Origin of the sequence: Olsenella urininfantis (assembly GCF_900155635.1) — a bacterium.
GTDB lineage: Bacteria > Actinomycetota > Coriobacteriia > Coriobacteriales > Atopobiaceae > Olsenella_G > Olsenella_G urininfantis.
In genome coordinates this window covers 738491-780245 of sequence record NZ_LT732540.1, presented here as the reverse complement: position 1 = coordinate 780245, position 41755 = coordinate 738491, and the positions used below count along the sequence as shown (strand labels likewise).

The following is a 41755-nucleotide window of genomic DNA, read 5'->3' as shown; positions in this document are numbered from 1 at the left end:
GCAGGCGGTCAAGCCAGCCAGTGCCCAAAAGTTTGAAACCGCCCGCCACAACCAAGAAGATGCATCCTGCCACCACGATGCCAGAAAGCGCCGTGTCAAGGTTGCCCGTCGCCGCGGTGGCAGCGAGGATGGGACTGATGAAGGCAAAGGAGCTTCCCAGATAGCTGGGAATCTTGTTCCTTGTCACCAGCAGATAGCAGATGGTGCCGATGCCGGAGCACATGATGGCGACGTTGGGGCTGAGCCCCGTGAGAACAGGAACCAGCACCGTCGACCCAAACATGCTCATCATGTGTTGCACTCCCAGGGGAATCGCCCTTCCCACCGAGACGCGGTCATCGACTCCGATGACCTCGCGTTCACGTCCTGCCAAAGCACACTCCTTTCGTTTTTGCGCGCAAAAAAAGGGCCCGCCTGCGCGGGCCCAAACGCTTGCTGCTAGACGATGACGAAATAGACGATAAATGCCAGGACCGCCACCCACATGAGAGGCCTGACCTTCTTGGCCTGCCCCGTGACGACGGCAACGATGGCATAGGCAATGAAGCCGAGGCCGATGCCGTTGGATATGGAATAGGTCATGGGAATGCCCGCGATGATCATGAAGGCAGGGAAGCCCTCGAGAAGGTTGGACCAATCGAGCCCCGTCACCTCACCCATCATGAGGAAGCCCACAACGACCAGGGCGCCACAGGTCGCGGCAGAGCTGATGACGGCAATAACTGGGGCGAAGAACGACGCAACAATGAAGAGGAGTCCCGTTACCACAGACGCAAGGCCCGTGCGACCACCATCGGCAGCTCCCGAGGCAGACTCGACAAAGGTTGTGATGGACGATGCGCCCAAAAAGCCACCGGCGGCGGCAGCAACAGAGTCGACGATGAGGATGGGCTTGATGTCCTCGACGCTTCCGTCCTCATTGAGGAACTCGCCCTGCTTGGCCACAGCCATGGCCGTTCCCATGGTGTCAAAGAAGTCAGACATCATAAGGGAGAAGGCGAAGACAAGAAGCACGGGGGTGGAAAAGACCTTCACGATACCCATGACACCATCTGCGTCAGCATGGAAAGGCGCGCCGAAAGCAGAGAAGTCAAGGCCGGACACGATGCCCGCAGGTGCCGCGGTGACACCCAGGGGAATGCCCGCGAGCGCGGCAACGAGGATTCCGATGAGCAGCGCGCCCTTGACGTCCATCGCATAGAGAATGACGGTGGCGACGATTGAGATGAGGCCCACGATGAAGACGGGGTTGCTCACCTCGCCAAGGCCGACCATGGTAGAGGGATTGGCAACGATGATGCCGCCGTTTGCAAGGCCGATCATCGCGATAAACAACCCGAGGCCCACTGAGATTGCATGACGCAGCGATACGGGTATCGCGTCCATGACGGCCTCGCGCAGGCCGCAGAGAACGAGGACGAGGATGGCCACGCCCTCGACGAGGATCACGCCCATGGCCGCATGCCAGTCGCCTCCGGAGATCTCCGTCAGGCCGAATGCCACAACGGCGTTGATGCCCATGCCCGACGCGCACGCCAGGGGACGGTTCGAAAACACGCCCATGAGTATGGTCATGATGCCAGCGCCGATGCATGTGGAGGTAACGGCAGCCGTGACGGGCACGCCGGCAGCGGCAAGGAGCGAGGGGTTGACGGCAATGATGTAGGCCATGGCGAGAAACGTGGTAAGACCCGCACGCGCCTCCTGGCCAAAGGACGAACCCCGCTCAGCCGCTTTGAAGATTTTCTCCATAGCAATCCTTTCCCTACAGCTTTCACCCGCAGCAAGAAGGTTTGCGACGCCCCGAGTTTAGGCGCAGCTCCCTATTCGAGCGACGCTACACGCCGCTGGAACCAAAGCCACCGGTGCCGCGGTCGGTCTCATCAAGCTCCCTGACCTCGACGAGTGCGACTACAGGCACCTTCTGAATTACCAGCTGGGCGATTCGTTCTCCCCTGCTGATATGGATCTCATTGTTGGGGTCAAGATTTATGGCGCACACCTTGAGCTCGCCACGATAGTGGGCATCGATGAGGCCGGGGGTATTGGCCATGGAGAGTCCCTCGCGCAAGGCAAGCCCGCTCCTGGGCTGAACGAAGCCGGCATAGCCATCCGGGATGGCGATGGCGAGACCCGTGCTCACGAGCTTGCGCTCAAGGGGGGCGAGGACAACATCCTCGCTTGAGCGAAGGTCAAGCCCCGCGTCCCCGCCGTACGCGTAAGCGGGAAGCTCAACCGTAGGATCAAGCCTCTTGATGGGAAGTCGGACGCATTCATCGTTTACTGGCACAGGCTTCTCAGCTCCTCGCTAAACTCATCGACGTCCTTGAAATCACGATAGACGGACGCAAAACGAACGTAGGCCACCTTGTCGACGTCAATCAGACGTTGAAGGACCATCTTTCCCAGCTCCTGCGAGGGAAGCTCAGAGATGCCCTTGTCACGCAGCTCGGACTCTATGCCCCCAATGAGCTCGTCGAGGACGTCAAGGCTGACATCGCGCTTGACCGTGGCCGCGACGAGGCCTCGCATGATCTTTGACCTGTCGAAGGTCTCTTTGCGACCGTCCTTCTTGATGATAAGGAGAGGCATTTCCTCGCGTCGTTCGTACGTGGTAAAACGCGTGCCGCAATTTACGCACTCGCGCCGGCGGCGAATGGCATCATTGCTCTCTGACGGGCGTGAATCCACGACTTTCGACTCATCACAGCCACATTTGGGACAGTGCATCTTCCTCCCATCAAAAAAACAACGTTGCAAGAGGAAGATAGCATACACAATCCTGATACAGGCTTTGGAGCCCAAACGGAATAGCTGGATTGAAACAAGCCGCGCTACGACCTGGGAACACGGAGAGTCTGCCCTACAACGATGCTTCCGGCATCAACGTCATTGTGCTCCATGATCCACCTGACCACATCTTGCGTGCTTGCGCCACGCACCTCATGCTGAGAGGCAATCCCCCAGAGGGTGTCTCCGGAACCAATGCGGACCGTCTCGATTGCCGTTGAAGACAGGGCCCCCTCACGCGCCCGAGCACTTAGGGCAGAGCACAGAACCGCGACGCAGAGCAAGGCCCCCAGCACGGTATAGGCGAGCCTGCCAAAGGGGCGCCAGTCCACACAGTAGGAGGCGAGGAAAGAGGAAGGGGCGCCTTCCTTGGCGTCGTCCCGCAACAAGCCACCCTCGATGACCCTCAGCCGGGTGCGGGACACCGGCTTCAGCGCCGAAGAGCCGCTTGTCATGAAGCCAACATTGGTGTTGCCGCGCATCATATTCTCCCTTCGAGGTTGCTTGTTCCTTTTATAGGCCGCGGCCCGGACAACAACTCGAGCGTGCATATCCAGAACATGTGTACTAAGATATATACGTACATCTGTTCTGTCAACATAAAAGAGAACATTTGTTTGCAATGAGCCGCCGCCGCGGCTAAGATGAGGAGGACGAAGGGGGAAACATGGCAAAGGACAAGCTCAGCAAGCGCCAGTCGGCAATCTATGAGTTCATCTGTGCGTACACAGACGAGCACGGCTACCCACCCTCCGTGAGGGAGATCGGCTCTGCGGTTGGCCTCGCCTCCCCCTCTACCGTTCACATGCATCTCAAGGTGCTCCAGGAACGCGGCCTGATCAAGAGAGACTCCAAGAAGCCCCGCACCATCGAAGTGGTCAGCGCTGAGGAGGAGGTCGCTTCGACCCCCCTCGCAAAGGTCACTCAGGACCTTGATTCCAACTCCATCTCGCTGCCGCTGTTGGGCCGGGTGGCGGCAGGGGTTCCCATCCTTGCCGAGCAGAACGTGGAAGACAGCCTCACGTTGCCCACGAGCCTCGTGGGCGACTCAAGCTCCTTCGTTCTTCGCGTGCACGGGCAGTCGATGGTCAACGCCGGCATTCTTGATGGAGACCTCATCGTGGTCCGAGAGCAGAGAGACGCTCGTGACGGTGAGATTGTCGTTGCCCTCATCGATGACTCGGCCACGGTGAAACGCTTCTACCGAGAGAGGGGAAGGATTCGACTGCAGCCCGAAAATGATGCCATGGAGCCCATCTATGCCACCAACCCCATGATCCTTGGCAAGGTGTGCGCCCTCGTCCGCTCCATCGCCTAGCTTGGAAGCCCCTGATTGCACGAGCACCCCTCGACGCATTTGCCTTTTCGATGCGTTGAGGGGCCTTTCGGTCATATCGATGGTCTGCTTCCACCTCTGCTACGACCTCAGCGTGCTCAAAGGTGTCGAGCTTCCCCTTTTCGCCTCTCCCCTCATTGACGTCTGGAGGGCGAGCATCAGTTGGAACTTTCTCTTCCTGGCCGGGATCATGTGCAACATGTCTCGAAGCAATCCAAGGAGGGCGCTTCGCTATCTGTTTGTGTCCGTCCTCATATGGGCATCCACAATTGTCGCAAGGGTCGATGACCCCATCAGCTTTGGCATCGTCTTCTGTATGGGCGCAAGCACTCTTCTTGCCGCAGCGCTAGAGCGCATCGGCAGCCACTTCTCGTGTCATCCGGCAATAGAGGCTGTCATGCTTTTCCTCGCGTTCCTGGTCCTGCTTCCCCTGCCCAAGGGGTTTATCGGCCTGGGGGGACTAAAGCTCATGCTTCCCCGCGGCCTTTACGAGACGGACCTGTTCTCGTGGCTCGGCCTACCGGGACCTCGCTTCAGCTCGGGGGACTACTATCCCCTGCTCCCCTATTCGCTGCTTTACCTCTCGGGTGCGAGGTGGGGTGGCTGGGCATTGTCCAAGGGCATGGCTCGGGCGGTACGCAACATCCGCTGTCGGCCGCTCGAGCTGGTCGGACGGCACGCTCTTTTCCTCTACCTGCTGCACCAGCCCATATTGCTTTTGATCCTAGGCCTGCTGTAAGGGAACCGGCCTCATGTGCCACAAATATAGGGGCCTAAGGCCTTGGCCATACGTTCTGAGGCGCTCAAGGTAATCTGCAGGCCCTCCTGAAGGTACTTCTCGCTTATCACCTGGCATCGCTCGTGCGCAAGCTTGATGAGCATGCCCCTGTCATAAGGAATGAGCGCGGTAAGGGTGCTGTCACCCTCGGACGCAGCGCTTGAGATGCCAAAGAGCAGGCCTGGGATGCCTTGCCCGGTAAGAGCCGAGACGCACAGGGGCCGGTCGGCACGTTCGGTCAGGGCGCGAAGGGCATCCGCATCGAGCGCATCGCACTTGTTGAACACAAGAAGCGATGGGATGTCCTTGGCGCCGACCTCAGCGAGAACCGACCTCACGGCATCGATTTGCCGATCCCTGTTTGGGTCAGATGCGTCCACCAGCTCTAGTATGAGGTCTGCGGCACTGACCTCAGCGAGCGTCGATTTGAAGGATTCAACGAGGGTTGTTGGAAGCTTCTGGATGAACCCGACCGTGTCGGTGATGGTGAGCTTTCGGCCCTCTGCAAGCTGAATGGCCCTTGTGGTAGGGTCAAGCGTGGCGAAGAGCTCGTCCCTGGCGTACACATCCGAGCCAGACAAGCTGTTGAGCAGCGTCGACTTGCCTGCGTTGGTGTAGCCCACCAACGCGACTCGAAATATGCCGGAGTCCCATCGTGCCTTGCTCTGCACCTGACGGCGTCGCTCGAGCTTCACCAGCTCCTTTCTCAGCCAGGAGATCCGGTCCCTGATGAGACGCCTATCGACCTCGAGCTGGCTTTCCCCTTGACCGAACCTGCTCCCAATGCCACCTCGAGCCTGTTCTCCCACCAGATGTGACCACATGCCCCTCAAGCGAGGCAGAAGGTACTGGAGTTGGGCAAGCTGAACCTGAAGGCGTCCTTCATGCGTGCTTGCGTGCTGGCCGAAGATATCCAGGATGAGCGCCGTGCGGTCGATGACCTTGACACCCTGCCCCATGAGCCTCTCGAGATTAGATTGCTGCGAGGGCGTGAGCTCGTCGTCGAACACCACCACGTCGGCCTCGAGCGACCGGGCCAGACGCGCGAGCTCCTCGGCCTTTCCACTCCCCATAAAAGTGCGTGGAACTGGCTTCTCGAGACGCTGCGTGAGGGTTCCCACAACCACTGCGCCATCGGTCTCGACCAGACGGCCCAGCTCGGCCAGGGATTCGTCAAGAGGCCAGTCGCTCGTCCCAAGGTCCAGGCCAACGAGGATGACGCGCTCGGGCGTAGGCGCCGTGAGGCTTGGCGAGAGCCTATGCATCCCTTTCTCCCCTTGAGAGCACGTCGTTCAAATCGGAAAGGACGACACCCAGGGCCTGGGCCTCGTCCATGCGCTCATAGTCAAGGACACGGCCTCGCCCGTCCCTCTTGATCCAGGAAAGCTGCCGCTTGGCATAGCGCCGCGAGCGCTGCTTGATGGTCTCCTTCGCCTCGTCCATGCTGCACGAGCCCATGAGTGCGGAAACGACCTCCTTGTAGCCAATGGCCTGAAGTGCCGTGGGAGACTCCGTGAGCCCTCGCGCGATGAGCCCCTTGACCTCCTCCACGAGACCTGACGCGAACATCGTTTCGACGCGCTGGTCGATGCGTTCGTAGAGACGCTTGCGATCCATGCTGATGACGTACATGAGGAGCTTGTAATGGGGATTTTTCGCAAGCAGACCCTCATGGTTTTTCGCATAGGAGAGGCCCTGGTCGTGTAGCTCGAGAGCCCTGATCACGCGACGTTGGTTATGGGGATGGATTAGCTTGGCGCTCCATGGGTCACGCTCGAGAAGGAGGTGGTGCAGCCCCTCGGGACCCAAAGTCCTTGCAAGCCCGTCGTATCTGCTTCTCAGCTCACAGCCCAAAGCACCGTCCGGGAACTCCATCTCGTCGACCACGGCATCGAGGTACAAGCCAGTGCCGCCACACAGCACGGGAGTCCTGCCCTCGGCCAGGATGGCGTCAACGCAAGAGCGTGCGTCACGCTGGAAGAGACGGACGGAGTAGTCGTCTCGCAAGTCGCACACGTCCACCATAAGAAGAGGGCAGCGCCTCTCGAGCGGTGGTGTTTTCGCCGTGCCGACATCCATGCCACGATACACCTGCATGGCATCGACTGACACGACCGAGGAGCCAAGCGCCGACGCCACGGCATCCGCAAGAGAGCTCTTTCCGGAAGCCGTGGGCCCAGCGATGGCAACTACGGGACCGGGCAGGCTCACCTTGGCCGCCCCTCGTCCACAAGTCTGCCGCGGAGGTACCAGGTGCGCGCCTCCTCGACCTCGACCTGGCGCATCTCCCCCACCAGGGAATCGCCCTCGACGCCTTTGGGCAGGGCAAAAAGCACCGTCTGGTTCTTTGGGCTGTGCCCAACCATCACAGACGAGTCCTTCTTGGAGCAGCCCTCCACGAGAACCTCGACGGACTTTCCAAGGTCAATCTGATTGGCGTCAAAGGCGCATTCCTCAACCAGGGCGGCAAGCCTGTCGAAGCGCCCCTGTATCGTCTCGCGCGACGTGGGGTCATCGATCTTTGCGGCAGGGGTGCCAGGGCGCTTCGAGTAGATGAAGGTGTAGGCCGAGGAGAAGCCCACCTCTCGCACCAGGGAAAGCGTCTCCTCGAAGTCCTCCTCGGTCTCGCCGGGGAACCCAACGATGATGTCCGTGGTCAGCGCGATCCCAGGCACGGCGAGCTTGAGCTTGCGGACCACCTCCAGGTACTCCTCGCGCGTATAGCTCCTGTTCATGGCGCGAAGCACGCGAGTTGACCCACTTTGAACGGCAAGGTGGAGATGAGGCATTACGTTGGGGGTCTCTGCCATGGCGCATATGGTCTCGGCGGAGAGGTCCTTCGGGTTCGACGAGGTGAAGCGTATGCGATCAACCCCCGTCTGGCCAACGGCGCGGAGAAGATCTGCGAAGCGCGGGGAACCGTAAAGGTCCCGTCCGTAGGAGTTGACGTTCTGCCCAAGAAGCGTGATCTCCCTCACGCCCTCTGAGGACAGGCGCTCGCACTCCTCGACCACTCGATCGAAGACACGGCTCTTCTCCCGCCCGCGCACATAGGGAACGATGCAGTAGGTGCAGAAGTTGTTGCAGCCCGTCATGATGGGAACCCAGGCATGGAAGCTCTGGGCGCGCCTGGAGGGCAGCTCGCAGGAGAAGTCCCTCCCCTCCTCCAGGGTATCGACAAAGACGGAGCCCTCCTCGCAGGAAAGGGCATCGCAGAGCAGGCCAGGAAGGGAGGCGATCGCGCTGGTGCCAAAAACCACGTCCACGTTGGGAATGTGGGCAGAGAGCTGCTCGCCGTCGCGCTGGGCGATGCAGCCCCCAACGGCAACGACACGCCTGCCAGACGGGGCCTTTGGAAGGCGAACTAGGTTGGAGGCCTCGCCGTAGAGGTGCGTGTCCGCCTTCTCGCGCACAGAGCAGGTCATGAACACGACGATGTCAGCCTCGGCCGCCTGCTCCACGGCAATGCAGCCGCAGGCGTCAAGCAGACCTGAGACGCGCTCGGAGTCATGGAGGTTCATCTGGCAGCCAAAGGTCCTGACGAGATAGGTCTTCCCAACAAGCATGTCCCACCGTCCCATGGCTCTACACCAGCTCCGCAGCGTCATGGGTCTCCACGGGAGAGACCGCGTTGGGCTGCAGCCTGTGGACATACACCGCAATGCGAATGGCCGTGCGGCTCTCCCCGTTTATGTCGATGTCCGCAAAGGTTGGGGCACAAGAGATGTCAACGCCCGTGGGAATGAGAAAGCCACGCGCTATGGCAATTGCCTTCATTGCCTGGTTTATGGCCCCAGCACCCACGGACTGCAGGTTGACCGGAACACCGTCCTTCACCATGCCGGCTATTGCTCCGGCAACCGAGGATGGCGATGACTTGCTCGACACCTTCAAGAACTCCATAGTTGTTGCTCCAACTTGTGCGTTATGACGTGTTATAGCGACGTTTTGCTTCGATCCTGGACCATTCTAGCCCCTTGCCATGCCCGCTTACCTCAGTCTCCCTCGGCAAGCTCGAAGCTGACGGTAAGACGCCCATGGGAGACGCGCAGCCTTGGCTCGCGCGAGAGGCTCAGGTAGTAACGCTCGGCGATGAAAGAGAAGTCCCTCTCCATGATGCGCGCGAACTCCTCTGCGTCCCCCTGGGAGAGCCTAAGCCCCCGGCGATCACGGGAGAGGTCAACGTCTTTTTGCGCGCTTGGGCCGCCTTTGTGGAGAAGCCTGGAGAGAACGCTGCGCAAGGGCCTTACCTGACCGGCGATAATCCTGTGGGCGGTGCGCTCGCTCATCTCCAGGCCGAGCGAGTCGGCCTCGGCGAGCAGCTCGCGAGCATCTGCGGCAAGTTTCAGCCTGTCAAGCACGGGGAGCTCCTCCAGGCTGTCCAGGAAGAGAAGGTCGCTTCCCTGGATGCTTGGCCTGACCCAGCGGCGCGCCGTCGCAACGATCTCTGGCGCAGAGCCCACGAAGACCTCGCACTTGCCGCGCTCCTCGAGGGCAAACTCACCGCAGCAGCGCACGATGTTGTGTGGCCCCCTGACAATGGCCTGGTTGCCGCTCTCGTCAGTGCCCAAGACGGGCCAGGTGGACTGGTCTGCCCTCTCCTGCAGCTGGCATGCGTCCGCGATGACCCTGATGGAGCTGCCCTTGCCAGCTCCCGAGCTGACGACGCAGGCGCTCTGCGCGTTCTCGCGCACAGAGTAGAGGGCCATGCCCCTGCCATGAACCCCCCAGCGGTCCATGTGAACCGAGTCAAGCTTGGAGGTGACTCGGGCGTCGAAGATGCGCTCCTGCATGCCCTCGGGAATGCCCGACCCGTCATCCAGCATGGTGAGAACACGACGGTCGCCCTCGCGCGACGTCGCGACGTAGATGTGCTTCGCCCCGGCGTCACGGGCGTTGCGCAGCATTTCGACGACGATGTCCTCTATGCACCGGATGTCATGCTTGGCCTGGCGACGCTCTGCCTCGGCGACACGAAGGCGGACAAAGCCCTCGCCCAGGTTCTCTTCGACCCTGAGCGAGCGCTCTCCCCCCATGGAGGCGACAAACGAGACGAGGTCGGACTTGTCGGCCACGAAGAGCTACTTTGCCACGCCCACGGCGCGGGACTCGCGGATGACCACGACACGCACCTGCCCAGGGTATTGCATCTCATCCTCGATCTGCTGGGCGATGTCATGGGCAAGGACGGTGGCCTGGGCATCGGAGACCTTGCCAGGCTCGACCATGACGTGCAGCTCGCGCCCAGCCTGCATGGCATAGGTGCGCTCGACGCCCTCGTGCGCGTTGGATATCTCCTCGAGCTTCTCGAGGCGCTTGATGTAATTCTCCGCGCTCTCTCGCCTAGCTCCAGGACGAGCGGCGGAAATGGCGTCCGCCGCCATCACGAGTACGTCCAGAACGGTGTTGGGCTCGACGTCTGCGTGGTGGGCCTCGACGGCATGGACGATCTCGGGGCGCTCGCCGTGACGGCGGCATAGGTCGGCACCGATGACGGCATGCGGGCCCTCGACCTCGTGATCGATGGCCTTGCCGAGGTCATGCAGAAGGCCCGCGCGCTTCGCGGGAGCCTCGTCTATGCCGAGCTCGCTGGCCATGATGCCACAGAGCGTCGCGACCTGGACTGAGTGGGAGAGAACGTTCTGGCCAAAGGAGGTGCGGTACTTGAGCGCGCCGAGCGTCTTCACCAGCTCGGGGTGGAGGTCATGTATTCCGATGTCGAACGCCGCCTGCTCCCCAGCCTCCTGGACACGCTCCTGGACGAGCGCCTCGGCCTTCTTGTACATCTCCTCGATGCGGGCGGGATGAATGCGGCCGTCGGCGATGAGGTTCTCCAGGGCAACGCGTGCGGTTTCCCTGCGGACGGGGTCGAAGCTCGAGAGGATGACGGTCTCAGGGGTGTCGTCGATGACCAGGGAGACGCCGGAGACCTGCTCGAAGGTGCGGATGTTGCGACCCTCGCGTCCAATGATGCGTCCCTTGAGGTCGTCGGAGGGGATGTGAACGGAGGTGACGGTTATCTCGCCGGCCTGGTCGGCGGCGCAGCGCTGGATGGCGGTCGAGACGATCTCGCGGGCGGTCTTGTCGGCCTGGGCGCGCACGCGCTGCTCGGACTCGCGAAGAATCTGCGCCTCCTCACGAACGGACTCGGCACGGACCCTGTCGAGAAGCTCCTGGTGGGCGTCGTCCTTGGTGAGGACGGCTATGCGCTCGAGCTCTGCAGTCTGCCTGCCAAAGAGCTCGTCGACCTCGGACTTGCGACGGTCGATCTGGCCCTGAAGGCTGGAAAGCTGGTGCTCCTTGCGGTCGAGGGCGTCATTCCTGCGGTCGAGGGACTCCTCTCGCTGCATGATGCGGTTCTCGAGAACCTGAAGCTCCTGCTTGCGCTTCTTCTCCTCGCCCTCAGACTTCTGGCGAAGCTGGAGGATCTCCTCGCGCGCCTCGACGAGCGCGGCCTTGCGGGCGGTCTCGGCGTCACGCCTGGCCTCCTGAGTCAGGCGCTCGGCAGAGCTACGGGCTTCCTCGACGGCACGGTTGGCCTCTACGACCTTGGAGTTGTTCGAGTTTGTTGCGAAAAGGTATGCCAGTGCAGCACCGACCACCAGGCATACCAGCCCAATAATGATTTCCATGCTTGCTCCTCAGATGGTGTCTGTCAAAGGGTTAAGGAGACCAGCGGCAACGTCCAGCCGCCGGAACCCGCCATCCGAGGTATGTCTCGACCAATGGACCAATTGGAATACGTGGCCCAAACGACGCATGACGCATGAAGTGAAGACGCCGGCCGCAGGCGGCAGACGAGAAGATACCCAAAAAATGGCCTCTAAATCGTACGTGCGTACGGTCCTGCTGTCAAATCCTGCGTGACGGGCAGGGCAAAAGCAGCAACATGCTACACGAAAAGAGCCTAAAGGAGCCCCTCATCGCGCAGGCGGGAGGCCACACGCCTGGCTGTGTCCAGGGAAAAGCCGCGCCCACAGAGGAACCTTACCGCCTTGGCATAGGGGTCCTTTCCCCCGAAGCTCCTGCGCGCGGCGAGCTCGAAGGCCCGTTCCTGCTCCTCGGACTCCCCAAAGAACTCCTCTGGCCACCCAGGGAGGGCGTGGGTGTCAATGCCTCGGCGGGAGAGCTCCTGGGCTATGCGTAGCTGGCCCCAGCCCGCATAGATCTTCGAGCTGATGAACGCCCTGGCGAAGCGCGCGTCATCCACAAGCCCACACTCACGAGAACGCCTGACGCGCTCCTCGACGACAGAGCCCCAGAAGCCATCCGCGCGAAGCTTGTCCGCCAGCTCCAAGCACGAGTAGTCCCTGCGATTGACGAGGCCTGCCACCCTTTGGGCAGAGACCTGCTCCTGGAGACGCACGAGCTCGAACACGAGCTCCGCCCTGGATTGCGGGCGCATCTCCCCTGAGTCCTTTTTCCTCCTGGCTAGCTTTCCCACAGAGAGGGGAAGCGAGAGGGCATCGTCAGAGCCCGAGCAGCTGACGCTGGCCCTGGGCTTTTGTCCCATTATGGACGCACGCTTCGCCTCGGGAAGCAGGACCTCCCAGTGGAAGGCCTTGGCTTCCGCAGCGCTTGGGCAGGACGGCGACACGGCGGGTTACTCCTCCGGGAGAGACGACGCAGCGCCCTGCTCCACGGGCAGCCCCACGCGCTCATCACCAAAATCCAGACCGCAGGCGACACGAACGCGATGAGATATCTCCTCCAAAAGATCTGGGTTGCCGGCAAGGAACTCTTTGGCGTTCTCCCTGCCCTGGCCGAGACGCTCGCCCTCGTAGGTAAACCAGGCTCCCGCCTTGTCGACCACCTCATAGTCAACAGCCATATCAAGCACGGAGCCCTCCTTGGAGATGCCTGTGCCATACATGATGTCAAACTCCGCCTGCTTGAACGGAGGGGCGACCTTGTTCTTGACGATCTTCACGCGCACGCGGTTACCCACGTTGTCACCGTTCTGCTTGATGGAGTCGACGCGGCGGATGTCCATGCGCACGGAGGAGAAGAACTTGAGCGCCCGCCCGCCTGGGGTGGTCTCGGGGCTGCCAAACATGACACCGATCTTCTCGCGCAACTGGTTGATGAAGATGCAGGTCGTCTTGGACTTCGCAAGGGATCCAGCGAGCTTGCGAAGGGCCTGGCTCATGAGGCGTGCCTGAAGGCCCACCGTCGTGTCACCGATCTCTCCCTCGATCTCTGCCCGGGGTACCAGGGCGGCAACCGAGTCAACGACCACGACATCAATTGCGCCGGAGCGCACAAGCATGTCACAGATCTCTAGAGCCTGCTCCCCTGTGTCAGGCTGGGAGATGAGCACCTCATCGATGTCCACGCCGATGCGGGCAGCATATCCTGGATCCAACGCGTGCTCGGCATCTATGAACGCCACGACGCCGCCCATTGCCTGCGCCTCCGCAAGGATCTCGAGCGAAAGGGTGGTCTTGCCTGAGGACTCGGGGCCATATATCTCGATGATGCGGCCCCGAGGAACACCGCCTATGCCGAGGGCGGCGTCAAGCGCCAAGGAACCCGTGGGAATGGCCTCGATCTCAAGCTCCGGGCCGCCGTCACCAAAGCGCATGATTGCGCCCTTGCCAAACTTCTTCTCTATCTCCGAAGTGGTGGCGTCAATCATCTTCTCGCGCTCTTCACCAAAGGTCTTCTCATGAATCTCACGCGAGGCGTTCTTGCTCTTGGCCATGTGCTCTCCTTGTTCTCGAACCCTTGCCTATAGTATGCGAACATTCGTTCTATGTCAAACGAACTGCGCTGATGGTAGGGAACGTAACTTGCGGGTCTCGCATATGCGACTAGCCGCGCGCTTGCACCCGGCATGCGAAGGGAAGGGGTCGCAAGCCCCTCAAGCTGCGGCGACCGGGCCCCCTTATGTCTCAGGTGTTCCCACGAGAAGCTCAGAGAGCGGCGCGCATCCCCTCCAATTCCTCATAAAGCAGGCCCAGGGCAATGAGGCATGCCTTGCTGCGCACCTCATCACGATCGCCGGAGAGGAGGTGGGCCACGGAACGCTCCCCCTCCTCGACAGACAGCCCGAAAACGACGGTGCCCACGGGCTTGCCTGGCTCGGCCCCCGAGGGCCCCGCGATCCCCGTGGTAGAGACGGCAAGGTCCGCAGACATGACGCGCCGCGCGCCAGCAGCCATCTGTTGCGCGCATTCCTCGGAAACGGCACCCTTGGACACATCTTCCAGGACGTCTTTCGAGACGCCCAGAAGGGAATGCTTTATTCGGATGGCGTAGCTTGTCACGCCGCCTAGAAAGGTGGAAGAGGAGCCCGGAATGGATGTCAGGACGGCACTCACCATGCCGCCCGTACAGGATTCCGCGCTGGCAAGGCCAACGTTGAGCAGCGTCGCCGCCTCAATGACGCGACTCGAGAGCAGGCGAAGCTCCCCGTCACTCGGAAGCCCTATGTCCTCCGCGAGGTAAAGCATTCCATTAGCCCCTTGCGATGTGCTTCCAAGACTTCATGAAGTAATCCAGGCCAGACCAGGCCGTGAGGAGCACCGCGGCGAGCAGGAGCCACTGCGAAAGCGGCAGCAGCAGTCCCCGGAAGGCTCCCAAGGGAAGCGAGCGAGCGAGCAGAAGCCCCGAGATGGCAACCATGGTCACGGCGGTCTTGCACTTGCCCAGGTTGCTGGCTGCGATGACCTCACCCTCGGAGGCCACCACCATGCGCAGCCCCGAAACAAGGAACTCCCTTGCCACAACCACGAGGAGGACCCAAGACGAGACGTCACCCACCTCAAGCAGGTGGCAAAGGGACACCACCACCACAAGCTTGTCCGCTATTGGATCGAGGAACTTGCCAAAGGTGGTCACCTCTCCCCTGCTTCTGGCGAGATGGCCGTCAAGCTTGTCCGTCAGGGAAAGGAGGATGTAGAAGAGCGCCACGAGGAGGGCGGATATCGAGAGCGTCTTCCCGTCCGAGGGGACGCAAAGCTCTGCGGCAGCAAGCCAGACGGGAACGAAGGCGACCCTGATGCAGGTAACAATGTTCGCGGGCTTCCAGATGGAATTGCATGTCACGACTAGGACACCCCCTCTTCGACGACCTCGCCGACCAACTCGTAGCAGAACGAGTCGACCAAACGGACGCGCAGCACGTCACCCACCGTGGCCTCGCCCGGCATCTCGACGTGTACCGCCCCGTCGCAGTCGGGCGCCTGGAACCAGCTGTGGCCCACAAGCTCCATGCCCTCGTCGGTCTCCTCGACGCCGTCGACTATGACGTCGACCACCTCGCCCACATGGCTGGCCGTTGCGGCAAAGCCCAGCTGCTCCGCCACGTCCAGCAGCCTCTGCGCACGGTCGAGCTTCACGCCCTCTTCCACCTGTCGGGGCATGCGCGCCGCGGCGGTGCCGTCCTCCTGCGAGTAGGAGAACACGGAGGTGTAGTCGAATTCCTGCTCCCGCACGAACTCGAGGAGCTCCTCGAACTCGCCCTCCGTCTCTCCCGGAAAGCCCACGAGCCCCGTGGTGCGAAGGACCATGCCGGGAATCTCTTCACGCAGGCGAGCGAAAAGCTCCCTCAGCTGAGGTTCCGAGCCACTGCGGTTCATGCTCTTGAGCACGCGCTCGCAGCAGTGCTGGATGGGCATGTCGATGTAGGGAAGGACCTCGGGCGTGTCGCGTATGGTGGCGATGAGCTCGTCCGTCATGCCCTCAGGCTGCAGGTAGAGCACGCGAACCCATCCCCCGTAGGGACGCACCGCGGCGGCCACCCTCCTCAGGAGCCAAGCCAGGTCTCTCCCCTCGCCTAGGTCATTCCCCCAGATGCCCGTGTCCTGCCCGATGAGGACGACCTCTCTCACGCCGCCCTCCATGAGCCTCTTGACCTCCGCCTCGATGTCCTGCTCTGGACGGGAGAAGTACCTACCCCTGATGTATGGGATGGCGCAGAAGGCACAGTAGCGGTCGCAGCCGTCGGAGATCTTCACGTAGGCGCTTGTCCCCTCGACGGTCCTGAGGGTCCCCTCGACCAGGGCGTCGGCCGCCAAGACGGGCGGCTCCATCCCCAGCACCCCACGCACTACCCCGGCAATGCCGTCCTCCTCGTCCGTGCGGACGAAGGCGGCGACCTCGGGCAGCTGCGACGGCAGCTCGCCACCATACCGGGAGGGAACGCAGCCGCACATGACAATGGGACGGCTGCGAACGCCCTCGCTCACGGCATCCGCAAGCTCAAGGGTGGTCTCGATGGACTCCGAGGTGGCGGACGCCAGGAAGGAGCAGGTGTTGATGAGCACCACATCGGCATCAGCCACCTCCTGGGCCTCGTCGAACCCCTCCCTTGTGAGGATCGCGCGCATGCGGTCGGTATCGACCTCGTTCTTGGCGCAGCCCAAGGTCACGTAGAGGCACTTGCGACGGGCCTTAGCGATAGTTGACGAACTGGAGTGGCTGTCCATAGTCCCTTTCCCGAAGAGTAGATATGACCTGCTGCAGGACGTCACGGGACGCAGAGCTCACGCGGAGCTTGTCCCCCTCGACCGTCGCCTTGCACTTGAGCTTCAGGTCGCGGATGTCCTTTGAGATTCTCTTGGCCGTCTCCTGGTCTATGCCCTGGACGAGGGAGCCATCCTGGCGCACGGAGGAGCCTGCGGCAGGCTGGACCTTGCCCCAGCGCAGCGCGGAGAGGTCGATCTGTCGCTTGGCGAGCTTGGAGTTCAGTACGTCCCTCACCTGAGAGCAGATGAAGTCGGACGGTGCCGAGATGCTGAAGCTCTCGTCCTTCTTTGAAAACGTGATGGTGGCACCCGTCTGCTTGAGGTCGTAGCGCTGGGTGAGCTCGCGCGCGGTCTGCTGGTAGGCGTTGTCCACCTCTTGGACGTCCACATTCGAGACCACGTCGAAGCTTGATTCCTTTGCCATGTCATCCCCTTCCTAGTTTGCGCCTGCGGTGGCGCTGGTGTCCTGGGTTTCCGGCGCGGCGGCACCAGCCTCGGCCGTGCTGGCCGCCGCCTCGGATTCCCCCTCCTTCTTCTGGTCGTCGGACTTCGCGGGCTTCGTTCCTTGGATGGTGAGCGAGCCGATGCCTGAGGCCTTCGACTCAAACGATTGGGGAGTCCCGTTTTTGGTCACGGTGACGGCGGTGGTGTTGCTCACCTGGATGGAGATGGACTCCGTCACGGTGTACTTCTGGCTCCATGGGCCCGTGACCTGCTCGGCGACCACGCTCTGGCCATCGTTCTTGATTTCCACCCACGAGACGTCTCCGGAGGCAACGCTCACCTCGACCACGGTCTCGGTGCTTGCCTCCTTCCTGTCCTTGGCGGCCTTTGCCTCCGCGGCGTCCTTAGCCGCCTTCTCCGCGGCCTCGCTGCCCGTGGTGGACGTGGGCGCGGCCTCTGTGGTGGGGTTCGTCTTCCTCTCCTCTGCCTGAGCGCTGCTCACCGCAACGGTGCGCGCGTCACTGCCGGCACCCCTGACGCAGGAGTTGACGGAGAAGATGATGAGAAGGATAAGGAACGCGGCCGCCAGCACCGAGACAAGGACCATGGAGCGCCTCATGTCCAGGAGAAGCCACTCGACGATGCCCGGCAGGCCGCCCCTTCCGCGCTCCCTGTTCGTGCGCTCGCGCGCAGGGCGGCCCTGCGAGGCAGGCCGGCGGCGCTGCACGTTTGGCCGGTCTATGCGGGCGATGTTTCGAGATGATGCCCTGCCCGTGCGCGTGGAGGCCGCCTCATAGGGGCGGGCATCCTCGTAGCGCAGATCGTCCGTGTACTCGCTGGGCGTCACCCGGCGGGTGGTGATGCCCTCTCGCCCGCGTCCTGCCCCGGTATGGGCGCGACCCGATGGCAACGACCTCCTCTGCGCCGCACGGGCGCTGCCGGAGGCAGAGGCGCGGCGCTGGCCGAAGGAGCTCTCCACGTCTCGCGCGGTATAGGGCCTCTGCTGCCCGGCGCGCTCCTGCCTCCTCAGGTCATCATGGTAGGAGGGGCCGTCATGGCGGCTGCGCACGAGGGGGCTCGGCTGCTGTCGGGAGCGCGCCGGAGAGGTGGTCGCAAAGCCCGCGAGGTCGCCGGCAAAGCCCCCCGAGGTGGGGAGGAGGCCACGCGTGCCTTGGTAGTCCGACTGCCCCCTGGCGCCGGGGAGCTCGTATATCGCCTCGTCCGCCACCGAGCGTCCCCGCCCATGGTCCCAGTCATACAGGTCGCTCGAGAATTGACGCACCACCGCACGGGTGTTGAGACCGAGGTAGCGGGCGTATGAGGACAGCATGCCCTGGGCGTAGCCGCTCTTGGGCATGTTATCGAAATCGCCTTCCTCGAAGGCGATGAGGATGTGCTCCTTGAGGCGCAGGACGTTGGAGGCCTGGGTGATGGACAGCCCAAGCTGCCGCCTGCGGTTGACGAGCATCTCGCTGAAGCGCGGTCGAGACATGCGCTGCTACACCTCCCGGTATTTCTCCTCTTGGGTCCTCAGGTCTTCCAGGCCGTCCTTGTCCAGAAGGACCTCGCGGGGCTTTGAGCCGTCCGGGGGACCAACCACACCCTTGGACTCGAGCATGTCCATGATGCGACCCGCCCTAGCGTAGCCCACCTTCAGGCGGCGCTGCAGCCCCGAGGTTGACCCTAGCTGAGAGTCCACAACAATCTGGGCGGCCTCCCACACCAGGGGGTCATCCTCCTCCTCGAATTCTCCGCTGCCAGAGCTGGGCTGTCCGGGGACCACCTGGGAGAGGATCTCCTCGTGGTAGTCCGGCTCCGCCTGATCGCGGATGAACTCGACGACGGAGTTGATCTCGCTGTCCGAGGTGTAGCAGCCCAGGACACGCTTGGGAGAGAGCCCCCTGTCCTTGAAGAGCATGTCACCGTGGCCCAGGAGCCTCTCGGCACCCGTCTCGTCCAGGATGACGCGAGAGTCGATGCCAGAGGACACCTTGAGGGCGATGCGGCTGTCGATGTTGGACTTGATGAGGCCCGTCACGACGTTCGCCGATGGCCTCTGCGTAGCGATCACCAGGTGAATCCCCGCGGCGCGGGCAAGCTGGGCGATGCGCACGATCGAGGCCTCCACGTCCTTGCCTGCGACCATCATGAGGTCGGAGAGCTCGTCGATGACGATGACGAGGAAAGGCATCGGTTCGGGGGGGTTGTCCATCTCGGAGAGTTTGCCGGAGACGCACATCTTGTTGTAGACCTTGATGTCGCGCGCCTGGGCCCTCTCGAAGACCTTGAGGCGCCTCTCCATCTCTGACACCGCCCACGAGAGGGCGCTTGCGGCCTGGCGAGGCTCGGTCACCACGGGCACATAGAGGTGGGGCAGGCCGTTGTACCCGCTGAACTCGACGCGCTTGGGGTCGATCATGATGAGGCGCACCTGCTTTGGGGTGGTACGCATAAGCAGGGACATGATCATGGAGTTGATCATAACGGACTTGCCCGAGCCCGTGGTGCCGGCAACCAGCATGTGGGGCATCTTGGCAATGTCGGCCACCACGGGCCTGCCCGCCGAATCGCGGCCGATCGCAACCTCGAGGGGGCCGCCCGAGGCATGCGGAAGCACGTCTCCCAGATGGACGTTCTGGCGAGCCTGGTTGGGAATCTCTATGCCCACGAACGACGTGCCCGGGATGGGCGCGAAGATGCGGACCTTCTCGGCGGCGAGGGTGAGCGCGATGTCGTCCTCGAGGTTGCGGATCTTGTTTACGCGCTCGCCCTCCCCCATCTCGACGCGGAAGGTGGTGACCAAGGGGCCGGAGACATAGTCAACGACCTTGCTGGAGAGGCCGAACTCCTCGAGCGTCCCCTGCAGGCGGGCCTTGGTGTGATCGAGCTCGTCCTTAGAGCTGGAGCTTGAGGCGCTGTTGGGGTTGGACGAGAGCATCGAGAAGGGAGGCAGCTCGTAGCCCTCGACGTCATCTCCGGGACGCGTGGCCTCTGAGCGCGCGCTCGTCACCTGCCGCTTGGTGACGACAGGACTTGCCGAGGGAGCCTTCGACGGCGCGTCGCCACGCTTGCTGCCACGTCTCCCCTTTGCCGGTGCCGCATCCAGGAGGAAGTCTGGCACGGACAGCTGCTGCTTGTCGGAGGCCTCACGATCGAGGGCGGAGGCGGGCCCTGTGGCCGCCACCTCCTGGGCGGGACGGGAGAGCTCCACGTCAATGTCAGGATGGCGCCTGCGCCCCAAAAGGCGCGTGGGGCGCTCGCAAGACTCTGTAGGAAGCTCTCCCTCCGAGGCCTCCTCCCGTGCGCGCCCGCGCGTGAGGACGCTGGTCTTTCGCGATCCCAGAAAGGTGGTGGCGGTCTCTTCCAGGGGAGGCTGTCGTCCCACGTAGGGCTCCGGCTCAGGGGAGGAGTAGGCGGCCCGAGCGTCCCGACGCCTCTCCCTTGCGCTGCGCCCTGCGTCGATGACCCCATCTGCCGCGCTCCTGATGCGAGCGACCAACCCCGAGACGGAGAAGCCGCAGACGATGACGCCGGCCAGGGCCATTCCCGCAAGAATGACGTTGCCCACGGTCCTGCCCACGAAGCTCAGCAGCGTCCAGGCTATCGCTGCGCCCACGTAGCCACCACGAGTCAGAATGGCCACCTTGTCAAACACCAGAAGCGGGTCGGCCTCGGCGGAAGACATGTTGATGGAGAGAAAGCCAAGCACCGCAAGCACCACCAGGGCAAGGCCCAAGGCCATGCGACCGGAGACGGGCTCCTCCCCGTCCAGGAAGAAGGTTCCCGCAAAGAGGGCGATGGAGAGCGGGCAGAGCAGGGCGCCAACGCCAAAGCACAGCCCCAGGAACTCGCCCGTGGCCCTCGTCACGGGAGCGGAGGAGGGCGAGAGGACGGAGATGGCCATCGCGACGGCGAGAACGATCAGCGACACGCCGATGATATCGCCGACCGCGCTTCCCCTGGCAGGGGCCTTGGGAAGCGACGTGCGCGGACGACGGCCACCCGCCTGACCGGCAGTCCTCTTTGCTTGTACGTTTGACCTGCGATTCGAGGACATCTAGGGCTAGACCTCCATGACTACCGGGATGACCATGGGACGCGTGCGCGTCTTGTTCCAGAGGAAGTTGCCCAGCGCGTTTCTGGCGCTCTTGCGCAGGGACTCGATGTTCGAGCTGTCCTTGCGGGCCGTCTTGGAGAGCTGCTCCTTCAGAGTCGCCTGCGCCTCCCCCATCAGCTCGTCGGTGTTGAACGAGACGCCCCTGCACGCGATCTCGACGTCACCGATGGTGCCGCCCCGCTTGGCGACGGTAACCACGCAGGTCACGATGCCGTCGCTGGCAAGCTTCTGACGGTCGCGGAAGACGACGGGGTCGCTGTCGGTGACGGAGAGGCCGTCCACGTAGACCACACCGGACTCAACCGGCGTGCCCCAGCCGACCTTGCCGTCCGCGATCTCCACCACGTCGCCGTTGTCGGAGATGAAGATGCGGTCGCGCCTGATGCCCATGGACTCGGCGAGCTTCGCGTGGGCACGCAGATGAACGGCCTCGCCGTGCACGGGCATGAAGTAGCGGGGGTTTGCCATGGCGAGCATGAGCTTGAGCTCCTCTTGGCTTGCGTGACCCGACACGTGCACCAGGGTGTTGCTGCGATCGAAGACCGCGCAGCCGATCTTGGAGAGCGAGTTGATGATGCCTGCGACGCTCTTCTCGTTGCCAGGAACGGGGGTGGCAGAGATGATGACCGTGTCATCCGAGGTGATGGTGAGCGACTTGTGCTCGCCCGACGCCATGCGGCCGAGGGCGCTCATGGGCTCACCCTGGCTGCCGGTGCAGAGGACCACGATCTTGTCGTCGGGGATGTCCGCCATGTCAAAGGCATCGACTATGTCCTCGTTGGATATCTTGAGGTATCCCAGCTCGCGGGCGACGCGCGTGTTGGTGACCATGGAGCGGCCCGTGACGACGACCTTGCGCCCCACCGACACCGCGGCATCGCACACCTGCTGCAACCGGTGGATCTGGCTGGAGAAGGACGCAACGAAGACTCGTCCCGTGGCGTTCTTGATGATATGGCGCAGCTGGGGGCCCACGGCGGACTCGGAGGGCGTGAAGCCGGGCCTGGTGGCATTGGTGGAATCCGAGAGGAGCAGGTCTATCCCCAGCGTGGCAAAGCGGTTGATCGCCTGGTAGTTAGGCCGCACCCCATCAATGGGCGTCTGGTCGAGCTTGAAGTCCCCGGTGTGCATGACGGACCCAGCAGGCGTGCGCATGTAGACGCCGAGGGCCCCGGGGATGGAGTGGGTCATGGCAAAGAAATCGATGCTGAAGGCACCCAGGTTGAGGTGCGTGCCATTGGTGACCTCGCGGAACTTGGGAGAGTTGATCTTGTGCTCCGCCAGCTTGCCCTCGATGATGCCCAGCGTGAGCTTGCTTGAGAAAATGGGGACCTTGGGGCCAAGGTCCATCAGGAGGTAGGGCAACGCGCCCGTGTGGTCCTCATGCCCGTGGGTGATGATGATGCCGCGCAGCTTGTGCTCGTTCTCGAGCACGTAGGAGTAGTCGGGCAGGATGAGGTCGACCCCGGGCTGCTCGTCGTCGGGAAACATGAGACCCGCATCGACAAGGACCATGTCGTTGCCATACTCGAAGGCGGTCATGTTCTTGCCAATGCCATCCAAGCCCCCGAGGGGAATGATCCTCAGGGGAGTTTGCTTCTTTGCCATGCTGTGTGCGTTCCTTCCGTTGCGGGTAGGCAGATTCAGTTATCAGACGGTGCCGCTGCACCGGTCACAGGCTTGCTGCAAGTGCATGATTGTACCTATAGTACCCGCAACGAGGCCTCACCGAGCGCGCAACGATGCGAACCGCAACACCTCCAACAGCCACAGCAAAGAAGGCACCTGCGGGACTTGGTCTCCCGCAGGTGCCTTGTGGTCAGACTTGGGCGTGCGAGGGTCTGTTAGCCCTCGTGGTGACGACGGGGCTGACGACCGCCGCCGTTACCCTTGTCGCCGGGGCGACGGGGGTTGCGACCCTGCCTCTCGCCCGCGCGCTCGTGGGGCTTGCCGGAGGATGCGGGGGCCTCGGGCTTGTCAACGCGGTCGAGGCTAATCTTGCCCTTCTCGTCAACCTCGAGAACCTGGACCTTGACCTCGTCGCCGATGGATAGGACGTCCTCCACCTTCTCCACGCGGCCCTTGGCCATGCGGGAGATGTGCAGCAGGCCATCCTTGCCGGGAAGAAGCTCGACAAAGGCTCCGAAGGGCTGGATTCCCACGACACGGCCGTTGTACTCTTCGCCCACCTCGGGAACCTTGACGATGGCTCTGATGCGCTCCGCGGCCTCGTCTCCCGCACCGTTGGTGCCCGCGATGAAGACGGTGCCATCCTCCTGGATGTCGATGGTTGCGCCCGTGTCATCCTGGATGCCGCGGATGACCTTGCCACCGCTGCCGATGACGTCGCGAATCTTGTCGGTGGGGATCTGAAGGCTGATGATCTGCGGCGCGCTTTCCTTGGTCGCCTCACGGGGGGCGGGGATCTGCTCGAGCATGGCGTCGAGGATGTACATGCGGCCCTCGTGAGCCTGCATCAGGGCCTGACGCAGGATCTCTGGGGTGAGGCCGGTGGCCTTGTTGTCCATCTGCATGGCGGTGATGCCCTTGGTGGTGCCACAGACCTTGAAGTCCATGTCGCCGAGGAAGTCCTCGAGACCCTGGATGTCCGTGAGCACCACGGTCTTTCCGTCCTCCTGGATGAGACCCATGGCAACGCCAGAGACGGGACGGGCCAGGGGCACGCCCGCGTCCATCAGGGCCAAGGTGGAGCCGCAGGTGGATGCCATGGAGGAGGAGCCGTTGGACTCCATGACCTCGGAGACCACGCGAATGGTGTAGGGGAAGTCGTCCTCGCTGGGAATGACGGGCAGAAGGGCGCGCTCGGCGAGGTTGCCGTGGCCGATCTCACGCCTCTTGGGGCTGCCCATGCGGCCGGTCTCCCCGGTGCAGAAGGGCGGGAAGTTGTAGTGGTGGATGTAGCGCTTGCCATCGACGGGCTCGATGGTGTCAAGACGCTGCCACTCGTTCAGCATGCCCAGGGTGGCGACGGAGAGAACCTGGGTCTGCCCGCGCTGGAAGAGGCCGGAGCCATGGACCAGGGGCAGGTAGTCGGGCTTGACCATCAGGGGACGGATCTCGTCGGCCGCGCGGCCGTCCACGCGCTCGCCGCACTCGACGACCATCTTGCGCATGGCATGCTTCTCGAGGCCCTTGAGCTCCACGGGGATCTCGCGCTCCCACTGGGCGCGCTCCTCGTCCGTGAACTCGTCGCGGATGGAGTCCTTGAGCGCCTCGACCTTGCCGATGCGCGAGAGCTTGTCGGCGTCCTTGAGGGCGGCCTCCATCTCGGCATAGTGGGCAAACACGCGGTCATGCACTGCGGCGACGGGCTCGTCGAGGATGTACTCGCGCTGGGCGATCGCGCCGTTGGCCTCCTCGTACTTGGCGATGAAGGCCTTCTCCTGCTCGCAGAAGGCAGCGATGGCCTCCTGACCAAAGGCCATGGCGGCAAGCATGTCCTCCTCAGAGATCTCCTTGGCGCCAGCCTCCAGCATGGAGATGAAGGTGGCAGAGCCCGCCAGCTCGAGGTCGAGGTCGGAGGTGTCGCGCTCCTCGTAGGTGGGGTTCACTATGAACTCGCCCGTCTCGGGGTTGCGGGCGATCCTCACGCAGGCAAGAGGGCCCTCGAAGGGAACGCCGCCCACGGAGAGGGCGCAGGAGGCGCCCATGATGGAGATGGTGTCAACGGAGTTGACCTGGTCTGCCACCAGAGGCATTGCCACGATCTGGACCTCGTTGCGGAATCCACTCGGGAAGGAGGGGCGTATGGGGCGGTCGATCATGCGGGCGGTGAGGGTGGCCTTCTCGGATGGCCTTGCCTCGCGCTTGAGATAGCCGCCGGGAATGCGGCCCACGGCGTACATCTTCTCGATGAAGTCCACCGTCAGGGGGAAGAAGTCGTAGTTCTTGCGCTCCTTGGAGACCACCACGGTGACGTTTACCGTGGAGTCGCCGCAGGAGACGAGGCACTCCCCCGTTGCCTGCTTCGCGAGCTCGCCCGAGCTGAGGGCGTAGTGCTTGCCGTAGAGGTCGAACTCGTGCGTAACCTTTGTCATTTCTTTTCCTCTTATCTCCGCCTGCCCCTTTGCAGGCGGGCCGCAAATGCAAGGGAGCGCCCTCAGGCGCTCCCCTCATGACACGCTGTGACTTACTGGATGTTGTCGCGGATGCCCAGGCTCTTGATCAGGGTGCGGTAGGCCTCGACGTCCTGCTGCTTGATGTAAGAGAGGAGGCGACGACGCTGGCCGACGAGCATGAGGAGGCCGCGACGGGTGTGGAAGTCCTTCTTGTGGGACTTCATGTGCTCGGTCAGGCCCCTGATGCGCTCGGTGAGGAGGGCGACCTGCACGGGCGCGGAGCCGGAGTCGTTAGCGTCCTTGCCGAACTCGGCGATGAGCTCTGCCTTGCGCTCCTTGGAAACTGCCATGGTAAAACCACCTTTCGACATAGATTCGCCCCGAACTGGGATGGGCGTCTGGCAATGGCGCACCGCCAAGTACGGGGTAATGACTCAGCTAGGATAGCACGCCGTTCGTCGTCACGCCACAAGAGGCGTGCCCCCGCAGCATGCACACAAGCTCACACGCTGAGAAGGAACTCGAGGGATCGAAGCCGCGCGTCCGTCTGGGTGGTCGCCCAGGAGTGGGCAAGGGAGACCAGCAGGGTTGACAGCTCAAGGCTCGGCACGTCACCTTCAAGGAGCTGGTCGAAGGTGCAGCCGATGAGCGCCCTGAGCCAAGAGAACTCGCTGGCGCTGAGCTCCTGGGCGCCGGGCACATCCTTGGCGCAGCTGGCGCACAGCGCTCCTCCCGCAAAGGACGAGAAGCGCGAGACCCGCGCGTCTCCGCAAGACGTGCAGAAGCCGAGCTCGGGCCGCCACCCACCGTGAGCGAGCAGCTTGAAGGCATAGGCAGCAACGACGAGGTCCAACTGCTCCTGCCCGCGCGCCTCCTCGCAGGCGGCAAGCGCGCGGGTGCAGATGGGATAGAGGTAGGGGTCCCTCACGTCCTGGAAGGAGCACAGGCGGGTCACCTCGCACACCGCGCTCGCCGCGCTTACCCGGGCCAGGTCTCCCCTCAGGCCCGCATGCGGCTCGACGATGCTTGCCTCCGAGACGATCTCAAGGCTCCCGCGGCCCTTCGCCAGCAAGAGGTCGCTCTCGCAGAAAAGCTCGGAGCGCGACGCCAGCCTGCCGCCAGGCTTTCGGGCCCCCTTCGCCACGGCGCGAACCTCCTCGCCCTCCGAGGAGAGCATGGTCAGGATGAGGTCCTGTTCCGCGAGCTTGGTGCGGTCGAGCACCACGCAGCGCAGGTGCCGCGTGCGCTGGGGCACCCTAGCCCTCCGCCTCGAGGCCCATGCGGCGGATCTCGTTCTGGTCCCGTCTCCAGAGCGGCCTTACGCGCACCTGGAGGTCCAGGAAGCAGGGGGCGTCCAGGAGCCTTTCCACGTCACGACGGGCTTCCATGCCGATCTTCTTGATCATGGCACCCTTGTGCCCTATGACTATTCCCTTCTGCCCCTCGCGCTCGACGACGATGGTTGCGCTGATGGAGGCATGCCCGTCCTTTGCCCACTCCACGTCATCGCAGATCACGCCCACGGAATGGGGCACCTCCTGCCTGAGGTTGAGCAGCACCTTCTCGCGGATGAACTCCGCAACGAGCTCCTCGTCCTCCATGTCCACGTCCATGTCCTCGGGAAACCACCTCGGGCCTTCGGGGAGGTGCTGGGAGACCAGGCTCAGGAACGAGTCCACGTTGAAGCCCTCGCGGGCGGAAACCACCAGGGCGTCATCGAAGGGGGCCAGCGCGCGGGCCGCGTCGAGCTGGGCGCCCACCTGCTCGCTCGTCGCCTTGTCGGCCTTGGTGACGACCAAGAGCTTGAAGGGGGCGCGTGATGCGGCAACGTGCTTTGCGACCCACTCGTCCCCCCTGCCCACGGGCATGGTAGCGTCTATGAGAAGGGCCACTACGTCCACGTCAGCAAGCTCGCCCAGGGCGGCCTTGTTGAGCTCCTTTCCCAAGGCGTCCTTGGGCTTGTGCAGGCCTGGCGTGTCCACGATGACCAGCTGGGAGCCGGGGGTGTTCACCACTGCGCGCATGCGCCTGCGGGTAGTCTGAGCAACGGGGCTGGTGATGGCGATCTTCCCGCCGTAGCAGGCGTTAAGCAAGGTCGACTTCCCCACGTTCGGCCTGCCCACAAGGGCAACGAAGCCGCTGCGAAAAGGCCGGGTCTTGCTGTCTGGGCTCTGCATCATTTCCTTCTCCTTCGAGCGTGAGCCTAAGCTCGCTTGTTCCTAGGGGGCAAGCAGGGCGTTTGCGTATACCAGAAGGCCCACCAGCGCAGCAAAGACGCTCAGGACCCATACGGCCGCGGCGGCAATGTCCTTCGCGCGGCCCGCAAGCGGATGGAACTCCGGAGAGACGAGGTCTACCACGGTCTCGACGGCAGTGTTGAAAAGTTCGGCGGCAATGACGCCGGCACAGCACAGCAGAATGACGGCCCAGCTCAGAAGGTCGACGTGCAGCACGAGGCCCAAGGCCACGGCGAGGAGGGCCGCCGCAAGCATGACCTTGATGTTGCGCTCCTGACGAAGGGCACCCACAAATCCCTGGATGGCGAAGAGGAAGCTGCGCTTGAAGCTGGGATGGCTCGGGCGCTTACCGGGTATCAAGCGCCCTCACCCTCCCGATGCCTTGTCAGCGTCACGTGATCAAGGGCATGGTCCGTTCCCAAAAGGGCCAAGAGCTCGTCCTCGCGTCCCTCCATGAGCTGTGCCTCGGCCTCCTCGAGGTGGTCGTACCCCAGCAGGTGCAGCATGCCGTGCACCAGTAGCAGGCGGCACTCGTCGGCGGGCGTGGTCCCAAATCCCTCGGCCTGTCGCGCGATGTAGGCTGGCGCAAGGACGACGTCTCCCAGCTCGCACGGCTCCCCTGGCGCAAGGTCGGGGTCATCGGGCCTCTCGCACTCAAGGCTCAGGACGTCCGTGCAGCGGTCCTGGCCCCTCCATTCGCCGTTGAGCTCGCGCATCCTGTCGTCCGAGACCACGCTGAGGGAGACCATGCAGGGACGCGAGACTCCCTCCTCATGCAGCACCAGGTCCATGACGGCAAAGAGCTCCTCCTCGCCGAGCGGGCAGCTGACGCCCCCCTCCATATGGAGGTCGTAATCCCCACGCGCCATCAGGACGCACCTTCCCCTCTGCCACGGCGCGAGCGCGCCTCGTAGGCGTCCACGATCCTTGCGACCAGGCTATGGCGCACGATGTCCGCGCGCCCGAGATCCACGAAGGAGATGTCATCCATGCCCTCGAGCACCTCGCGAGCGGAGTCGAGGCCGTTCGCTCCAAGGAGGTCGCGCTGGGTGACATCCCCGGTAACGACGAACTTTGAGTTGAACCCCAGGCGCGTCAGGAACATCTTCATCTGGTCGGGAGTTGTGTTCTGGGCCTCGTCGAGTATGACGAAGGAGTCGTTCATGGTGCGACCGCGCATGAACGCAAGGGGGGCTATCTCAATGATGCCCTGCTCGATGAGGGCGTTTCCCCTCTCCATGTCCGTCATGTCGAAGAGCGCGTCGTAGAGTGGTCTCACGTAGGGGTCGAGCTTCTCCTGCAGGGTGCCGGGCAGATATCCTAGCGACTCCCCCGCCTCCACCACGGGTCGCGCCAGCACGATGCGGCCAACCTCATGGCGCTTCAGGGCGGCAACCGCCATGGCCATCGCCAGGTATGTCTTGCCAGTGCCGGCAGGTCCCAGGCCAAAGGTCACGGTGCTCTGGCGGATCGACTCTATGTAGCGCAGCTGGCCTGCGGTCTTCGGGCGAATTGCACGACCGCGATAGGTGAGCAGGATGTCATCGGAGAAGCTCTGAAGCTCATGGGGAGGCCGCGCGACCTGCCCCAAGAGAAGGTCCACATCCGCCATGCTGGGGCTCTCCCCCGCCTCCACCATCCGTATCAGGCGAGAGAAGATCGCGGTGAGCTGCTCGACCTCATCCGTGGGGCCGATGAGGGTGAGCTGGTTGCCGCGGACGGACACCAGGGCGGAAAAGGCCGACTCGACGCGCCTGAGCAGGGAGTCAGCGGGCCCCATGAGCAGGATCGGGTCAATGGAGTCCGGTATGGTGAGCCGCAGCTGGGTTGGGTTCATCTGTGCGAAATCGTCCCTTCGACATTCCTTCCTGCACCGCATAGAGCCATCATAGCGGCCCAGGCGGGTGGTTTATGCCCTCAGCGCCACGAGTGTCCCGTCCTCGAGCACGCTCGTTGGCGTGACGTGCACGAGCGTGTCCACGGCAAGGGAGGGGTCAAGGGCCACGTCGAAGAGGCCGCCCGTCACGCCACGACCGCCCCCCTGCACCAGGGCAAGCTCCCTGCGCCCCACGCACTCGAGGGCGCTGGCATGGCGCATCTCGCGCGCGAGGGAGCGAAGCCGTCGGCTTCTTTCGGCCATCAGCTGCGGCGGGACCTGGTCAGGGGCCTTTGCCGCGGGGGTGCCAGGACGCTTCGAGTAGCGAAAGACGTGCATCTTTGCGAAGCGCATGTCCCGGCAGAAGGCGAGGCCCCGCTCGAACTCCTCGTCCGTCTCGCCGGGAAAGCCCACGATGAGGTCGGTCCCCAGCGCGAGGCGAGGAAGGGCCTTGCGCGCGGCGGAGACGATCTTCCGGTACTGGCGGCTGTCGTAGACCCTTCCCATGCGGGCCAGGGTGCTGTCGCAGCCAGACTGCAGGCAGACGTGCAGGAAGGGCGCGATGCGCTCCTCGTGGCGCGCCATGACTTCGAGCAGGGCCTGCGTGACGTCCGGGGGCTCGATGGAACCCAGGCGCACGCGGCCCACCTCGGTCTCGCCCATGAGAAGCTCGAGCAGGTCAGGGAGGCAAAGGTCATCGGAGCGATAGCTTCCCAGGTTGATGCCCGTAAGCACCACCTCGCGACCTCCCGCGGCAGCGGCCTCCCTCACGCTCTCGACAACCTTGTCAGCGGCAAGGGAACGAGCGGGTCCTCGGGCCTTCCAGACTATGCAGTAGCTGCAGCGGTTGTCGCAGCCGTCCTGGATCTTGATGCCAGGACGGCACCTTCCGGTGGCGGTTGGCGTAAGCACGAGCTGACCCGAATCGTCCACGGCACCCTCGTGCACCCCCAGCTCGTCCAAGACGAGGCGGGCGACCCTGGACTTCTGCGGCTCGACCAGGACATTGGGCGCGATGTCCCTGAGCTCGTCGGCAAAGAGGCTGACGACGCAGCCCGTGGCGCAGACGAGGGGGGCATGGGGAAGGCTGGACATGTGGCGCAGCAGCTTGCGCGTCTTCGCCTCCGCCTCCCCCGTCACGGCACAGCTGTTGACGACGATGGCGTCCGCCTCGCCGGGTTCCACGCGCCGGCAACCGGCGCGCAGGAGCTCGCTGGCGATGAGGTCGATCTCAACGCGGTTGACCCTGCACCCCAGGTTGACGAAGGCGACGGCCGCACCCACTACTTGCCCTTCCCGCGGCGGTGGCGGCCCGCCTTCCCCGACGCGGCGCCCTCACGCCTGCCCTCGCGCTCCCTGACAAGGGACTCGATGGTCTCAAGCTGATCGCCGGTGAGGTCCCTGGGGGTGTTCACCTGCACGAGCGCAACGAGGCTGCCGCGTGATCTCATGCCGCGCCTGGGCATGCCCTTGCCCTCCACTCGAAGCTGGTCCGCATACTGGCAGCCCGCGGGAACGCTGACCTTGACCTTCTCGCCCTCCAGGATGCCGTCGATCTCGAGCGTGGTCCCCACCATCGCCTGCAGGGCGTCCACCTCGAGCTTGCAGACGAGGTCGTCCCCCTCGCGCTCGAAGAAGCCGTGCGGAGCAACGTCTATGCGAACGACAAGGCTGCCCGAGACGTCTCCGCGGACTCCGGCCTCGCCCTTGTCCTTGATGCTGATGGTCTGACCGGAGCGGACGCCCGCCGGCACCTCTATCTCAACGGTCTCGCGCGAGGGGGTCCTGCCTTGGCCGGCGCAGGTCTCGCAGGGCCTGTCCACGACCTTGCCCGTCCCCCCGCAGTCGGGGCAGACGGACTGCGTCTGCCGCTGGCCGAATATGGTCCTCTGCACCTCGACGACGCGGCCCGTGCCGCCGCAGCGCGAACAGGTGGTCTCGTGCCCGCCCTCGGCAACCCCAGAGCCGCCACAGTCGTCACAGGGGGCGAGCCGCTCGTAGGAGACGGTCTTCTTGCAGCCTGCGGCAGCCTCTTCGAGCGTGAGCTGCAGGGTCATGCCCATGTCGCGGCCGCGCGTGCGCGCGGCTCGGGTGGCACCTCCACCCATGCCGCCGCCGAAGAAGGAGTCGAATATATCGTTTATCCCAAAGCCCCCGCCGAAGATGTCCGACATGTCTACGTAGTCGGAGCCAAAGCCGCCGGGCCCGTCAGGGTTTCCGTAGCGGTCGTAGTTGGCGCGCCTGCGCTCGTCCGAGAGGACCGAGTACGCCTCGTTGACCTCCTTGAAGCGCTCCTCTGCGTCCTCGTCCTTGTTGACGTCGGGGTGAAGGCTGCGCGCTTTCTTGAGAAACGCCCTCTTGATGGTCTTGGCGTCGGCGTCCCGCGCAACTCCAAGAAGCTCGTAATAGTCTTGACCTTCTGCCACTCTTACCAATCTCCCAACACGCGCGATCTAGGAACGGGTCGAACGAAGAGGAACGGCTAGCCCACGTATCCGGCCCTGCCCAGCACCGAGCAGGACTGCATGAGCAGCGTAAGCAATGCGAGCATGAGCCCGGTGGAGGCGCCGCGCGCCATGGACTCGGCCCCGTGGCGCCACCAGGTCTTCGGGTGCGCCACGCCCTCCCTGAAGGCGTAGAGGCAGCCCATGACCGCAGGGACGACAATGGCGAACGCCATGGAGGCGATGGTATGGGTGAGGAGGGCGACCACGGCAAGGGGCAGCGCGAAGCCCAGGAGCTGGAAGCCAAAGGACTGCCTGCGCGAGAGCCTCTCCGTGGGGACGCCCACACGGCAGACGAAGTCGCCCGCCTCCCTGCCGTTGGTCCCGGCGTTGCCCATGCCGGTCACGCGGATCTCGTCGCCGTCGTGCGAGCCTGCCGGGACCTCCACCACGACCTCGCTGGCAGAGAGCACGCGGCCCGAGCCGCCGCAGTTGTGACAGGGATCCGCCACGACCTTTCCCGTGCCCTCGCACTCCGGGCACTGCATCTCCATCACGCCAAAGCCAAAGATGCCCGAGAGGTCCACGCTCATGTGACCGGTGCCGCCGCAGGTGGGGCAGGTCTCGGCGTGCTCGTGCTCGACGGATCCCTTGCCGTCGCAGACGTCACAGGGGACATAGCGCTGGTAGGTTACGCCGCGCCGGCATCCCTTTGCCGCAAGCTGCTCGTCAAGGTCAAGCTGAAAGGTCACGTCGGCACCCGCGCGGGGGTTGTAGGAGCGCGAGGAGGACCTGCGTGACTGGCCGCCGAAGGGGAAGTCCCAGCCGAAGGGAGACCCAGGCCAGCCGGCAGCGCCGCCAAAGGGAGACTGCGCTCCCCCTGGGGCCGATGAGTACCCCGCGAAGGGGGAGCCGCGGCGCATGGCGTCATAGCGCTTGCGCTTGCTCTCGTCCGAGAGGACCGCGTAGGCCTCGGAGACCTCCTTGAAGCGCTCCTCGGCATCCGGTTCCTTGTTCACGTCGGGATGGAGCGTGCGTGCCTTCCGCTGGAAGGCACGACGTATCTCTGACGTGTCCGCGTCCTTTGAGACGCCGAGAACGGCGTAGTAGTCCTTCTCGTTCATGGAGGCCATGGAACCCTCGCTTCTGGCTGACGTGGTGGGTGGCGCATGCGGGCGCCGTTGGGAAAGTATATCCAAGCTGAGGGGGCGCTATTCCCTCCGGGGGCTCCTCTCAGACGCCCTGCACATGCAAGGGCTCGGGCGAGGAGGGCGAGAGCCCCCACAGGCGGCCGTAGAGCTCGTTTCCCAGAAGCCACCCGCGCTCGCTGGGAGCAAGGCCTCCGTCGGGGAGAGGGGTTGCGAGGCCACGCGCGAGAAGCTCCCCCAGGGCAGCCTCCACGCGGCCCTCGCCCAGGACGCCGCGCGCGCAGTCCAGGAGCCTCGCGTCAATGCCGCGCGTCAGGCGGGCGGAAAGCATGAGGTCCTCGGACATCTGCTGGCGGCGGTCCAGGAACTCAAGGTCGAAGGAGAGGCTTGACGGCGCGGGATCCAAGGCCATCTGCCTCCTGGAGCTGGTGACCGTAAGGCGAACGCGCGAGCACTCGGGCCTTGGTGGCGGAAGCTGGGGACAGACGTCGCGCAGGAGCAGGTAGCCCGTGCGCGTGAGCATGCTGGAAGCCCCCGTGCCCAGCCCAAGATAGGGCTGTCCCGTCCAATAGCTCTGGTTGTGCAGGCACTCATGGCCGGGCCTCGCGTAGCTCGCCACCTCGTAACGGGAAAGCCCGCGCGCGGCAAGCAGCCCCTCCGCCTCGAGCATGCGCCGTGCCTGGACCTCGTCTGAGTTCCAGGCCGGGTCCGCCTCCGCAAGACCACGCTCGAGCTTTGTCCCCTTCTCGATGGCGAGTGGATAGACGCTGAGGTGGGCCACCCCCAACTCGAGCAGTGACGAAAGGCTCGCCCGCCAGCTTTGGGACGTCTGGGCAGGGATGGCGCACATGAGGTCGCAGGAAAGGGCGAGTCCCGAAGAGAGCGCGTCCTGGGCCGCCTCAAGCGCGCGCCGCGCGCTGTGGATGCGCCCCAGCCGGGAGAGCTCCTCGTCATCGAGGCTCTGCACTCCCATAGACACGCGCGTGGCGCCAGCCTCCCGCGCGGCGGAGCACAGCCCTGCGTCCAGGGACTCCGGGTTTGCCTCGAAGCTCAGCTCCTCGATCGCGGGGCTCTGGGCAAGAAGCTCCCCAACGAGGTGCGCGAGCGTGTCGGGCCCCAGCATGCTTGGGGTGCCACCGCCCAGATAGGCCGTGCGCGCCCTTCCCACCAGCCCCAGGCCCGCAAACGCCCGGAGCTGGGACTCGAGGGCATGTGAGTATTCCGCCATGAGCGGGTCGTGCGCCCGGGTCGTCCAGGACGGGAAGTCGCAGTACAGGCACTTGCGCTCGCAAAAGGGCAGGTGCAGGTAGACGGACTCCACGTCTGGCCTTTCGTAGCGAGAGGGCCAGCCCCTTGGGGCGTCGGCCTCGCTCACAGGAGGCCCTGCCCCTGCGCCAGCTCGCGCATGCGGGCGGCAAGGGCCAGGTAGTCGTCCAGGGTGTCGCAGCGCATGGCATCGTTTCTCCATGCGGCGGCATGGGGCAGCCCCTTGAGGTACCACCCCGCAAGGCTCCGGGCGCGCGCCATATGCGCCCCCGTTGCGCCAAGCAGCCTCAGGTGCAGCTCGAAGGCCTCAATGCGCTGCCCCGTCGTGGGCTCCTGCGGCTCTTTCCCCAGCAACAGGTCACGCGCCTGCGAAAAGACCCAGGGGTTTCCGTAGCTCCCCCGAGCCACCATGACGGCCGTGGCGCCCGTCTCGCGCAACATGGCGACGGCCTCGTCAGCGCCGCGCACGTCACCCGAGCCAATGACCGGAACGCTCACGGCCTGGGCCACGCGGCCGACGCAGCCCCAGTCGGCCTGGCCGCGATAGAGCTGAGAGGCGAAGCGGCCGTGGACTGCCACGGCCGCTGCGCCGGCTGCCTCCATCGCACGGGCAAACTCCGGGGCAAGCTCCGCCCCCTCCCGCCTTCCGCGCCTGATCTTGCAAGTGACGGGAACCTTGAGCTCGGAGCGGCAGGCTTGGACGATCTTGGCGGCACGTGCGGGGTCGTCCATCAGGGCGGATCCCGCCCCGCCCTTGGTGACCTTGGGCACGGGGCAGGCCATGTTGATGTCCACGAGCGCAAGGCGTCCCTCCAGGCGGAGGGCAACTGCGGCGGCGGCCTCCCTGAACTGGTCGGGGACCGAGCCAAAGAGCTGCACGGCAACCTGCTCCTCGGCCTCGCAGGGAAGGACGAGACCCCATGTCTTGTCGCTTGCGTAGTGGATGCCGGCAACGGAAACCATCTCGCTGTAGGCAAGAGACGCCCCGCCGGCGCGCGCCATGCAGCGCCACGCCCCGTCGGTGACGCCAGCCATGGGCGCCATCAGGAAGGGCCTCTTTCCCAGCAGGTTTCCCAGAGTGCCAAAGGATGCCGCAGGAAAGGGCTCGGCGTGCGCGGATAGCCCCGCCGACCCGGCATGCCGGGCGAGGAGCTTCGAGGGCTGCGTCACTCGTCGTCCACCTTCAGGACGGCGAGGAAGGCCTCCTGCGGCACCTCCACCGATCCGATGGACTTCATGCGCTTCTTGCCCTCCTTCTGCTTCTCGAGCAGCTTGCGCTTGCGCGAGATGTCTCCGCCATAGCACTTGGCGAGGACGTCCTTGCGCATGGCCTTGACGGTGGAGCGGCTGATGACCTTGTTGCCGATGGCGCCTTGGATGGGAACCTCGAACTGCTGGCGCGGGATGATCTCCTTGAGCTTGTCGCACAGGCCTCGGGCGAGCGAGTAGGCCTTGTCCTTGTGCACGATGAACGAGAGGGCGTCAACCACCTCGGAGGAGAGCAGGATGTCGAGCTTCACCAGGTCGGAGCGGCGGTAGTCGCTAAACTCGTAGTCCAGGGAGGCGTACCCCTTCGTGCGACTCTTGAGCTGGTCGAAGAAGTCGAGGATGAGCTCGGCGAGCGGGATGTCGAAGTGCATCTCGACGGACTTCTCGGTGAGGTAGACCATGTCCTTGGTGACGCCCCTGTGCTCGATGGCCAGCTGCATCACCGCCCCCATGAACTCGGGGGGCACGATGACCTTGGCCTTGAGGTATGGCTCCTCGATGTGGTCGATGCGCGTCACGTCGGGAAGGTCCTGTGGGCTCGTGATCTCGAGCATCTCCCCGTCCGTCCTGAAGACGTGATAGTTCACCGAGGGCGACGTGGCTATGAGGTCCAGGTCGAACTCGCGCTCGAGGCGCTCCTTGACGACCTCCATGTGCAGCAGGCCCAAGAACCCCACACGGAAGCCAAAGCCCAGGGCAACGGAGGTCTCCGGGGACCACGTGAGGGACGGGTCGTTCACCTGGAGCTTCTCGAGGGCGTCTCTGAGGTTCTCGTACTGCTTGTTGTCTATGGGGAAGAGGCCCGTGAAGACCATGGGCTTGGCCTCGTGGTAGCCCGGGCAGGGGGCGTCACAGGGCCGGTCCCGCTCGGTGATGGTGTCACCCGTCTTTACGAGAGAGGGGTCCTTGAGGCCAGTGACCACGTAGCCAACCTCGCCCACGCCCAGCCGCTCGAGGGGGGTCTCGAGGGGGCGCTTGCAGCCGACGCCGTCGCAGAGGAAGTCATCCCCAAGGGCCATCATCCTAAGCTGCTGCCCTCGCCTGATCGACCCGTCAAAGACGCGCACCATGGCCACCACGCCGCGGTAGTCGTCGAAGTACGAGTCGAGGATGAGCGCCTTGAGCGGCGCGTCAGGATCGCCCTCCGGAGCGGAGATCAGGTAGACGATGGCCTCCAGGAGGTCGGCGATGCCCTCCCCCGTCTTGCCCGAGACGAGCACGGCGTCCTCGGCGGGGATGGCCAGCTCGTCCTCTATCTCGGCCTTGACCTCATCGGGATGCGCGGAGGGCAGGTCTATCTTGTTTATGGCAGGCACGATGTCCAGGTTGGCGTTCATGGCCAGGCTTGCGTTGGAGACGGTCTGCGCCTCCACGCCCTGGGTGGCGTCCACCACCAGAACCGCGCCCTCGCAGGCCGCCAGCGAGCGCGAGACCTCGTAGGTGAAGTCAACGTGGCCAGGCGTGTCTATGAGGTTGAACTGGTACTCCCGGCCGTCTTTGGCGGTGTAGGAGACGCGCACGGCGTTCGACTTGATGGTGATGCCACGCTCCCGCTCGATGTCCATGCTGTCCAGCATCTGGGAGGCAAGGTCTCGCTCCTGCACGGTATGCGTGAGCTCGAGTATGCGGTCCGAGATGGTCGACTTGCCATGGTCGATGTGGGCCACGATTGAGAAGTTACGGATATGTGAGGTATCGTTTGTAGACATGGCGATGATATTAGCGCATTTTCGCGCGAGCATGCTATACTGCCGTGGTTGACCTCGCCGTGTCAGGTGTCGGATTCCCCACATCCTTCACCTCATCAAGTTCAGAGGCCTCAGGGATAGATTCGAAAGGAACCGCACGTGGCTAACATCAAGTCGCAGAAGAAGCGCATCATCACCGCCGAGAAGGCCCGTATGCGCAACAAGGCCGTCCGCTCCGAGCTGAAGACCGCCATCAAGAAGGTCCGTCTTGCCGTGGAGGAGGGCAAGGTTGAGGAGGCTCAGGCCGCGGCAAACGCAGCAGGCCGCCTGCTGGACAAGGCCGCTTCCAAGGGCATCATCCACAAGAACCAGGCTGCCCAGCGCAAGAGCGGCGCCCAGAAGCTGGTCAACACCATCAGGTAGCTTCTGCGCAACACATCGCATGTCTGAGGGGCACCCAGCTGGGTGCCCCTTTTCATGGCGCCATGACGCAAGCGAGGCCAGATGACACGCGGGGCGTTCGCCCTAGCAACCGCAGACGGACAGCACCAGCTTGGTAAAGCTCAGATCTTGGTCAGATCCGCCCTTGAGCTCGCGCTCGCAGAGACGGCACTCCATGAGGGCACGCTCGAGCTCGCCATCGGCGAAGCCGCGGGCCCAGAGGAGATGCCTCTTGATCTGCCAGGACTGCTTGCCCAGCTCGGAGGCAAGAAGCGACCCCTCCCCACGGGCGTCAAGCGATCGTGCGCACACGAGCTCGCGCAGGCGGCCCACAAGCAGCGAAAGCAGGGCGACCTGGGAGGGCTTGGCCATGAGCCGGTAGAGCGAGAGGGCCTTGCGCGCGTCACGCGCGCAGACGCTGTCCAAGAAGTCCCAGGGCTTGACCTCGGCAACGCGAGCGACGCCCCTCTCGACGTCTTCCACGGTAATCTCCCTCGAGGGGGAGGCGCAGAGGAGCGTGGCGAGGGTCCTCAGCTGCGTGTCCAGCATGAGCGTCGACTCCCCCACGCGGGAGACGAGCTCGCTGGCCGCGGCATCCGAGATGCTCATTCCGTATGACCGGGCAATCTTCTGGATGCCGGGCGTCAGCTCCCAGCGCTTCTTGGGGGTGCAGTCGATGACCGACTTCGCACCAACGGCCTTCACCGCCTTGTAGAGGCGGGTGCTCTTGGCAAGTGACGTCGAAACCAGACAGACCACGCAGTAGGGGCTTGGATCCTTGAGGTAGGTGACGATCGCCTCGGAGCAGGGCTTGGGGAGCTTTTCGGCGTTGCCCACCATCACCAGGCGAAAGCCTGAGCCCACAGGGAGCGTGTCAAGCGTTGCGCGCACGGACGGCTCCTCGAGGTCTGGGCCAGCCTCGATCTGGTCGAGGTTGAACGCCTCGAGACCAGGCTCGAGACGCGCCCTGAGCCGCTGCTGGGCGCTACGGCTCTTAAGCTCGTCTGCGCCCACGATGAGATATGCGGGCAGAAGCCCGCCACGCACGTCGTCCGCCACGTGACACTCCCCCTTCTGACGCACAACATCATGCCACATCGGGCAAGGCCTCGGCAGGTCGCTCGCAGCTGACGAGAACGCCTTCGGCTCCCGGCGTCACGCTGACGCTTCCCACGTCCATCGTGCAGAGGAAGCGAACGCCCTGCTCGGCGAGAAGCTCGCGGCACTCCAAGGATGGGTGGCCGTAACGGTTTCCCCTGCCAGCGCTCGCGATCCCGAGCTGTGGGCTAAGGGCCCGAAGCGTGTCCGCTGATATGGAGACCTTGGAGCCATGGTGACCAAGCTTGATGAAGTCCACCTGGGCAGGCGCGACGCCCGCCATGGCCCTGGCGGTCTCGTCCCTCTCGGCATCCCCCGTGAGCAGGCAGCGCAGGCTGCGGCCGGCCCCCTCATAGCTCACGAGCAGCTCCAGGGAATGGGAGTTCTGGCTGCCGTCCACGACCCCCTTCGGCCAGATCACGCTAAGCCGGAAGCCACCAACAGACAGCACGTCGCCAAGCGAGAGCTCCTCGAGGGGAACGTCCGCGAGCTCGCCCATGGTTGCCTTGAGCTCGGCGGGGATGGCCTGGGCTACGCCACGCGCCACGAAGATCCGTCCCACGCCAAGGCCCCTGAGGGCTGACAGGCCCCCCATGTGGTCGTCATGCAGGTGCGTCAGGAGGACGGCGTCAAGGTGCAAGACGTGCTGCCGTGCCAGCGCGTCCGCAACCCTGGCGTCAGGGCCCGCGTCCACCAGCAGGGCATGCGGGCCATCCCGCACCAGGATCGCATCGCCCTGCCCCACATCCAAGACCGTAACGCCTGCGGGCGCGAGAAGAGTCCAAGAGAGCGTCAGGGCGGCTACAGCCACCGCAGAGAGGGCCACCGCCACCTTGGCCGCCCGCCTTTGTGGCCTGGGCCAAAGCAGCAGGACGAGAGCGGCAAGGCAGAGCTCGAGCGCAAGGGAAGGCGCAAGGCCGCAGCTCACGTGCACGCTCGCGAGGGGCAAGGCGGACAAGGCCCGGACGAGCCCCAGGATCAGGCGGGCAAGAAGGTCACAGGACGCGAGCAGAAGGCCAGAGACGGGCTCCAGGGGCAGCAGAAGCAAGGAGGACATGCCAAGACCCAGAAAGAGCGAGAACGGGAATGAGAGGAGGAGGTTGGCAAGGGGTGCCACAAGAGAAAACTCCGAAAACGCCGCGCAGCTGAGTGGTGCGCACGCGACCTGCGCCACCAGCGTTGCCGCAAGCATGTCCCTGACGAGACGCCTCCACCCCCTCACCCTGAAGGCAAGCCCACGAGGCAGCGATGACCCAGGGAGGAGGTCGACCTGAGGGGACAGGCACGCCAACCATGACGAGGCGTAGGGCACGAAGAGGCAGAGGCCGAGCACGGACGTCATGGAAAGGAGAAAGGAGAGCTGGCCGGTGACGGCAGGGTCCGCCAGGGCCATGGCAAGACAGACCGCGCAAAGCGACGAGGTCGCATGCGCGCGCCTCCCCACCAGCTGCCCTCCCAGCGCCGCCCCCATCATGAGCCAGGCCCTCAAGGCGGAGGGGGGCATGCCGCAGAGGAGCACGAAGGCGAATCCGGTGAGCTGCAGCGTCACCAGGCGCACCCGCGGGCCGAGGCCCATTGACTCGAGCAGGGAGGACAGGAGGCCCGAGACGATGGCCAGATGACCGCCGGACACCGCCACCAGATGGGAGAGCCCGCAGCGCGCGAACGCATCACTCACGCCCCGTGCCGCCAGCTCGCAGGAATATGCGCAGGTGCTGGCGGCAAGCAACGCGCGTTCCGCCGACTCCTGCGGCGCGAGGCGCTCTATGATGCTGCGCCTGAGCGCAAGCAGGACCCCCCGTGCCCCATCCGCAGGCGTGCGGCCCTGTATCCTGGACACGCTCACACGGCCGCAGATGCCCTGCCTCCTGCAGGAGATGTCCCATTCACCCTCACCCAGCGCGGAGAAGCGCCCCACGCCCCTGACGCGGTCCCCCAGGTCGCAACGCTCCGGCAGGATCAACCAGACCAGCGATTCCTCCCCCGCCGGACCGCTCGCGCGCGCCCTCGAGGACCATCCGCGAGGAGACTCCTTGGGGTCGCAGACAAGCTCGAACTCCCATGCCGAGACGGACGAGGCCGAGAGCGCGTCTGCCGCGCGGCCGTCAGCACCCGCACGCAGGGCGGCAAGGTGCAGGGACACGCCCGCAAGCGCCACGACGGAGGCGAGCCACACAAACGTCACCCCCTCCTTGGGCCGGCGCCTCGCGCGCAGAAGCCATGTCGTCGAAATCGCCACGGCTAGCAGAGAGAGCGAGGTCAGCGGGGGTGATGGAGCGAGGCCCACGCCCAAGACAAGCTGCTCAACGAAGATGACCGCAAGGAGCAGGGGGAGCATCAGGGGAATCGAGGGCCTGTCAGGCATGCGCTCGCTAGACAACAACATTGTCCTTGAGTCTCTCGAACTTCTTCTCCCCTATGCCCGAGACACGCATGAGGTCCTCCACAGACGAGAAACTCCCGTTTGACTCGCGGTCCCTGATGATGGCTGCGGCCGTTGACTGGCCCACTCCCGGCAACGTGCAGAGCTCCTCGGCACTCGCGCTGTTTATGTTCACGAGACCCGGCGCCACCGCTGCGGCCACGGCGCTTGCCTGGTCTTGGACCTGCGTGTCCTCAGCGCTGGGAATGTGAATCTTTTCTCCGTCCTTAAGGGGTGCGGCCAGGTTGATGCCGCTGGTGTCGGCCCCCTCCGAGAGGCCCCCCGCCGCCTCCACGGCATCACGTGCCCGCGGAGCAGCGCCTTCTATCTCGTACACTCCGGGATGCGACACGGAACCATCCACGTGCACCACGACGCCCCGTGACGGCCCGGGGGCATCCTGTTGCTCGTCTGCCGTCGCGTCCCCGGCCAACGCTTCCGACTCTGGCGCGCCGCGCTTGAGCTCCAGGCCGCCTTCGTGTCCAAAGAGCAGTGCGCCGGCCGCGCAGGCGAGCGCAAGCAGAAGGAGCGCGATTGCTCCCCGTGCCCCAACGACATGGCTCCCCAGGGCCTCGAGGGGTCCGCCCTTTTGTTTCTGCGCCATAGAAAACCCACCTCCCGTTCCCATTCTGGGAGAGGAGGTGGGAATGAGATCTGACAAAAAACGTCGGATGAGCCACTTGCTTGCGGCCGACTAGCGACCCACGCGCAGATTTTCAGGAACTAGTCCTCGGAGTTGCGCCTGGGGCCACGGAATCCACCGCGGTCGCCGCCACGGTCTGCGCGGAAGCCGCCGCGGTCGCCGCGTGGACCGCGAGGGCCGAAGCCGCGGTCGTCACCAGGGCCGTGCC

39 protein-coding genes are annotated in these 41755 nt (G+C 64.2%); 3 read left to right on the top strand and 36 right to left on the bottom strand.

All coding sequences use genetic code 11. The features are described from left to right. From CZ375_RS08390 to CZ375_RS03575, 5 genes are all read right to left on the bottom strand, one after another. Positions 1-373, bottom strand: a 373-nt coding sequence (locus tag CZ375_RS08390) for a solute carrier family 23 protein (protein WP_327196210.1), incomplete at its 3' end; no start/stop codon positions are given. Positions 374-438: 65 nt separating this feature from the next. After that, complete coding sequence (locus CZ375_RS03590; RefSeq protein ID WP_077597934.1) at positions 439-1752, bottom strand: NCS2 family permease; 1314 nt, start codon at positions 1750-1752, stop codon at positions 439-441. 85 nt (positions 1753-1837) lie between these two features. Then, a complete protein-coding gene (gene dut, locus CZ375_RS03585) occupies positions 1838-2290 on the bottom strand; it encodes a dUTP diphosphatase (RefSeq protein WP_077597933.1) in 453 nt (150 codons plus the stop codon). Beyond that, a complete protein-coding gene (gene nrdR, locus CZ375_RS03580) occupies positions 2281-2730 on the bottom strand; it encodes a transcriptional regulator NrdR (protein ID WP_077597932.1) in 450 nt (149 codons plus the stop codon). The genes dut and nrdR overlap by 10 nt, the downstream gene beginning before the upstream one ends. Positions 2731-2834: 104 nt before the next feature. Further along, positions 2835-3275, bottom strand: a complete 441-nt coding sequence (locus tag CZ375_RS03575) for a LysM peptidoglycan-binding domain-containing protein (protein ID WP_159438361.1) — start codon at positions 3273-3275, stop codon at positions 2835-2837. A 182-nt stretch (positions 3276-3457) separates the two neighbouring features. On the opposite strand from CZ375_RS03575, the gene lexA reads away from it, so the two are divergent. Continuing rightward, positions 3458-4108, top strand: coding sequence for a transcriptional repressor LexA (gene lexA / locus CZ375_RS03570; RefSeq protein WP_077597930.1), 651 nt, complete (start codon positions 3458-3460; stop codon positions 4106-4108). Further along, positions 4071-4865: a heparan-alpha-glucosaminide N-acetyltransferase domain-containing protein gene (locus CZ375_RS03565; protein WP_327196209.1), complete on the top strand. Its 795-nt coding sequence runs from the start codon at positions 4071-4073 to the stop codon at positions 4863-4865. Before lexA ends, CZ375_RS03565 begins: the two co-directional genes overlap by 38 nt. 11 nt (positions 4866-4876) lie before the next feature. Here CZ375_RS03565 and hflX read toward each other — a convergent pair whose 3' ends face one another. The 28 genes from hflX to lepA all read right to left on the bottom strand — a co-directional run bounded on the left by hflX (position 4877) and on the right by lepA (position 36964). Next, positions 4877-6169, bottom strand: coding sequence for a GTPase HflX (gene hflX / locus CZ375_RS03560; RefSeq protein ID WP_077597928.1), 1293 nt, complete (start codon positions 6167-6169; stop codon positions 4877-4879). Then, positions 6162-7115 (bottom strand): tRNA (adenosine(37)-N6)-dimethylallyltransferase MiaA, encoded by a 954-nt coding sequence (miaA, locus tag CZ375_RS03555; protein ID WP_077597927.1) that lies wholly within the window; start codon positions 7113-7115, stop codon positions 6162-6164. The genes hflX and miaA overlap by 8 nt, the downstream gene beginning before the upstream one ends. Further along, positions 7112-8485, bottom strand: coding sequence for a tRNA (N6-isopentenyl adenosine(37)-C2)-methylthiotransferase MiaB (gene miaB / locus CZ375_RS03550; protein ID WP_077597926.1), 1374 nt, complete (start codon positions 8483-8485; stop codon positions 7112-7114). Before miaB ends, miaA begins: the two co-directional genes overlap by 4 nt. Before the next feature lie 4 nt (positions 8486-8489). After that, the gene (locus CZ375_RS03545) at positions 8490-8807 is read right to left on the bottom strand and encodes a stage V sporulation protein S (RefSeq protein WP_077597925.1); all 318 of its coding nucleotides are present in this window, start codon (positions 8805-8807) and stop codon (positions 8490-8492) included. Between the two features lie 92 nt (positions 8808-8899). Continuing rightward, the gene (locus tag CZ375_RS03540) at positions 8900-9979 is read right to left on the bottom strand and encodes an ATP-binding protein (RefSeq protein WP_077597924.1); all 1080 of its coding nucleotides are present in this window, start codon (positions 9977-9979) and stop codon (positions 8900-8902) included. Between the two features lie 6 nt (positions 9980-9985). After that, positions 9986-11536 carry a ribonuclease Y gene (rny, locus tag CZ375_RS03535; RefSeq protein ID WP_077597923.1) on the bottom strand — a complete coding sequence of 517 codons (1551 nt, stop codon included), beginning with the start codon at positions 11534-11536 and terminating at the stop codon, positions 9986-9988. Positions 11537-11811: 275 nt separating this feature from the next. Then, positions 11812-12501, bottom strand: coding sequence for a regulatory protein RecX (locus CZ375_RS03530; protein WP_077597922.1), 690 nt, complete (start codon positions 12499-12501; stop codon positions 11812-11814). A 6-nt stretch (positions 12502-12507) separates the two neighbouring features. Further along, positions 12508-13608: a recombinase RecA gene (recA, locus tag CZ375_RS03525; RefSeq protein ID WP_077597921.1), complete on the bottom strand. Its 1101-nt coding sequence runs from the start codon at positions 13606-13608 to the stop codon at positions 12508-12510. A gap of 211 nt (positions 13609-13819) precedes the next feature. Further along, the gene (locus CZ375_RS03520) at positions 13820-14359 is read right to left on the bottom strand and encodes a CinA family protein (RefSeq protein WP_077597920.1); all 540 of its coding nucleotides are present in this window, start codon (positions 14357-14359) and stop codon (positions 13820-13822) included. Positions 14360-14363: 4 nt separating this feature from the next. Beyond that, entirely contained in the window at positions 14364-14954 is a 591-nt protein-coding gene (gene pgsA, locus CZ375_RS03515; protein WP_077597919.1) for a CDP-diacylglycerol--glycerol-3-phosphate 3-phosphatidyltransferase, read from the bottom strand. 2 nt (positions 14955-14956) lie between these two features. Further along, entirely contained in the window at positions 14957-16336 is a 1380-nt protein-coding gene (rimO, locus tag CZ375_RS03510) for a 30S ribosomal protein S12 methylthiotransferase RimO (RefSeq protein ID WP_077597918.1), read from the bottom strand. Next, on the bottom strand, positions 16302-16799 hold the full coding sequence (locus CZ375_RS03505) for a YajQ family cyclic di-GMP-binding protein (RefSeq protein ID WP_077597917.1): 498 nt from the start codon (positions 16797-16799) through the stop codon (positions 16302-16304). Before CZ375_RS03505 ends, rimO begins: the two co-directional genes overlap by 35 nt. Before the next feature lie 12 nt (positions 16800-16811). After that, the gene (locus CZ375_RS03500; protein ID WP_077597916.1) at positions 16812-18311 is read right to left on the bottom strand and encodes a helix-turn-helix domain-containing protein; all 1500 of its coding nucleotides are present in this window, start codon (positions 18309-18311) and stop codon (positions 16812-16814) included. Between the two features lie 6 nt (positions 18312-18317). Continuing rightward, positions 18318-20876, bottom strand: coding sequence for an FtsK/SpoIIIE family DNA translocase (locus tag CZ375_RS03495; RefSeq protein WP_077597915.1), 2559 nt, complete (start codon positions 20874-20876; stop codon positions 18318-18320). 6 nt (positions 20877-20882) lie between these two features. After that, the gene (locus CZ375_RS03490; RefSeq protein ID WP_077597914.1) at positions 20883-22544 is read right to left on the bottom strand and encodes a ribonuclease J; all 1662 of its coding nucleotides are present in this window, start codon (positions 22542-22544) and stop codon (positions 20883-20885) included. A 236-nt stretch (positions 22545-22780) separates the two neighbouring features. Then, positions 22781-24994, bottom strand: coding sequence for a polyribonucleotide nucleotidyltransferase (locus CZ375_RS03485; protein ID WP_077597913.1), 2214 nt, complete (start codon positions 24992-24994; stop codon positions 22781-22783). 92 nt (positions 24995-25086) lie between these two features. Next, on the bottom strand, positions 25087-25365 hold the full coding sequence (gene rpsO, locus CZ375_RS03480) for a 30S ribosomal protein S15 (RefSeq protein WP_077597912.1): 279 nt from the start codon (positions 25363-25365) through the stop codon (positions 25087-25089). A 152-nt stretch (positions 25366-25517) separates the two neighbouring features. Then, a complete protein-coding gene (gene recO, locus CZ375_RS03475) occupies positions 25518-26270 on the bottom strand; it encodes a DNA repair protein RecO (protein WP_200799686.1) in 753 nt (250 codons plus the stop codon). Between the two features lies 1 nt (position 26271). Continuing rightward, a complete protein-coding gene (gene era / locus CZ375_RS03470; protein ID WP_097677373.1) occupies positions 26272-27195 on the bottom strand; it encodes a GTPase Era in 924 nt (307 codons plus the stop codon). Positions 27196-27234: 39 nt separating this feature from the next. After that, positions 27235-27612: a diacylglycerol kinase family protein gene (locus CZ375_RS03465; protein ID WP_077597911.1), complete on the bottom strand. Its 378-nt coding sequence runs from the start codon at positions 27610-27612 to the stop codon at positions 27235-27237. Beyond that, positions 27609-28121 carry an rRNA maturation RNase YbeY gene (ybeY, locus tag CZ375_RS03460; RefSeq protein ID WP_077597910.1) on the bottom strand — a complete coding sequence of 171 codons (513 nt, stop codon included), beginning with the start codon at positions 28119-28121 and terminating at the stop codon, positions 27609-27611. Before ybeY ends, CZ375_RS03465 begins: the two co-directional genes overlap by 4 nt. Then, the gene (locus tag CZ375_RS03455) at positions 28121-29089 is read right to left on the bottom strand and encodes a PhoH family protein (RefSeq protein WP_077597909.1); all 969 of its coding nucleotides are present in this window, start codon (positions 29087-29089) and stop codon (positions 28121-28123) included. The genes ybeY and CZ375_RS03455 overlap by 1 nt, the downstream gene beginning before the upstream one ends. 72 nt (positions 29090-29161) lie before the next feature. Further along, positions 29162-30412 (bottom strand): MiaB/RimO family radical SAM methylthiotransferase, encoded by a 1251-nt coding sequence (locus tag CZ375_RS03450; protein WP_077597908.1) that lies wholly within the window; start codon positions 30410-30412, stop codon positions 29162-29164. Beyond that, positions 30412-31554 carry a DnaJ C-terminal domain-containing protein gene (locus CZ375_RS03445; protein ID WP_077597907.1) on the bottom strand — a complete coding sequence of 381 codons (1143 nt, stop codon included), beginning with the start codon at positions 31552-31554 and terminating at the stop codon, positions 30412-30414. The genes CZ375_RS03450 and CZ375_RS03445 overlap by 1 nt, the downstream gene beginning before the upstream one ends. A gap of 56 nt (positions 31555-31610) precedes the next feature. Then, complete coding sequence (locus CZ375_RS03440) at positions 31611-32705, bottom strand: DnaJ domain-containing protein (protein WP_077597906.1); 1095 nt, start codon at positions 32703-32705, stop codon at positions 31611-31613. Positions 32706-32805: 100 nt separating this feature from the next. Further along, positions 32806-34095, bottom strand: a complete 1290-nt coding sequence (locus CZ375_RS03435) for a coproporphyrinogen-III oxidase family protein (RefSeq protein ID WP_159438360.1) — start codon at positions 34093-34095, stop codon at positions 32806-32808. Beyond that, positions 34092-35156, bottom strand: a complete 1065-nt coding sequence (locus CZ375_RS03430; RefSeq protein ID WP_234966835.1) for a tRNA dihydrouridine synthase — start codon at positions 35154-35156, stop codon at positions 34092-34094. Before CZ375_RS03430 ends, CZ375_RS03435 begins: the two co-directional genes overlap by 4 nt. Beyond that, on the bottom strand, positions 35153-36964 hold the full coding sequence (gene lepA / locus CZ375_RS03425) for a translation elongation factor 4 (protein ID WP_077597904.1): 1812 nt from the start codon (positions 36962-36964) through the stop codon (positions 35153-35155). Before lepA ends, CZ375_RS03430 begins: the two co-directional genes overlap by 4 nt. Positions 36965-37102: 138 nt before the next feature. Here lepA and rpsT point away from each other — a divergent pair, with 138 nt between their 5' ends. Further along, a complete protein-coding gene (rpsT, locus tag CZ375_RS03420) occupies positions 37103-37366 on the top strand; it encodes a 30S ribosomal protein S20 (protein WP_077597903.1) in 264 nt (87 codons plus the stop codon). A gap of 102 nt (positions 37367-37468) precedes the next feature. Here the strand turns inward: rpsT and holA are convergent, their stop codons facing one another. Genes holA through CZ375_RS03405 form a run of 3 tightly spaced genes read right to left on the bottom strand, consistent with a single transcriptional unit; the run spans position 37469 to position 41508 of the window. Continuing rightward, positions 37469-38443, bottom strand: coding sequence for a DNA polymerase III subunit delta (gene holA, locus CZ375_RS03415; protein ID WP_234966833.1), 975 nt, complete (start codon positions 38441-38443; stop codon positions 37469-37471). Between the two features lie 28 nt (positions 38444-38471). Next, a complete protein-coding gene (locus tag CZ375_RS03410) occupies positions 38472-40862 on the bottom strand; it encodes a ComEC/Rec2 family competence protein (protein ID WP_234966832.1) in 2391 nt (796 codons plus the stop codon). Further along, entirely contained in the window at positions 40855-41508 is a 654-nt protein-coding gene (locus tag CZ375_RS03405) for a ComEA family DNA-binding protein (RefSeq protein ID WP_159438358.1), read from the bottom strand. The genes CZ375_RS03410 and CZ375_RS03405 overlap by 8 nt, the downstream gene beginning before the upstream one ends. Positions 41509-41755: the final 247 nt, after the last annotated feature.

Coding starts and splice junctions, on each gene's coding strand:
- miaB (WP_077597926.1), bottom strand. CDS start 8,485: ATGGGACGGTGGGACATGCTTGTTGGGAAGACCTATCTCGTCAGGACC.
- CZ375_RS03575 (WP_159438361.1), bottom strand. CDS start 3,275: ATGATGCGCGGCAACACCAATGTTGGCTTCATGACAAGCGGCTCTTCG.
- CZ375_RS03485 (WP_077597913.1), bottom strand. CDS start 24,994: ATGACAAAGGTTACGCACGAGTTCGACCTCTACGGCAAGCACTACGCC.
- lepA (WP_077597904.1), bottom strand. CDS start 36,964: ATGTCTACAAACGATACCTCACATATCCGTAACTTCTCAATCGTGGCC.
- ybeY (WP_077597910.1), bottom strand. CDS start 28,121: ATGGCGCGTGGGGATTACGACCTCCATATGGAGGGGGGCGTCAGCTGC.
- rpsO (WP_077597912.1), bottom strand. CDS start 25,365: ATGGCAGTTTCCAAGGAGCGCAAGGCAGAGCTCATCGCCGAGTTCGGC.
- CZ375_RS03545 (WP_077597925.1), bottom strand. CDS start 8,807: ATGGAGTTCTTGAAGGTGTCGAGCAAGTCATCGCCATCCTCGGTTGCC.
- recA (WP_077597921.1), bottom strand. CDS start 13,608: ATGGCCAAGAGCAAGAACGCCTCGCGTGAGATTCATGAGAAGACCTTT.
- hflX (WP_077597928.1), bottom strand. CDS start 6,169: ATGCATAGGCTCTCGCCAAGCCTCACGGCGCCTACGCCCGAGCGCGTC.
- lexA (WP_077597930.1), top strand. CDS start 3,458: ATGGCAAAGGACAAGCTCAGCAAGCGCCAGTCGGCAATCTATGAGTTC.
- rny (WP_077597923.1), bottom strand. CDS start 11,536: ATGGAAATCATTATTGGGCTGGTATGCCTGGTGGTCGGTGCTGCACTG.
- nrdR (WP_077597932.1), bottom strand. CDS start 2,730: ATGCACTGTCCCAAATGTGGCTGTGATGAGTCGAAAGTCGTGGATTCA.
- CZ375_RS03500 (WP_077597916.1), bottom strand. CDS start 18,311: ATGTCTCGACCGCGCTTCAGCGAGATGCTCGTCAACCGCAGGCGGCAG.
- CZ375_RS03490 (WP_077597914.1), bottom strand. CDS start 22,544: ATGGCAAAGAAGCAAACTCCCCTGAGGATCATTCCCCTCGGGGGCTTG.
- rimO (WP_077597918.1), bottom strand. CDS start 16,336: ATGGACAGCCACTCCAGTTCGTCAACTATCGCTAAGGCCCGTCGCAAG.
- CZ375_RS03590 (WP_077597934.1), bottom strand. CDS start 1,752: ATGGAGAAAATCTTCAAAGCGGCTGAGCGGGGTTCGTCCTTTGGCCAG.
- CZ375_RS03520 (WP_077597920.1), bottom strand. CDS start 14,359: ATGCTTTACCTCGCGGAGGACATAGGGCTTCCGAGTGACGGGGAGCTT.
- CZ375_RS03505 (WP_077597917.1), bottom strand. CDS start 16,799: ATGGCAAAGGAATCAAGCTTCGACGTGGTCTCGAATGTGGACGTCCAA.
- CZ375_RS03455 (WP_077597909.1), bottom strand. CDS start 29,089: ATGAACCCAACCCAGCTGCGGCTCACCATACCGGACTCCATTGACCCG.
- CZ375_RS03495 (WP_077597915.1), bottom strand. CDS start 20,876: ATGTCCTCGAATCGCAGGTCAAACGTACAAGCAAAGAGGACTGCCGGT.
- CZ375_RS03405 (WP_159438358.1), bottom strand. CDS start 41,508: ATGGCGCAGAAACAAAAGGGCGGACCCCTCGAGGCCCTGGGGAGCCAT.
- era (WP_097677373.1), bottom strand. CDS start 27,195: ATGATGCAGAGCCCAGACAGCAAGACCCGGCCTTTTCGCAGCGGCTTC.
- CZ375_RS03440 (WP_077597906.1), bottom strand. CDS start 32,705: ATGGCCTCCATGAACGAGAAGGACTACTACGCCGTTCTCGGCGTCTCA.